The organism is Streptococcus sp. bf_0095 (genome assembly GCF_004166885.1).
In the GTDB taxonomy this organism is placed as follows: domain Bacteria; phylum Bacillota; class Bacilli; order Lactobacillales; family Streptococcaceae; genus Streptococcus.
Window position 1 is genome coordinate 630,277 of the sequence record NZ_RCYU01000001.1, and the last position, 57,671, is coordinate 687,947.

Below are 57,671 nucleotides of genomic sequence, written 5' to 3' on the forward strand. Positions count from 1 at the left end.
TACATGTCTCTCCACCTCAAGCCCAACCTCCCTTTCGATCAAGCACCTGCCTATACCCTCATGGTCGCAGCTGCTATCTATAAGGCTCTGAAAAGTCTAGCCTTACTGGATGTCGATATCAAGTGGGTCAATGACATCTACTACAAGGGGAAAAAAGTTGGAGGCATTCTGACTGAAGCCATCAGTTCTATCGAAACAGGCCTCATCACAGATGTCATTATTGGTGTGGGGCTCAATTTTTCCATCACTGATTTTCCAAAGGAACTGAAAGACAAGGCAGGGTCCCTCTTTGGTGCCCAGCCTCCCATTTCCCGCAATGAACTGATTGCTGAGATTTGGAAGGAATTTTTCACCACTCCAGAAGAGGAGCTGATCTACCTCTACAAGCAACGTTCACTGGTCCTAGGTAAGGAAGTCCGCTTCGAACAAAATCAAACCAGCTACCAAGGTCTGGCCAAGGATATCTCAGATAGTGGACAACTACTAGTCCAACTGGAGGACGGCCAAGAACGCTGGCTTAATAGTGGCGAAATTTCCCTCAAACAGTGGGACCTGTAAAACAGACCAACAGCTCAAAAAAGAGTCTGAGACAAAACATTTCTCAGACTCTTTTGTGTGAAGATATATCAAAAATTTTTAAAATAATTCTTGATATACTCTAAGCATATATCCAGTAAGAATTTGATAAATAATAATACAATTCCAATCTTCACAAACATGTAATATTTAAATGTGGTGTCTTCAAATTCACTCACAAAAATCGGAAAGTTTAAAATATTATACTCATTGATAAGAAAATAAAGTGAGATACAAATGGATAAAACCAAGGCCACTATAAAAATTTTTTTATGTAATTGCATTTTTTACCTTACCCTTTCTTGTTTTACAACATTAAATACCAATTTTATATAGCCTGATTCATTCTTTTCCCTCTTTCTAACAGGCTATTTTTATAGTTTTTACACCTTTATCATACACCAATTTCAAAATCATTCAAGTCTGTTTTTCTAATTATTTTTATGGTATAATAATAAAGTTGGAGTGATAAATAAAAACTCAGCAACTATCTTAGTAAACTCTATAAAATTAACTTTTTAGATAGCAGCATGCTATACTTAAGGTTCTTAAAAGTTCAAGCATTATAAACATAAAGAAAAGACCCATGGTGTATACTGACCCCAAAAAGTTAGACAATGAATTGACACAAAGGATTTCGTTCTGTATTGCACAGGACTAAGTCCTTTTCTACAACAAAATAGGCTCTATAATTCCGACGTTGGCTTACCCACTACAGAAATTATAGAGACTCTAAAAAAAGTGCCTCTTGATACTTATTTTAGAAAGCAGACAAACTCCTAATTACATAAAGTAGTCAGTTTACTCTTCAAAAAATGACTGCTATTTTTTGAGTCATGTAAGGAAATTAAAAAATTTCCGCTGTGAGAAAAGTGCCTGAAACACAATTGTTTCAGGCACTCGGGAGTTTTGGAACCTTAGGTCCAAAACTAAGTCATGGAACTTCTTCGAAGTTCGCTGACGTCCGTACTCACCTAAGGAAAGTTTTTAAGTAGACTTTATATTCAAACTAAAATAAGCACCGCTGGGTGCTTATTTTTTATACTTATCTCGTTTTTTCTGATTGAGCTGTTGATCGATACTTTCGACCAATTTCCCTAAGATATAGCTGACTTGCAAATTTCTCAGTATCAAGAGAGCCCAGAAGATAGCTGCCAGGTAGCTTTCTCTCATTACTGCATCATTGAAAAAATAGGTCTCAAAGGCTGTAAAGATAGCCATAGTCCAAAATTGACGTTTATTCATATTGTTATTCTACCACGATTTTCTGAAAAAAGCACAGGCTAGTCTTCTTGGATCGTAATTTTCTCAGAGAGGAAATCGAAACCTTCCGGAATGACAGACTCTTCTGCTACCTCGACTTCTTCCTTGTGACCACGCGCTTTCTTCGAGAATTCCGCCCGGACCTGGGTCCACTCCTCCATGGAAATGGCCAAAATTTCAGGTGAGAATCCGGCTGCATTGCTTAAAATATTGCCAAACATGGTATTGAGGTTATCTCGCTTCATGGTCTGTTCGGCATTAAAGGCAGACTCAAAAGCAAGAATCGCATGGCGTTCATTCGCCGCAACCGGTTGCGAACCAACCAGCAAGGCCTTATCTGCCCCTGCTAAGCTTTCAATAATTTCCCCCCAAGCATTTTGCAGGCGGATGAGATTGTTACGAGCTAAATCTGGATTTTCAACCGCTTCTTGTAAGATGGCTTGAACCTTATTGCGATCCACTCGATATCCCTTGCTGGACTTCTGAGGACGGGCTGGAGCCGACTTGGCTACAGGAGCCCCGCTCCCTACTTGAGCTAATTGACTTTTCAGTAACTCCACTTCTCTTTTGAGTTGGTCCATTTGTGCCAAGAAATCTGCTGGAAGAGCCGTTTGACTAGCTGAAGAGCCCTCACCCTTGTATTCTGCCAAGCGAATGGTCATCATCTCTGTATAGATCTTGGGCTGCAGGCTATTTTTGATATCTGCTAAGCTCCTTGTCGCAAGATCAATCCAAGCAAAGAGGGTGGCTTGCGGAATGGCTAGATTCTGGTTAAATCGTTCACTGACATGGAGATTTTCCCCACCTGTCTGAACGATCAGGAGATCCCGTAAATACTGCAAGAGATCTGTCACAAAGCGGGCCATATTTTTCCCATTATCAAAGATCAGGTTTAACTGGTCCAAGGCTGCTGTTGTATCTTGTGCTGCCAAGGCTGCAACATAGAGGTCTAAAGCTTCTTGACTGATGGAGCCTGTGATTTCTTCTGCCGTCGCAGTGGTCAATTGGGCACCAGCTGTCAGGCTGAGGGCCTGGTCCAAAATGGACAAGGCATCCCGCATCCCACCTTCTGCCCGACGGGCAATAATGGCTACAGCTTCTTCTTCGTAATCAATGCCTTCTTTATCCAAAACAGCTTTTAGGTGGTCTTGAATAGCTGGCGTCTTGATGGATTTGAACTCAAAGCGTTGAACCCGCGAAAGGATGGTTGCTGGAATCTTATGCAACTCCGTTGTCGCTAAAATAAAGACTACATTTTCTGTCGGTTCTTCCAAGGTCTTGAGGAGGGCATTAAAGGCTCCCGTCGAGAGCATGTGGACCTCGTCAATGATATAGACCTTATGAGGGGCCAAGCTAGGCGCATAGGTCGATTTATCACGGATATCGCGGATCTCATCCACCCCATTATTAGAGGCAGCGTCAATCTCGATGACATCCTCTAAACTGCCATTGGTAATGGCTTCACAGATATAGCATTCGTTACAAGGCTCTCCCCCTTTTTGATTGGGGCAGTTCATGGCCTTGGCAAAGATTTTCGCCACACTGGTCTTCCCCGTCCCACGAGGGCCAGAAAAGAGATAGGCATGGCTAATTTTTCCCTGTTCGACAGCTTGTCGTAGGGTCGTCGCAATAACCTCCTGCCCTACAAGCTGGCCAAAGGTCTGGCTTCGGTATTTACGATAGAGGGCTTGATACATTAGTCTACTACTCCAAACATCCTAAAATTCCAATTTGTTTTTTCGAGCAAGATGGCTACAAAACGTTCCAAATAAAGACGATCCAGGTCGTCATAATCTCCCACCCGATCCGAATCTAGATCCAACACTCCAAGCAACTGGTCATTCAAGACCATGGGGACCACAATCTCACTCATGGCCCGACTGTCACAAGAGATATAATTGGCATGCTGGGTCACATCCTCGATGACCAGCGTCTCTCTTTTCTCTGCTGCTTCTCCACAGACACCTTTTCCTAGAGCGATATGGACACAAGATACCTGTCCTTGAAAGGGGCCTAGAATCAACTCTTTTTGGTCATAGAGGTAAAAGCCTGCAAAGACGGAATGCGGTAGAGCTTGATTGAGCAGAGCACTGGCATTGGCTAAATTGGCCAAGGCATTGTTCTCTCCTTCTAAGAGAGCTTCTAACTGGGCTAGTAGGAGTTTGTAATTTGATTCTTTTTCTTGCGTATTCATACCTTTTATTATACCAAACTTTGGCTAGAAAATTAAGTATTTACCACGGAGCAAGCCTTGATAAAAACCCAGCTTTCACCAGAAGTACCAAGCAAATGTTCTCAATAAAAAAGCCAGGGAGCAAGGTCCCTGACTTTGTAAAAATTCATTTAAGCGTCTCTCCGAACATATTGAATCGCCCGATATGTCAGAAAGAGAGTCAGAACAAGGGAAACAAACCAAATGGTCCGAAGTCCATAATATTGGATGAGGAAGGTGGATAGGATAGCCCCTCCGACAAAACTCCAAATCAAGGAAGTCATAAAGAGGGATTCCCAGAAAAACTCCATCTTGCGATCCCGCACAAAATTCCCGTAAGCGATCATGGTCTTCTTGAGATTCCCCGTCATAAAGGAATGGTTGTAAGCATAGCCATCGACTTCTCCAAAGGAAATGGCTACAATCCCCAAGCTCAGTCCAAAGAAAGGCACGATCAGAACATTGGGCACTTCTTTTGGCAGAAAGCCTGCCACCAAGGTCGTCAGGACCAAAGGAACTAAGGTACTAAGCCGCCAAACCGAATGACTAAAGAAGCGTTGAAAGACGGTCATCAAGAAAATCCCGATCATAAAGGCCAACATGGTAGCTAGTTTGACCTCCACATCAGATATTTCATGGCCGATTAACCCAACGGATAGAAAGACCACGTTTCCCGTTTGGCCAGCCGCCAAGGTCCCTCCTCTTTCGATAAAGGTGTAGGCATCTGAAAAGCCTGCACACATAGTCAGCAGGCAGGCAAAGGCCTTACTTCTGGAGTGAAACTCCCTTCTTAACTTTTTCATATTTCTCCCTATTTGTCATGGAAAAGAGGCTGGGACACTACTTCCTAACCTCTCTCACTTGTTATCTTATCCTTCACGTGATTCGCTCAAAATCTTCTCAATCTTGGTCGTAATCAAATCAATGGCTACGGTATTGGTCACGCCTTCTGGAATGATGACATCCGCATAGCGCTTGGTTGGCTCGATAAACTGATGGTACATCGGCTTCACCACTCCCAAGTACTGCTCGATGACGCTGTCCAAACTCCGACCACGCTCTTCCATATCTCGCTTGATCCGGCGAATAATCCGCACATCATCATCGGTATCAACGAAAATCTTGATATCCATCAAGTCACGAAGACGCTTGTCCTCCAAGACCAAAATTCCCTCAACGATAAAGACATCCTGAGGCTCCTGGCGATAAGTCTTAGCACTACGCGTATGCGCTGCATAGTCATATGTTGGAATATCAACCGGACGTCCAGCCAACAACTCATTGATTTGCTCGATCATGAGGTCTGTATCAAAGGCAAAAGGATGGTCATAGTTGGTCTGAATCCGCTCTTCAAAGGTTAAATGGCTTTGATCTTTGTAATAAGAATCGTGCTCAATCATAGCAATCTTTTCATCTGGAAAGTGGGACAAAATAGCTCGAGAAACACTGGTTTTTCCCCCACCAGAACCGCCTGTTACACCGATAATAATTGGTCTGTTTCGCATCTTCTTCTCCATTTTCTATAATCCTATTTATTCTATCACAAAAGCGGTCACTTGACCACGACTTGAACCATTTTTCTATGGCTTTCATTCAAAATCAAAGAAGGATCTCCTTTCCCCTTCCGTCCCAGTTCGAAAGGCCCATTCCATCTTTTTAGGGTGAAACATGATATAATGAAACCAGTAAATACCTGATTGAAAGGAGCTGCCATGCTGAAACTTGGTATCATCGGCACCAGTGCCATCTCCCATTCCTTCCTGGCCGCAACTAAAGAAACAGGGCACTATGAGTTAAGGGCGGTCTATTCGCGGACCTTAGAGAAGGCTAGTAGCTTCGCCCAACCCTATGGACAAGTGGCCCTCTATGATGATCTGATTGCCTTTTTAGATAGTGACCTAGATGTCATCTACATTGCTAGTCCCAATTCACTCCACTATCCCCAGGCCAAATTAGCCCTCCTAGCTAAGAAACATGTCATCCTTGAAAAACCAGCCGTCACCACTCCCAAGGAATGGGAAGAGTTGGTCAAATTGGCAAAGGAGCACCAGGTCTATCTCTTTGAAGCAGCTCGCAACTATCATGAAAAAGCCTTTGCGACCATCCAAGACTTTCTCAAAGACAAGACCATCTTGGGTGGTCACATGACCTATGCCAAATACTCCTCTAAAATGCCCGAACTCCTGAAAGGGGCTACACCTAATATTTTCTCTGACCAGTTTGCTGGCGGAGCCCTTATGGATCTGGGTGTCTATCCCCTCTACTTTGCAATCGGCCTCTTCGGTCAACCTGAATCAGTAACCTATCAGGCGCGGCAATTGCCTAATTCAATCGATTTGAACGGACATGGTAGCTTGGTTTATTCTGACTTTGTCATCGGCATTCAAGCCGGCAAAGATGTGACCAGCAATCTTCCTGCTGAAATCTACACAACAGATGGCACCCTCTTTCTGAGTGGCATTGAAGCCGTTAACGAGGCTGTTTTTCAAGACCATTCTGGAATCAGCTACCAGCTTCTAATCACTCCTGCCCCTCATAACATGCTAGAAGAAGCCCAGGCCTTTGCTAGTATGATGACAGAAGGCGACCAGATACTTTACCAGACTTGGCTCCAAACCGGACAAATGGTCCATCAAGCCCTCTATGCTATGCGCCAAGATGCTGGAATACACTTTAAGGACGAAAACTAATATGACACTAGCATTCCCACCGCTCTGGCAAGAGCAACTCAAAACCCTCGGCTTTGAGCAACTCACTGAAATCCAAGAACGCCTCTTTGAGCCGATCACCCAAGGGGAGAATGTGCTTGGGGTCAGCCCGACAGGTACCGGGAAGACTCTGGCCTATCTCTTCCCTAGTCTTCTCAAGCTAAAACCTAAAAAAGCGCAACAATTGCTGATTCTCTCCCCCAATACAGAATTGGCCGGACAAATCTTTGATGTCACTAAACAATGGGCAGAGCCTCTTGGACTCAGTGCCCAACTTTTCCTTTCTGGCTCTAGTCAAAAACGGCAAATCGAACGCCTCAAAAAAGGACCCGAAATTCTCATCGGAACTCCAGGCCGTATTTTTGAATTGATCAAGCTCAAGAAAATCAAGATGATGAATGTCAATACCATCATCCTGGATGAATTTGACCAACTTTTCAGCGACTCTCAGTATCACTTTGTCGACAAGATTTGCCACTACGCGCCGCGAGATCATCAATTTATCTATATGAGTGCAACGACTAAGTTTGATGCAGAGCAAATCGAGCCCAATACCCTGACCATTCAGGTAGAAGAGCAAAACTTGGACAATATCCAGCACTTCTATATGAAGGTGGACAAGCGAGAAAAGGTCGAACTCCTCAGAAAACTATCCAATGTCGAAGACTTTCGTGGCCTCGTTTTCTTCAATAGCTTGTCCGACCTGGGGAGCGCTGAAGAAAAACTCCAGTACCGAGAAGTTAGCGCTGTCTCACTTGCTAGTGACGTCAACGTCAAATTCCGGAAAGTCATTCTGGAACGCTTTAAGGATCATCAGCTGACACTCCTTCTGGCAACAGATTTGGTAGCGCGGGGAATCGATATCGACTCACTAGAATGTGTCGTCAACTATGAAGCTCCAAGAGATGCCGAAACCTACATCCACCGATCTGGGCGTACCGGACGCATGGGCAAAGAAGGCTATGTCATCACCTTGGTCAGCCATCCAGAAGAATTAAAAAGCTTGAAAAAATTAACCCCTGTTCGTCCTTTGATCCTTAAGGGAGCTCAACTCTATATAGGGGAAGAATAAGAAAATCGTTCGTAACATTACGAACGATTTTTAATGTAGACAAACTATTGTTTTACATAAAACAGCTGGATAATTTTCAAAAAACAACTTATATTTTTAGTCATTTAAGAATATGAAAAAAACTTTCCGCCGTGAGAAAAGTGCCTGAAACACAATCGTTTCAGGCACTCGGAATTATTGAGACCTTAGGCTCAATAATTAGTCATGGAACTTCTACGAAGTTCGCTGACGTCCGTACTCACCTAAGGAAAGTTTTTAAAATTACTTTATCTTCAATCTGAGTCGTTCGTAACATTACGAACGATTTTTTTAATTACGATTGTAATAAAGGCGATGAGTTTCCACTTGGTGGTTTAAGAGTTCATCAACCGTCACAATGGTGTAGCCTTGCGATTGAAGGTATTGGATCACAGCTGGGAGAGCATTAATAGAAGTTTGGTGAATATCATGCATCAGGATAATTGATCCTGGTTTGACTTGTTTTTTCACCTCTGCTAAGATTGCTTCGGTGTTATGACTCTTCCAATCCAAGGTATCCACATCCCACATGATAAAGGCTTGATCCACTGCATATTGAATGGCACTATTAATCGAACCATAAGGAGGACGAGTAATCTTCGTTTGCACTCCAGTCACCTTTTGAATCACTTCTTTGGTATCCATGATTTCTTTTTGAGCTGACTCCAAAGGCAACTTAGTTAAGACAGGATGGTTCCAAGTATGGATCCCGATTTCATGTCCTTCCTGACGGACCCGTTTAGCCACTTCAGGATAGGCTGAGACATTCTTCCCAAGCATAAAGAAAGTTGCTTTAACATGGTACTTGTTAAGGATATCCAGGGCTTGAGGAGTCGTCGTTGGATCTGGACCATCATCAAAAGTCAAGGCAACCATCTTAGCGTGACGTTGGGTTTGGTAGGCCTCATAAGCTTCACGATCTCCAGGATTCAGGCGAGCAGAATCAATCACATCATAGAGCTTCGAAAGGGGCATATCGAAGGTTTCCATGCCCTCAATAGTAACTGGAAGTGTGATAGAAAGAACCCCTTGATTGTAGGTGAACTGCCAACTTGCTATATCACTTGCTGAGACAGCTTGCATCAGCTCTTCAATTCGATCTTCCCCTAACTGTAGGAAGACCAGCTGAGAGCGCAATTCTGTTAAGAGAGTTTCTTTGGCTAGATTTGCATCCGTAAACAATTGGGAAAATTGGAAGACCGTCCCCTCATCCGTTAGATAGAGGAGAGGTAGTTTGTCAATCTCATCTTTAATGAACTTGCCGTTTTTCCACTTGTACTGGGTCTTCTTCACCTGATAAGGATGAACCCCTACAAATGGGTCTTCTGAGCGTTCGGTATGGTAGAACAAAAGCTCTTTTGCTTGCTGGTTTTTCTTCTCTTCTTGGGGAAGAGAACCAACATCCGCTAGAATTCTCTCTTTAACCACTGCGATGGGTTCTTCATTATTTTTCGGGTAGTATGCAGCAACATAAGATTGACCAACCATTCCTTTTTGAAGGCTGGTATCTTTGTCTTTTTCAACTGCTTCTTCTTCCCTGATTACTTTGGAAAACTGTTGATTATAATTTTTGATGGCGCGTGCTTCCTCAATCTTCTGATAAGCTAGATAGATTCCTCCGATAAAAAGGAGGTTTAGAATAATGAGGATAAACATTTTCAAGTAGGAATTCTTCATATTCTTATTATAGCAATTTTATCACCAAAAAACAGTAGAAAACTCTCAAATCTAGAAATTAAATCCTAAAAAACAATAGGAAATTAGGGGACTACCCTATCCCCTGTCATTTAGTAATAGCCAATTTCAAAAACAAAAAAGAACAGGTCAGTTCTCACCTGCTCTTTATCCTATGTGATGTGATTGCTGATTATAGGGACTTTTCACGAATCACTTCTACTTTGTAGCCATCTGGGTCCACAATAAAGTAATAGTTTGGAAGTGTTCCTGGCAAACCTTTTGGATCTGTTACTTGGTAACCTTTTTCCTTATGCTCGGCATGAAGGGCTTCAAGATCTGGTGTACTCAAGGCTACGTGAGCAAAACCATCTCCAATTACATAGGGACCATGATCATAGTTGTAAGTTAATTCCAACTCATAGTCATCCCCTTCTAAACCAAGATAAACGATCGTAAATTTGTATTCAGGAAAATCTTTGCGGCGCAATTCCTTAAAGCCAAATGCATCTGCATAAAAGGCAATTGATTTTTCTAAATTCTCCACACGTAAACAAGTGTGTAACATTTTTGAAGCCATAAGACACCTCTTTCTTTTTTTACTATTATACACTAGTCAGATCAAAATAGCGATTAATTGAAATGGATGAAAAAGAGAGTGGGACAGAAATCGGTCATTCGTTAGAATTCGATTTCGTCGTCCCACCTCCGCACAGCTTCAACAGTCTGGGAGACTGTTGAAGGTTGCAGATAAAGGAAACATAGTTTCCGTCAACATAGGGCATCTTTGAAGCTTAAAAAGCGAACAAAGACTTAGGATACTTGCTTCGCAAGTTCTATCCGCCACCTCAAAGCAGTGCTTTGAGCACTCAACCACTGCATCTTGCTCGACAATCCAAAGACAATTGAGAGGCTAGGATTTCTGTCCCACTCTCTTACTTGTTCTTCGTTGATTTAGAACTGGATCTCTTTTTACTTTCTGACTTAGTTGCTAGTTTTACCTCGAAAATAGAACCTTTAGGTTTGTTATCTCGAACACTAATGGTACCATTGAAGGCTTCTACGATTTGCTTGGCTAAGGATAAGCCTAAACCAAAACCACCCTTTTGACGGGTTCGCGCTTTATCCACTCGATAGAAACGATCAAAAATCCGTTTTTTATCTTCATCAGCAATTCCTGGACCATTGTCCTCTACTCGAAGATAGAGATAACGATCCTTGAATTGGGCGACAAAGCGTATTTTCCCTTCTTCCTCCGTATATTTGAGGGCATTATCATACAAAATGGTCATCAGTTGTTTCAATAGGACCTTATCAGTCACCAGACTCCTATCCACCAGATTCTCATATTCGAAGATTTTTTCGTTTTCCTCCGCAATGATTTCATAATTGGCAAAAGTTTGATCAAAAAAGGATGGTGTGATCTCGCAAAACTCCGGTTTAATCCCATCATCTCGACGGGCTAAGTTTAAGAGATTGGTCGTCAATAAGCGCATATTGCGAACTTCATCCAAAGAGGAGGCGATATTCTCACTAGATTCCATAATCGTTGCCTCTGGTTTGCGGAATAAGGTTTCCAAACGATTTTGCAAAACCGCTAAAGGCGTCCGCAATTCATGAGAGGCATTTTCGACGAAGGCCTTCTGCCGGTTCATGCTCTCTAAGAGAGGTTTCACACTCATCTTAGCCAGGAAGATACTTGCAAAGAGGGAAATGCCCCAGAAACAAATCATGACCAAGGCAATTTGACTCTCATGTTTTTCACTGGTCTGTTCCAACTGACTGATATTGGTCATGATCACGGCATATTTCACCCCGTCGATATAATCATCGGGATCAATATCTACCAAATAAGCCCGGTAACTTTCCTTCTGCTTATAATGATTGGTAATTTGAATCTGCTTGATTTTGTTTAAATAACTGCGACTAAAAGTTACTGTTTTTAGATCTAGGAAACCATTATCCGTCGTCACATTTTCAAATTTATCATTCAAAAGGATAGCTGTGCTATTGGAAGTAACCGATGGTCTAGGGCCATCCTCGGGACCAAGTTCATCATCTTCTGGGCCGTCATCAGCAGTTTCGTCTCTTCCCATCCCATTGCCTGTACGGTTTGCCAAACTGATAATCGAATAGCGATCTTTACTGAGCATTTTTAAATTTTCGTCAACCGTTGTATAAAGACTGGAACGCATCACCTGAATAATAATCAAGGTCATGGTTGAGAAAATCAAGGTAAAGAGTCCGAAATAGCGGATGAAATAAGAAAAGTCATCCGCATTGACAGTTTTTTTAATTTTATTGAGCATCTTTCAGAATATACCCCACGCTACGCAATGTTTGGAGATTTTTTGCAAAGTCTGTACCTTTTAATTTCTTCCGAATCTTAGAAACATACACTTCGACAACCGAAATGGTCGTATCGCTATCAAATCCCCAAAGTCGATCAAAGATTTGTGTTTTTGGCAGGATGACATTTTGATTTTGAAGGAAATAGACCAAAAGATCAAATTCTTTTCCTAATAGTTCTACTTCTTTCCCTTCAACAAGCGTAGAGTTAGTCGAGAGATTAACGGTCACATTCCCATAAGAAAGAGTATTTTCATTGACCTTACCAGCGCGCTTCAACAATGCTTGGATTCGCATTTTCAACTCTTCTAGGTAGAAAGGCTTGGTCAGATAGTCATCTGCTCCCAACTCAAAACCATGGCCCTTATCGTCCAAGCTCTCTTTGGCTGTCATAATCAATACCGGAGTGGAGACCCCCTTATCTCTCAATTCTTTTAGAACTTGGAAACCATCTTTGCCAGGAAGCATGAGGTCCAGTAAAATTAGGTCATAGATCCCACTTTCAGCCTCATACAAACCTTCATCCCCATCAAAGACTTGCATGACATCTGCAAAATCATCTAAAAAATCAAATACTGAATTAGACAAACCAAGGTCATCTTCGACTAATAAAATCTTAATCATGTTTACTTTCTCCTTCTCATTATTCCACAGGGATGATGAGTATTTTCTACTCTATTATAACATGACAAGGCTTCATACAGTAGCTTTCAGATAGCGATTTCAACTTTTTCTTAGCCCGCTGTCCCTGTCTCATCCTTTGATGAATGTTTTGTATTGCTTGACGATTTTTTCGAAGAGGACTTCTTGGAGGACTTTTTATTGGATTTCCCATTTTGTTGGCTGTCTGGTTGAGCTTGAGGTCCCCCATCTTGTGGCGATTGGTCATTCCTATTCCCCTGGCCTGGTCCACCGTTTTGACCATCTTGCGGGGGCCTACCACCCGGTCCACCTCCAAATCCATCTTGTCCTTGCTGACCTTGAGGTCCCCCACCTTGTGGCGGTTGACCATTCATCTCACCTTGCCCTGGTCCACCATTTTGTCCATTAAAACCTTGTGAGTTAGAATGTCCATTTTGTCCTTGAGGATTTTGGTTAGGTTGGTTAGTGTTTTGTGTAGAGACTGTTGCTTGTTGACGTTGGGGAGTCGTATTGGCTGTCGCCAACATTCCCAATCCAAATCCACTTGTCATTCCTACGATGAGTCCTCCTGTTGCTGCGACAGTTGCCCACCACTTAGGACTTTTCTTAAGAACAATCATTTTTTCAGTTCTTTCTTGCTTTTGTTCATTCGAAGCTTGCATTCTTTCATTTCCTTATTTTTTTTTATTTAAACAAGGCCTTTGTTTAGATAAGGATAGTTTACCGACCCTTCCTTAACCGTGGCTAAATTTTTTCTTAAACTTTCCTAAAATGATCAAGGAGACATTTGTAACAGCTGAAAAGAAGACTTGACAGGGTTCCTTCTTTTTTGTAGAATAGTTACCATAAAAATAAATCGAGGTTTACTGTTTTGAAAAAAATTGAATCAATGACATTAATTGCTCTTGGAGCAGCTCTGATTGCTGCCCTATCACCTTTTACAATCCCACTTGGACCCATTCCTATCACGCTTCAGACTTTAGCCATTGGATTAATCGCCAGCATCTATCGTCCAAAAGAAGCTACCCTTTCCGTTCTCATTTACCTCCTCTTAGGTGCCATTGGACTTCCCGTCTTTGCAGGTGGTCACGGAGGCATCAGCTCCTTCTACGGTCCCACTGCCGGATTCCTTTTCTTCTTTCCCCTTCGTGCTTTGGTTACTTCTATCTTTGCTGGTCAAAAGGGACAGCCCATTCGTATTTTTCTTGCTAACGCTTTAGGAGAAGTCGTTCTCTTTATTGGGGGTGCCTTAGGGTTTATGCTCATTGCCCATAAATCTTTAGATTTCGCAATAAAATTTGTCGTCTTACCTTTTGTGGTGCCAGATTTGATTAAGATTACGTTGACAACTATTTTCGCGGTCATTCTTTATCGAAATCTCAAGCATCTCCCTTATTTCAAAAAAGAAAAATAAAAACTCTTAGAGAGGCTTGCAGATCTGCATAGCACTCTCTAGGAGCTTTTTTCATTATTTTGTTGCTAGAAGGGCTGCTTCAACAGCTGCTTTCTCACGCTCGATAAGATCGATACGAGCGGCGATTTCCTTGATTCCCATCTTGATATTGCGGCTAATCGCCATATCTTCTAATTGAGGTTCAAAGAAGGCCTTGTATTCATTCAAGCGTTCAAGGGTCTTGAAACAGTTGGCTGGGTAGATAACAAACTTATCAAAGCTCATATCACCACCGAGTGCCTTCTTGATCCAATCCCAGTTCTCACGTGCCCAAGTCCAGGTTCTTCCTTGGGTAAAGTCATGATGCAAGAAATTGAAGTACCAGCTCATAGCCAAGTCTTGCGGTTTCACCACATCCTTGTTCTTCCACTCCTTCAATAGAGCTTCCAAGGTTTCCGCATCTTTGGTGTAAGAAAGAGCTGCCGCTAACTGGCGCTTAAAGTTTCCATCCACTGTCTTCACATAGGTATCTAGGTATTGTTGGCTAAGTGCCTTGGTTTCCTGATGCTTGATTTGGTTGATCAAGATTTGCAGACGAATGGCAGCTGGAAGTTTTTCTAGATCAGATGCATGTGCTTCAAAGAGGACACTCGCTTGGGCTTGTGCAGCTTCATCATTAGCCTTAATCATATTGGCAATCATGAGCTGACGAACTTTTTCGTCTTCTTCTGCTTCACCTGGCTTAGCTTCTAGTCCCAAGCGTTCAAAGTTGTAGCGGTTCATCCGTTTCAACAGCTCATGGAAGGCAACTTCTGTTTCCGTTCCTTCATTCACAAAGAGACTGATTCCAGTCAAGACGCTCGAAACAGCAGAAACTACCAAGAAGGAATTTTCTTCTGTCAAATGCTCGATCACTGGCAAGAGGCTTGCATAGGAAATTTGCCCACTTTCAGCTAACAGACGACGTTCTTGAACCACTTGTAATTTTGAAGTGCTATCTAAGTTAGCAAGGTCCGCAAGGATGTCTTCCAACAATTCCCCACGGTAGTCACTGATATAGTGGGCCGTATTTTCTGTATTAAAGCGAAGAGCACCGCTATTAGCTGCTTTCAAGGCACTGTAGTTTGGAATTTCTAAGACTTCTGTTTCCAAAGTATCTGGAATACCTGACCAGTTGCTATTTAGCGGAACAACCCACTTGCGACCTTTTTCTTCTTTTTCTCCGATAAAGAACTGGTCTTGACGGATGATCAAGGTATCATTCTCTACAGAAGCTGAAACAACTGGATAGCCAGGTTGCTCCAACCAAGAATCCATAAAGGCTGCTACATCCCGACCAGAAGCTTGACCCAAGGCTTCCCAAAGATCTTGCCCAATGGTATTTCCATATTGGTGCTTTTCAAAGTAGATTTTCAAGCCCTTGCGGAAAGCGTCATCGCCTAACCAGCGACGAAGCATGTGCATAAGACGGCTACCCTTAGCATAAACAATCGCTGGGTCAAAGAGGGTGTTGATCTCGTCTGGGTGTTTCACTTCCACATGGACGGATTGAACGCCATCAGTCGCATCGCGTTTCAAGGCAGCAGGTACACCAGTTGTTTGGAAGTCTTCAAAAATGTTCCAGCTTGGTTCGATGGCATCCAAGCAGACATATTCCATCATATTGGCGAAGCTTTCATTCAACCAGAGGTCATCCCACCACTTCATCGTTACGAGATTTCCGAACCATTGGTGAGCCAATTCGTGAGCCACCACCAAGGCTACTGTTTGACGGCTTTGAGCTGTCGAGTTCCCATCTACAAGGAGATAAACTTCGCGGTAGGTTACCAAGCCCCAGTTTTCCATAGCTCCTGAAGAGAAGTCTGGAAGGGCGATATGAAGGGATTGAGGGATTGGGTAAGCAACTCCATAGTAGTCTTCATAGAATTCAATAGCACGAACGGCAATATCTAATGAGAAGTCCAAGTTTTCTAATGGGTGAGCTTTGGTAGAGTAGACACCGACTAGGGTTCCATTCTTGGTCTTAGCTGTCACTCCTTGAAGATCTCCTGCCGCAAAGGCCAAGAGATAAGAAGACATACGAGGAGTTGTATCAAACTTCCAAATACCTGTTTCTTTCCGACTTTCGACATCGATTTCAGGCATGTTAGAAAGAACGATTTCCCCTTCTTCTTGGTCAAATTTCACAGCCAAATCAAAGGTCGCTTTGGCTTCTGGCTCATCCACACTCGGGAAGGCTTCACGCGCAAAATGGCTCTCAAACTGAGTGGAGATGACCTCTTTTTTGACACCATCTACTGTATAGTAAGACGGATAGATCCCTGTCATATTATCGGTAATTTTTCCTTTATAAGAAAGTGTAAGGTTTACTTTACCTGTAGCAGGAACTTCAACAAAGACCGCTTCTTCCTCATCCTTGACTGTAAAAGCACAATCTTGCCCATCTACTTGTGCAGATTCGATGGTCAAATCCTTTTGGTGAAGAGAAATGCGAGTCTTCTTTGCTTCTCCGGTAATAGTCACTTTCCCTGAGAAAGTTTTGTTTGAGCGGTTCAAATCTAAGAATAGATCATAGTGCTCAGGTACAAATGTATCAATAAAATGTGCAACTGCTTGCATGAGTATCTCCTTCTTCATTTATTCTCATCTTCTATTCTAACATAAATCCTATGGTCTGTAAGGTAAGAGGAGGCAAAACCAGATCTCTAAGAAAATAAAGTCTGAGATGATGACCTCAGACTTTATTTTCTTATAATTCCACAATTTTTCCTGTTTCGAAGTAGACAACCCATTCACAGATGTTTTTTGCATAATCTCCGATGCGTTCCAAGAAGTTGATCACTTGGAAATAATCCCGTCCGGTAACGATGGACTCTGGATTCTTCCGAATTTCTTCTGTTGCTAATTCTTGAATGCTATCAAAGTAATGGTTGATCACTTCGTCTCGGCTAGCTACTTCATAGGCCAAATCTACATCACCTTTGAGGTAAACATCCAGTGTCGCTTCAACAAAGTCTTTAACTTCACGTCCCATCTTGCTGATCTCTTCTTCAACAGATTGGATGCGGACTTCCCCCTTCATTCGAATAGTTGCTTTCGCGATTGAAACCGCATGGTCACCCATCCGCTCTAAGTCAGAGACTGCTTTTAAGACCGTCATGACCACGCGAAGGTCTTGCGAAACTGGCTGTTGAAGGGCGATAATCTCAAAAGATTTGCGCTCCAATTTCACTTCGTATTCATTGATATCCGCATCATCTTCGATAACCTGGCGGGCCAATTCACGGTCATGTGTGACGAAAGCACGAACCGTACGATTGATTTGGGTCAACACTTCATTTCCCATTGCATAAAATTGGTTATGCAATTTTTCTAAATCTTCTTCAAATTGAACTCGTAACATTTTATTTTCTTCCTATCCAAATTTACCAGAGACATAGTCTTCTGTTTCTTTCTTAGCTGGGTTCAAGAACATTTCATTGGTATCATTGTACTCAATCAAATCGCCATCCAAGAAAAAGGCTGTTTTATCGGAAATCCGACTCGCTTGCTGCATGGATCGAGTCACCAAGAGCATGGTGTAACGGTCTTTTAGTCCATACAGGGTTTCTTCAATCTTACCAGCTGAAATCGGGTCCAGCGCTGAAGTTGGTTCATCCAAAAGAATAATCTTTGGACTGGTCGCAAGGACCCGCGCTACACAAACCCGCTGCTGCTGACCACCAGAAAGTCCGATAGCAGAATCATGCAGGCGATCCTTGACCTCATCCCAGATGGAAGCACGTTTCAGTGAGGTTTCAACCGCTTCATCCAAAACAGCCTTGTCCTTGACACCATTAATCATCAAGCCATAGGTCACATTATCATAAATGGACATTGGAAAGGGATTGGGCTGTTGGAAGACCATTCCGATTTCCTTACGAAGCTCCACTGTATCAGTCCGGGGACTATAGATATTGTGACCGTTGTAGATGACGGTTCCTGTCGTCGTCACCTCATGGTTCAAATCGCCCATCCGATTGATGGCTTTAAGCAAGGTAGATTTCCCTGATCCTGAAGGACCAATCAAGGCTGTAATCTCCTTTGGAGCAAAATCCAAAGAAACACTATTTAAAGCCTTCTTTTTATTGTAATAAACCGACAAGTCCTTGACTTGCAAAATTGGTTCTGTCATTCTATTTTCCTTTTTGTTGTCATATTCCTTTATCCAAAGTGACCCGATACATAATCGTTGGTCGATTGCAATTTCGCATTTTGGAAAATATTCGAAGTCTTATCGTACTCGATGAGGTTTCCAAGGTAGAAGAAACCGGTATAATCACTAGCACGCGCTGCTTGTTGCATACTGTGTGTCACGATGACAATCGTGTAATCCTTCTTCAACTCCAGCATGGTTTCTTCTAATTGCGCTGTTGCGATCGGGTCTAAGGCTGAGGCTGGCTCATCCATGAGCAAAATCTCTGGTTTAACGGAGATGGCACGGGCAATACAAAGGCGTTGCTGTTGACCTCCTGAGAGCGTCAAAGCAGACTTGTGCAAGTCATCCTTGACCTGATCCCAGAGGGCTGCTTGCTTCAAGGATTTTTCTACGATTTCATCCAAGACCTTCTTGTCTTTGACTCCTGCCCGTTCGTGAGGGAAGGTAATATTGCGGTAGATAGACTTCGCAAATGGATTTGGTCGTTGGAAGACCATCCCGATATGCTTTCTCATTTCATAGACATTGATATCTGGTCGGTTGACATCAATCCCTTCGTACCAGATCTCACCAGTCACACGCGCAATATCAATGGTATCGTTCATTCGGTTCAAACTTCTAAGATAGGTGGACTTCCCTGATCCAGAAGGACCAATCAAGGCTGTAATCTTATTCTTTTCAAACTGCATGTCGACGCCTTTGATGGACTCGTTATTTCCATAATAGACATGCAAATCTTTGGTAGATAGGACCACCTTTTCTTCAGGAAAAGTAATGATGTGTCTCTCATCCCAATTGTATTTTGACATTTCTTCTCCTTTTATGCTGAGGTTAATTTCTTATGGAGGTAAGTACCGAGCTTACGTGCTCCAAAGTTGAATATCAAAATGAAGATCAACAAAACTGCTGCAGAACCAGCGGATACTTCAATAGCATCTGGAATGGTTCCTTCACTATTGACCTTCCAAATATGGACCGCTAGTGTTTCTGCTTGACGGAAAATAGAAATCGGACTGGTTACACTGAAGAGGTTCCAGTTACTCCAATCCAAGGCTGGGGCAGACTGACCGGCTGTATAAATCAAGGCTGCTGCTTCCCCGAAAATCCGTCCAGAAGCCAGTACGACACCCGTAATAATACTTGGCAAGGCTTCTGGTACCACTACGTGAATCACGGTTTCCCAACGAGAGATTCCAAGAGCAAGCCCAGCTTCTCTTTGTGTATGGTGGACGTTTTGCAAACTATCTTCAATGTTCCGTGTCATCTGTGGCAAGTTAAAGACTGTCAAGGCCAAGGCACCAGAAATAATCGAGAAGCCATATTGGAACTGCACTACAAAGACCAAATAGCCAAAGAGACCAACTACAACTGATGGTAGGGAAGACAAGATTTCAATACAGGTCCGAACCAAATTGGTCAATGGGCCCTTCTTGGCATACTCTGACAAGTAGATCCCTGCCCCCAAAGAAAGTGGGAAGGAAATAATCAAGGTAATGACTAAGAGGAAGAAGGAATTATAAAGCTGAATCCCAATCCCTCCACCTGCTTGGTAAGAAGAGGATTTGCTGGTCAAGAAAGTCCAAGACACATGCGGCAACCCTCTAAGTAAGATATAGAGAATCAAAGAAGCAAGAATAGTGACAATAATTCCAGCAATAGCATAGAGAACCCCTGTCGCTATCTTATCTATTTTTTTAGCGTGCATAGTTCTTCTTACCTCTTTCTTTCGTGATCAATTTGATAACGCTGTTGAATGCCAAACTCATCAGCAAGAGCACCAAAGCAAGTGACCAGAGAACGTTGTTGTTAACTGTTCCCATAACAGTATTTCCAATACCCATGGTCAAAATGGAGGTCAAGGTGGAAGCTGGAGTTGTTAAAGATGTTGGAACAACTGCTGAGTTTCCGACTACCATCTGAATAGCCAAGGCTTCCCCGAAGGCACGCGCCATCCCAAAGACAACTGCCGTAAAAATACCCGAGCGAGCTGCCTTTAAGGTGACATGCCAGATGGTTTGCCAGCGAGTCGCTCCCATAGCCATACTCGCTTCCCGGTAGTGACGAGGGACTGCCCGTAAGCTGTCTGTTGTCATAAAGGTCACTGTTGGGAGAATCATGACAAAGAGGACAAAGACCCCTGACAAGATCCCAAATCCTGTCCCACCAAAGATGGAACGAACAAATGGAACCACTACTTGCAAACCAATAAATCCATATACAACGGAAGGAATCCCTACCAACAATTCAATGGCTGGTTGTAAGAGACGAGATCCCTTAGGAGATACTTCTGTCATAAAGACTGCTGCACCAATGGCAAAAGGTGTCGCCACCAAAGCAGACAAAAGGGTTACAATGAAGGAACCCAAGATCATTGGCAAAGCCCCAAATTCTTTCCCTGACGGATTCCAAGTGGATCCGAAAAGGAAACTAAAGACATTGACCTTGTTGACAAAGAAGGTCGATAATCCCTTTTGGGCTACAAAAATCAAAATCAAAGCTACAACAAAGACAATTAAACTCATACAACAGAAGGTAATGGTTTTACCAAATTTTTCCAAACGAGAATTATTGGACTTTGCGAGCATTTTTTTTGCTACTTCGTTCATTTTTTACCTAATTCTTCTTATTTCTTCGTAATGTTACCGTCAAGATCACGGCTGACTTTCATATCATTGATTGGGATATAGCCCATCTTACCAACGATTTCCTGCTGGACCTCATCTGTCATCATATAATCCAAGAATTTCTTGGCCAATTTACTTGGCTCTCCCTTGGTATACATGTGTTCGTAGGACCAAATTGGCCAGTTATTATTCACCACGTTTTCCTTAGTTGGTTCATAGCCATTTAACTTCATAGTTTTGACACTATCATCCACGTAGGTAAAAGCCAAATAAGAAATGGCACCTGGAGTCTGGGAAACAATGTTCTTCACCATTCCATTGGAATCCTGTTCCTGAGCCTGTTTAGGATCTTTCCCATTCATGATGATGTCATCGAATACGGCACGGCTACCGGATCCTACTGCCCGGTTCACAATGGTAATTTCGAGATCCTCACCCCCCAATTGCTTCCAGTTGGTATATTCACCAGTAAAAATCTTACGCAATTGTTCAGTTGTCAAATCGTCTACGGAAATAGTCTTATTGGCAATGATGGCTGTTCCTGCTACTGCCACTTGATGGTCTACCAAGCTAGAAGCATCGATTCCATCTTTTTCCTCCGCAAAGAGGTCACTATTTCCAATATCCACAGCTCCCGATTGGACCTGAGAAAGACCTGTACCAGATCCGCCTCCTTGGACATTAACAATCTTACCGGGATGTTCTTCCACATAACGATCTACCACCCCTTCAACGAGCGGTTGTAGGGCTGTCGATCCAACAGCTGTAATCGCTTCTCCACGGTCAATCCAAGATGCACAGGCAGATAGAGAAGCTGCAAGTGCTACTGTTGCTAGCCCAAGGACTAGCTTTTTGCATTTATTCAATGTAAGTCTCCTTGAATCAAAATCAAATATCGTTTAAATGTTATCTCTAAACACTTGGTCATCTTCTAGTATTCTAGCAAGAATCACTCTATTTCCACTATAACATAGAAAGACCGCATTTCCTAATAATTTATCTAAATCTCAAGCCTTTTGGAAAGAAATTTTTTAACGTTCGTCCCGTTACTTTTGCAAAGCCCAAACCATTGCCTCCAGCCAGGACCTGATACCATCCATTTGCGTAATCTTGCTCCAACTGAATGGTCTCTCCAGCCACGTACTTACTAAAGTCTGGATCCGACAAGCTGACTGATTTTTTCACTTGATCTGGTTTCAGAGCTAGGCCCAGAGCAAAGCTAGGTTCAAAGCGATTTTTCTTAAAGGTGCCAAGGTGCAAGCCATTGCGAGCAATCTTGACCTTTTTCAAATCAGGAAGTCCAGATGGTAAGAAATAAAGCTGATCTCCAAAACATTGGTAGAGACCCTCCAAGTCGATGGCTAAGCGGTCCTTGGCAAAAGCTTGCCACAACTTCTTCTGCTCAGCCGTTAGATTGGAACGTCCTTCCTTGAACTTCTTAACTTCAGGCTCTCCGTGATAAAGGAATTTAGCAACAAATTGCCCTTCACCCTTGAAATGATGAGGATACATACGGGCCGTTTCAGGATGTCCGATCCCTTCTACCATACCATTAATTTTTTCAATCGGTAGCAATTCTAGTTCATATTCTTCTAAAAGCCAAGAGACAATCTCTTCGTTCTCTTCCGGAGCCCAGGTACAAGTCGAATAAACTAGCTGCCCCCCTGGTGCCAGCATCTTGATAGCATCTGTTAAGATATCTCTTTGAAGACTTGCGCATTGAGCTGGATAATCTGGATTCCAGTAGTCCATGGCATCTGGCTGCTTCCGGAACATTCCTTCACCAGAGCATGGTGCATCCAAAACAATCAGATCGAAAAAGGCTGGGAAAACCTTTGCCAAACGTTCGGCTGATTCATTGGTCACCACGACGTTACGAGCACCAAAGCGTTCAACATTCTCGACCAGAATCTTGGAGCGTCCCTTGTGAATCTCATTAGAAATAAGGAGGCCTTGATTGCCTAAATAAGAGAGCAAGTGAGTCGTCTTTCCACCAGGGGCTGCCGCAAGATCCAAGACCTTCATACCCGGACTGGGATGCGCTACTTGAGCCACCATTTGGGCAGCGGGTTCTTGCGAGTAGACCAAACCTGTGACATGGGCAATGGATTTCCCCGATACCTTACCATAGTAACTCCAAGGCATGCCTGGAATGGGCTCATCGCCTCTGATTTGCACTTCCTTTAATGGATTGGTTCGATAGGCAGAAACGGCTGGTTCATCAAAAGTTTGAAAGAAGGCTTCAGCCTCTTCTCCAAGTAATTGGCGATACTTTTCTTTAAATCCTTGAGGAAAGGTCATGCGTTTTTTCCTTTCGTCAAAAAAGGTTGAATTTCATCTAGTTTACAAGTCGGCACCATCATAATGGGCTCCAAGGTCTCATAGTTGGGTTCTTTCCCTTCCAAGGTCAGGACCGAGTAACCTAGACACTCGCCCATAATGGCAGCAGCAGCATAATCCCAAGGCCAGATATAGCTAAAGTAGCCTAAAATACCACCAGATAGAATCTTGGTAAAGCTGATACCAGCGCTCCCATAGACTCGAATCCCCAAGCACTCTGCTCCCAGATCCGCCATGCCCCAAGCGTTGGATTTGAGCATGCCAACATTGGAAGCCACTAATAAGTCCCCAAGAGGCCGATTTTGAAATGGTTTCAGTTCTTTGTCATTGCAAAAGACTCCAAAATCCTTTCCACCAAAAAAGAGATGGTCGCGCATGACATCATAGATCAAGCCAAACTGGCCAATCCCTTCTTCAAAATAGGCAACCATTACAGCAAAATCTTCTTTTTGGGTCACAAAATTATTGGTCCCATCAATGGGATCAATCACCCAGACCTTGCCGGAGTGAATAGGCGCACGAAGCTCATCTTCTTCAGCGAAAATTTGGTCTTCTGGATAAGCTTCTAATATCTTATGGACTAAGGTTGCTTGCACTTTCTGATCCATCTGAGTCACCAAATCCGTCGGATTTGTTTTGACAGTAATCGCTAGCTGGTCATGTAAGTGTTCTCTTAGATAGCTTCCTGCTTCTTTGACAATGGTCTTAGCAAATTCTAATTTATTGATCAATCGAAAACCATCCTTCCCCTTTTTCTTTCGCAACTTTGGTTGCGCGGTAAAGTGAGTAGCCACTGACCTCTTCAAATTCCTTGCCCAGACGCTTTTCTTCGCCAATACTTGGGACAACTTTCTTAAAGGCCTTATAGGCTTCTAGGTAGATGCGGGCATCTGCCTTTTGTTCATAGGCTTGTTCAACCTGATTAAAAAAAGAAAGCACCGAAGCAAGCTCTTCAGTGCTCCACGATAAATCGAGTGGGTAACTATAATTCTTATTCATATTAATGGATCTCCGCTCTTAATGTAGCAGATCTTAACTCTTCCTTACGATATCCTCGAGGAAGAAATGCGCGGATTTCGTCCTCATTGAAACCAATTTGCATCCGTTTCTTGTCTAGAATAATTGGGCGACGCAAAAGACTAGGATTTTCCTCAATGAGCTTAATCAAAGCAGAAATCGATAAATCCTCTACATCAACATTTAACTTCTGAAAAATTTTAGAACGAGTTGAAATAATATCGTCTGTACCGTTCTCAGTTAGAGCTAAAATATTACGCAACTCCTCAGTTGTTAGAGGACTCGTCATAATATTGTGTTCCTTAAAAGGAACCTCATGTTTTTCTAACCAAGCCCGGGCCTTCCGACAGGATGTACAACTCGGAGACAAAAATAATGTAATCATGTTCTTCTCTTCTTTTTTTGGACACACTTAGCTAACTCTATTATACAAAATTATTCGGTGCTTGCATAGTGATTTTTGAATTTAGACAAAGAAAATTCTCCCCTTAAGGGAGAATTTCTAACAAAAGTTATCTGGTCCATTGACGAGCTATGATCTCATCCTGACGCAGTTGCTCCACAAGCGCTTCTACACTGTCAAATTTGACCATTTCTCGAATCTTGTCTAACCAAAAAATCCGAATCGTATGTCCATAAATATCTTTTGAAAAATCAAAGATATTGGCTTCAAAGCGAAGTTCCGTCCCATCAAAGGTCGAGTTTTTACCTACAGAGGCCATCCCACGATGACGCTTCCCTAGCACTTCTACTTCGACGACATAAACACCATCTTGAGGAAGATGTGTCCGATCGATAGGTGCAAGATTGGCTGTTGGAAAACCAATGGTTCGACCTCTTGCATCCCCATGAACGACAATACCACGACTGGATAGGGGATAGCCTAAAAGATTGGCTGCTTCTTTGACCTGGCCTGATGAAATAGCCTGCCGAATACGGGTCGAGCTGATTTTTTCTCCCTGGTCTAGGACAGGGGGAACCACTATGACTTGGCCTTTAAAATAGGTCTCCAAATCACTAGCTACTTTCTTGTCACTACCAAAGCTATAATCAAATCCTGCCACTAAGACACGCGCTCGAAGTGATGTTAGGTAGGTAGCAACGAATTCTTCAGCAGTATGAGCCGCAAAATCACTGGTAAAATCAATGAGATAAAGATCATCTACTCCAAGTTCTTCCATTCGTTTAAAGCGTTCCTCTGGATTTTGAAGGTGGAGGAGTAATTCTGGTTGGTAACGGGCAAAGGCCAATTTTGGAGATTCTGGAAAGGTCAAGACAGCTACTCGAAGTCCTTGCTCATCCGCAATGGCGCGAGCTGTCCGAAATAGCTCCTGATGCCCTCTGTGAAGACCGTCAAAATAGCCCAAGACAAGAACTGTATCTGCTTGAGCTTTTATTTCTTTTTCACTAGTTACATAACAAATGTTCATGAATTTATTGTAACACACTTTCTGTCAGAAAAACCTTGCGAGGTTTGTAAAGTTCTTCTCTTTTTTCTAAAATGGCCACTAATTTTCCTTGGTAAAAAGCAGCCAATTCTTTGGAGTCACTCTCAACCGGAATAAAGCGTCCCACTTGGACTTCGCCGACCTCTTCGACTGTCAGCTCCACTTTTTCCAAATCTCCGGTTCCAATTTCAAGTGGATGAAGGAAGCTCAAATCTCCTTGAGCAACTTTTTCAGCAAGTTCTTCCAAGGTTAGGGCATTTTCTAAGGACAAGCCAGCAGCACTGGTGCGTGTCAGATGGGACATGTGGGCCGCATAGCCCAGTTTCTGCCCTAAATCCACAGACAAGGTTCGGATATAGGTCCCCTTGCTGCATTTAACCCGGAAGCGAAAGCGGGCTAGTCCTTCTTCATAACGAATTTCGCTTGTGCGCGTGAATTCATAAATGTTCACCTGCCGAACTGGACGTTCCACTTCTTCTCCTGCACGCGCATACTCATAGAGCTTACGCCCATTGACCTTGACCGCTGAATACATGGGTGGTACCTGTTCGATTTCTCCTACCATCTGGGCAATCATGCGGTCTACCTCTTCTGCATCCAAGGGGTCTTGCACAGGGGTCCGATCGACAACTTCTCCGCTGGCATCCTCCGTCGTGGTAGAAAACCCCAAAGTGATTTCTCCCTCATAGATTTTGCCTTCATCCTGCATAAATTCAACCATTCGGGTCGCCTTTCCTACGGCAATCGGAAGCACTCCCACCACATCAGGATCCAGCGTTCCCCCATGGCCAATCTTCTTGGTACCTAAGATTTTTCTCAGTTTAAAAACCGCATCATGGGAGGTCATTCCTGCTTCTTTTTTTAAGTTGATAATTCCGTCCATCTGATTTGCTCTTTCTAACTCATGTGTGACCATCCGGGCCACCGACCCTTTATTATACCATGAAACGAGACTTCTTGTCCCTGTTTCCCCCTTCCTGATGAGCTTCCAAAAAATCCCGTAGCAGATTTCAGACTTTTTAAAATGGGTTTGATACAATAGAAAGCGAAAGAAGGTGTAACATATGTTAATGTATGATGTTATTGTGATTGGATTTGGTAAAGCTGGTAAAACTCTTGCAGCGAAATTATCAAGCCAAGGAAAAAAAGTCGCTCTGATTGAAAAGAGCAAGTCTATGTATGGTGGTACTTGTATCAATATCGCTTGTATTCCAACTAAGACCTTGATCGTCGCAGCGGAAAAAGGCTTGGATTTTGAACAAGCTATGAGTGAAAAAAATGCGGTCACTACTCGTCTCAACGGCAAGAACTACGCAACGATTGCTGGAACGGGTGTAGACATTATCGATGCGACAGCCCGCTTTGTGTCCAACAAGGTCATCGAAATTCAAGTTGGAGATGAAAAGGAAGAATTGACAGCTGAAACCATTATTATCAATACTGGTGCTGTGCCAACTATCCTTCCAATCCCAGGATTGGCTGAAAGTAAATTTGCAGTGGATTCAACCGGTATTCAACGTTTGGAAAACCTACCAAAACGCCTGGGCGTCCTTGGTGGTGGACCAATCGGATTGGAATTCGCCCACCTCTACAATACCTTGGGTAGCCAAGTAACAGTATTGGATGCTTCTGAAGCATTCTTGCCACGGATCGAGCCAAGCATCGCAGCTCTTGCAAAAGGCTACCTGGAAGAAGATGGTATTCAATTCTTGCAAGGCGTTCATACCCAAGAAATCAAAGATGGCCAAAACAGCTTAACCGTTGTAACGGATAAGGGAGACTTCGAGTTCGATATCCTTCTCTACGCAACAGGACGGAAGCCAAACACAGTTGGACTTGGTCTTGAAAACACAGATATCCAAGTCACTGATCGTGGGGCAATCCAAGTCAACCGTCATTTGGAAACCAGCGTCCCTGGTGTCTTTGCAGTTGGGGATGTCAATGGTGGTCCTCAATTCACTTACATGTCACTCGATGACTTCCGCATTGTCTTCAACTATCTCACAGGTGATGGTAGCTACAATCTCGAAACTCGTAACAATTATGCGACAACACTCTTCATTGCTCCTCCACTTGCCCAAGTCGGCTTGACTGAGCAAGAAGCACGTGACAAAGGGCTTCCAGTTGCTGTTAAAGAATTGCCAGTTGCTGCCATGCCTCGTGGACATGTTAATGCAGATCTTCGAGGTGCCTTCAAAGCCGTGGTCAACCCAGAAACCAAAGAAATCCTTGGAGCAACTCTCTTTGGAGAAGCTGCAGGCGAACTCATCAACCTGATTACCATGGCTATGGACAACAAGATCCCTTATACTTACATCGCAAAACAAATCTTTACCCACCCAACCATGGCAGAAAACCTAAACGATCTCTTTGCGATTTAAATAGAATAAAAACACTGGAAAATTTTTCCAGCGTTTTTTAGTTTAAGAATTCACAGACAGCCTCTTGAAATGCTTTATTTTCTTCATAAAGAGCATGCCCAGAATGCTTTAGAATAAGGAGCTGACAACCCGAAATCGCTTTTGCCAGTTCCTTGGATCCGTCCATACCAATCACATCATCTTCAAGCGCACCAAGGATCAGGGTCGGACAATGAATTTCTTTTAAGACCTCAAGGCTATTATGTTCCAGGCAAGACTGAGACTGAATGGCTATTCTATTTTCATCTTTGATTCGCCCCAAGCGACCCATGATATTATAAAGCAACCGCCACTTTTGATAGCTCTTTTGCGTGTAGGAATGCTTGGCAATATCCAGCATGAGATGCTTAAAATTTCCAGATTGACTAAGTTTTTGCCAATGCTCAATTCGTTCTCTAGCAAGTTGACTAGGTTTTGCAGTGGTCACGGCTAAAATGAGCTTTTGAACCTTTTCAGGGAAATCCGCAGCTAGCCATTGGGCAATCATTCCACCTTGTGAAATCCCCATAACATAAGCGGTATCTAGGTTTAGTGTCTCCATTGCTTCTGCTACATCTGCTGCCATATCCCGCGTCGTATAGCCCTGCCTCAGCTCATTGATTCGAGAATAAACATAGATTTTATAGCGTTTAGCAAGTAAACGATAAGAGAGGGAAAAGAGCTGGGCCTTTCCTTTAACGGTCTGAAGCCCATCCCCCAAGCCTGGTATGATCACTAATGGTTGCTTACCTTTACCAAATGTCACATAGTCCATGGTTTTCCCATTCATGGACAAGGTAGCGTTCTTAGCTGAATACAAAGATTATTCTCCTTTCAGAGCATCAAATTTAGCTTTCATGGTTGGATTTTTGCGGGTCAATTTTTTGACTGATACATCATCCAACTTATTATTAGCGAGGCGGAGTTGATTTTCTGATGTGGTGAGGAATTTCTTGACTTCTTCCATTCGCTTGATGGCTTTGTCGATTTCATCGATGGCCTTACCGAAGTTGACGGAGGCTGAATTGTAGTTCTTAGCAAAGGCAACCTTGAAGGCGTCTAGATCTTCTTCAAAGTGGGTGATGTCAATATTTTGCTCACGGATAAGTGCTAGTTCTTGCTTGTATTTAAGAGAGTTAAGAGCCGCATTGCGCAGGAGCCCAATGATTTGGATAAAGAACTGAGGGCGCACCACATACATCTTCTCATACTCATGGCTGACATCGACAATCCCTGTGTTGAAGTAGTCGTTATCTGCCTCAAGCATAGTTACTAAAACGGCATACTCACAGTTCTTTTCCCGACGGTCCTTGTCCAATTCCTTGTAAAAATCAGCGTTCTTATGCTTCTTCTCAGTACCATCAGCTTCATTTTTCATCTCAAACATGATGGAGATAATCTCTACCCCATTTTCATCGCATTCGCGGAAGATAAAGTCGCCTTTAGACCCACGCGCAGAGACCTTGTTATCCTTTTCAAAATAGGCATTTGGGAAGGCAAAACTGCGAACCTTGTTGAATTCACTTTCCGCATACTGCTCCAGACTTTCCCCGACGGCCTTAGTCGACTGCTGGGCCTTGAAGTTCTTATAGAATTCAACTTGCTCATTTGCTGCTTTTAACTGGGCCTCATAGTTTTGTTTAACAGAAGTCAGAGAAAGCTCGTTTTCTTTTTCTTGTAAAAGAAGCTGATTTTTGACCTGATCTCTTTCTTTCTCTAGATCAGACAGTGTTTTTTGGAGCTGATTCTCATGCTCCAAGCGCAAGGTGGCCAACTGATTTTCCAGCGCTTGCACTTCTTTTTCTTTCTCTAGTAGGCTTTGGCTAGCCGTTTGCTCCACCTCTTTTTTGGCCAATTCTTTTTCAGTATCAAACTGTTGAATCTGGTTTTGTAATTGGGCAATTTCTTGGTCCTTCTTGGCTAACTTCTCTTGTTGCTCATTAAGGGCCTTTTGCTCAGCTAAAGCCAACTCTTGCCGAATCCGTTCATGAATTTCCTTGTCAAACTCTGCTGTCCGTACCTGTGATAAGAGTTCGCTGTATTGACTTTCATTGACTGTAAAAACTTCCCCACAGTTAGGGCACTTAATTTCGTTCATAGCATGCCTCTTTCTCTATTCTTAGTATATTATATCATGCCACCAGTAAAATCAAAACCAGCAAACGAAGCTTGCTCCTACTATTTCCCTCCACAATCAAGTTTATGGCAATGAATAGAGTAAATGAGAGCATTTGAGAAAACAGAACGATGACCATTGAAACTTCCCGCCGTGAGAAAAGAGGCTGGGACAAAAGTCCTAGCCTCTCAATTGTCTTTGGATTATCGAGCAAGACGCAGTGGTTGAGTGGGCTCTACTACGCTGATTTTATCAGCTTTTACAACCCTACTCAACTGTGCGGAGGTGGGACGACGAAATCGAATTCTAACGAATTACCGATTTCTGTCCCACTCTCTCGGTAGATTTGAGACGTTAGGCTCAAATCTAAGGTATGGAATCCCAAAGGGAGTCGCTACCGTCCGTCCTCACCTAAGGGAAGTTGATAAAAGGACAAAACCAGCAAGCTAGGCTTACTGGCTTTAGTTTATTTCTTCTCAATCGGAGCGACACTGGCCAAGAGTTTCTTGAGCCCCACTTCTGGGAAGTTGATCTTGAGTTCTTGGGTGTTGCCACTACCAGATACTTCAAGCACAGTTCCTTCTCCCCACTTCTTGTGAAGGGCAATGTCGCCAATGGACCAAGCGACGCTTTCTTTGGCGCTAGAACGGTTGCTATTGCCAAAGGGGAGACTTGATGACGTGAGATTACTTGGGGCTGCTTGTCTCTTGCGCTCTTGAAGGGCTTGCGACAGGCTCATGCCTTTTCCAAAGGTCGTTCCGCCTCCATTGCTATAAGAAGCCTTAAAGCTAGTGTTGGCAGGACGGGCTAATCCTTGGTAGGTCAATAAATCCGAGCTAATTTCATTGATGAAACGTGTTGGCCGGTTGTAGCTGGTCCGTCCAAAGAGCAAACGAGAGTTGGCATTGGTTAGGAAAAGAACCTTCTCTGCCCGCGTGATCCCCACATAAGCTAAGCGACGCTCTTCTTCCAACTCATCTGGATCCTCAGCCGCACGACTAAGAGGAAAGACATTTTCTTCCATCCCAATCAAGAAGACGACTGGAAACTCCAATCCTTTGGCTGCGTGAAGAGTCATCAAGGTGACTTCTGAAGTTTCTTGGGCCCCATCATCTGTATCGGCAATCAAAGCCAAATCGTTCAAGAAGCGACTCAGGGTTTCCACACCTGATTCGTCGTCGACGGTTTCCCCGTTTTCATCAAAATTCTTGGTAACAGATAGGAACTCTTGGATATTCTCGATGCGGGCCTGACTTTCCAAATTTCCCTGATTGGTTAGGGCTGTCATATAACCTGTCTTGTCAAGGACTTCTTCGACCAACTCTGTAATGGTCAGCTGGTCCAATCTTTCTCTCAAATCAAGAATGAGATTGGCAAAGTCCCAGATGGCTTGGGCAGCCTTTCCTTTGATGCCTGAGAGCATGATATTGGCTGAAGCATCCAGGAGTGAGGACTCTTGCATTTGAGCAAAATCGCGAATCTTATCCACTGTACCTGGCCCGATTCCCCGCTTAGGTTCATTGATAATGCGCTCAAAACTGATATTGTCACTGAGATTGGCAATCAAATTCAGATAAGCAATGACGTCTCGAATTTCCTTACGGCTGTAGAACTTGGTGCCCCCTACCATGGTGTAGGGAATGTTGGACTTGAGTAGGGCTTCTTCAATGGTCCGTGACTGGGCATTAGTCCGGTAGAGAACGGCAAAATCACGGTGCTTGTAGCCCGCTTCGCGACTGAGCTCTTCAATGGTTTTAGCAACAAAAACAGCTTCATCCTGCTCATCATTAGCCCGGTAATAGACAATCTCCTCCCCGTCTTCATTTTGTGTCCAGAGATTCTTCAGACGGCGGTGGCGATTGTTTTTAATGACATCATTGGCCGCTTGCAAGATCGTCTTGGTCGAGCGGTAATTCTCTTCTAGGAGGACGACCTTAGCTTCCTTATAATCTTTCTCAAAGTCCAGGATATTCTGCATATCCGCTCCCCGCCAACCATAAATAGACTGGTCAGCATCCCCAACAACACAGATATTTTTAAAACGTGAAGCCAAGAGTTTGACCAACTGGTATTGGGCATGGTTGGTATCTTGGTACTCATCCACGTGGATGTATTGGAACTTCTGCTGGTAATAGGTCAAAACATCAGGATTTTGATCAAAAAGACGCAGGGTCAGCATGATCAAATCATCAAAGTCCACTGCTTCTGACTGACGGAGTTCCTTTTGGTATGCCTCATAACACTTAGCAACGATCTGGGTATACATATCGCCAGCCTGGGTAGCATAGGCCACTTCATCGATCAAGTCATTTTTGGCATTGGAAATGGTCCCCAAAATGGTCCGTTCATTCCATTTCTTAGGATCCAAATTCAAGGACTTCAAGATCCGCTTCATCAAGGTCCGTTGCTCACCTGGATCGACAATCGTGAAGTTACGGTTGTAGCCAATGTGATCCGCATCTCGGCGAAGGATGCGCACACACATAGAGTGGAAGGTGGCAATCAAGCAATCTTGGGTGGCTGGATTTAGCTGATAAGCCCTCTCCTTCATCTCTCGAGCGGCTTTATTGGTAAAGGTAATGGCCAAAATATTCCAAGGATTGACCATTTTTTCATCGATCAAGTAAGCGATCCGGTGGGTCAAGACACGTGTCTTACCGGACCCAGCCCCCGCCATGATCAAGAGGGGACCTTCTGTCGTTTGGACCGCCTCTGCCTGGCGATCATTCATACCATTCAATAAAGGATTCATCTCATACTCCTCATTCATTCAATCGTTCTATTATACCACATTTTCGCCCTTTCTCCTTTTGGAAACAGTTGACATCATTTGAATTTTGTACTCAAAAAAGCTATAATAAAGCCTTAAGAAGAACGAATATTTCCTCATCAACAACGACCCAAGTTTGTCGCTTAGGAGGAAATCTACAGAAGTCTGGAGGAGGTCTAAGTGAATCAATCACAAAGTAATTTAAAACTAGCCGAACGTGGAGCCCTGATCAGTATTGTCGCCTACCTGATTCTTTCCGCAGCTAAATTAGCAACAGGCCACCTGCTTCACTCCTCCAGTTTGGTCGCTGATGGTTTTAATAACTTATCCGATATTATCAGCAACGTCGCCCTTCTCATTGGCATTCGCTTAGCCCGCCAGCCAGCTGACCGTGACCACCGGTTCGGTCATTGGAAGATCGAAGATCTAGCTAGCCTGGTGACGTCCATCATCATGTTTTATGTGGGCTTTGATGTCCTACGAGATACGGTTCAAAAAATTCTCAGCAGGGAAACAACTGTTATTGATCCTTTAGGAGCCATTGTTGGAGTTGGGTCAGCCCTTGTCATGTTTGCGGTCTATCTTCATAACCGCACTTTAGCCAAGAAAGCCCAATCCAAGGCCCTCAATGCAGCTGCCAAAGATAACCTGTCTGACGTGGTCACTTCTTTAGGAACCTCTGTTGCGATTGGGGCTAGCGCTCTCAACTACCCCATTGTGGACCAATTGGTGGCCATTGTCATCACCTTCTTTATCCTAAAAACCGCCTACGATATTTTCATCGAATCCTCCTTCAGTCTATCTGATGGGTTTGATGAAAGTCTCCTGGATAAATACAAGGCGGCTATTCTGGAATTGCCAAAGGTCAGCCGGGTCAAATCCCAACGGGGACGAACCTACGGAAGCAATATCTACCTGGATGTCGTCATTGAAATGAATCCAGACCTCTCTGTTTATGAGAGCCATGCCATTACCGAAGAGGTCGAGCGCCTTCTCAAGGAAAAATTTGGAGTCTTTGACATTGACGTCCATGTGGAGCCAAGTTCTATCCCTGAAGATGAGATTTTGGATAATGTCCTTCTCAAGTTAAAGACCTATGAGGAACGTTTGCAGGCTCAACAGGAATACCAAACCCTCCTGGCAGACAACTTCACCCTCATCAATGAGTATGGCCAAGAAAGTCACAAGGAGGACCTGGTCCGTTTGCAGGAAGAACATCAAATTCCGTTTAAGAATTTCGAAATCGAATCCATCAGTCAAAAGACCAAATTGATTCGCTATGAGTTAAATAACCAGATCCACACCAGTCTCTGGCGGCGTCATGAACACTGGCAAAAGGTCTTTCACCAAATTACCAGTAAACAGGAAAAATAGAACTCTTTACCTCAATCTAACCAGAATAAAAAGCTACTGCAATTCCTTTCTGCAGTAGTTTTTTGGTAAGAAAAAATAGCCCTTCCGGACTATTCTTCTTCTTTAATAAAACCAAATTTATTTAGGGGGTACAATCTGAAATCGACAACACCCTCAATCTGATCTGCTTGAATATAACCAAATTCACGACTGTCTTTGGTATTGTTGCGATCATCATTTAGAACTAAGTAACTATGACTTGGTACTTTACCAGCCTTGGTTCCCTTAAGTTCTCTAGAGAAAAAATCATTTGTAAAATAATCGCCACTTGGGGCTGCCAAATGTTTGGTCTTCATCTTGTCCAAATATGGCTCTGCTGTAGCTACACCATTCAGATAAAAGACATCGTCCACATAGCTGACCTCATCGCTCTCTATCGCAATGACACGTCCAAGATATTGTTTCTCTTTTACATGATAGAGGACCAAGTCTGTTCGATCAATTTTCCCCTTTTTAGTCGCTAATACTAAATCATCTTTCTTAACGGAGGCATTGGCCATTTGATCAGATACCCACAATGGTTGAAAAACAAATAGGCGCAAAGTAATGAGTACCAAGCCCAATATTCCAATGATGATAATATTCCGAATCAAATCCCTTTTCGACATTCCTATCCCCCCTTTCAGTTCATTCCATTATACCATTTTATTAGACAATAAAAAAGGCCCACATTCCCAAATTGTCAGAAATTGGTCTAAAAAGAAAAACCTTGCCTCCAAGCTTTTACGCTTAGAGAACAAGGTTTGTTTATTGGTTAGATTAACGTACTGTACGGATACGCATTGTATTTGTACGAACAGCTTCACCAAGTGGCACACCTGCAACGATTACGATATCGTCACCAGATTGTACAAGACCTGCTTCTACTGCTTTACGTTCTGCGATTTCGAACATATCGTCAGTTGATGATGGAGCATCTGTCAACATTGGGATGACACCCCAGTTCAACATCAATCCACGCTCTGTCAATTCGTCGAATGTCAATGCCAAGATATCAGCATTTGGACGGTATTTAGAAATCAAACGTGCTGTGTGACCAGTCTTAGTCAAAGTTACAACCAATTTGATATCCATTGAGTTTGTAGCGTCTTTAACAGCTGAAGCCATAACTTCTGTCTTAGAGTTACGTTCGAATGAATCTGAGTTCAAACGTCCGTATTCGTTAAGAAGAGTTTGAGCGTTCTTGTCGATGGTAGCCATTGTGCGAACAGACTCAAGTGGGTATTTACCATTTGCAGACTCACCTGAAAGCATTGTAGCATCAGTTCCGTCGATAACAGCGTTAAATACGTCTGATACTTCTGAACGAGTTGCACGTGGTTTTTCAGTCATTGTTTCAAGCATGTTTGTTGCAGTGATAACAACTTTACCAGCAGCATTCACTTTTGTGATGATCATTTTTTGGTAAACTGGAACCATTTCGAATGGTACTTCGATACCCATGTCACCACGAGCAATCATGATACCATCAGCTGCTTCAATGATTTCATCCAAGTTATCGATACCTTGTTGGTTTTCGATTTTCGCGAACAATTGAACGTGACCGTTACCAGTTTCTTCACAGATAGCACGAACTTCGTTCACGTCTTTTGCAGTACGTACGAATGAGATCGCGATGAAGTTGATACCTTGTTCCAAACCAAAACGGATATCGTCGTTATCGCGTTCAGCAAGAGCTGGGAAAGGAATTTTTGTGTTAGGGATGTTGACACCTTTTTGTTTTGCGATCACACCGTCGTTTTCAACTTCAACGATGAATTCACGAGTAGCATCGTCTTTTTCTACAACACGAAGACCCAATTTACCATCGTCGATCAATACTTGGCGACCAACTTCAACATCATCGTAGATGTCAAGTGCGCCAGCAACGTTCAAGGCAATCACTTCACGAGTTGATTTGATACCTTGTTTAGTCGCAACACGGATCTTTTCACCAGTCTTGTATGAGTACTCTTTTGCATCGTCTTCGAACAATTCTGTACGGATTTCTGGACCTTTTGTATCAAGAAGGAAACCAACTTTTTTACCAGCGATTTCTTCTGCACGTTTAACTGTTGCCATACGATCACCTTGTTCTTGGTGGTCACCGTGTGAGAAGTTGAAACGGAAAGTGTTGGCACCAGCTTCGATCAATTTAGCAATGTTTTGTGCTGAAGCTTCAACGTCAAGTTTTTCACCCCAATATCCATCATCACCAAATTTTTTACCACCACGGATTTCTACCGCAGGACCTAAGGTTGCAACGATTTTTACACGTTTGTTCATGATTTCTATGACTCCTTTTAAAATACACTGTCTTTTTAGACAAATTTTAACAAATAAATATTAAATAGAAGATAAGCTACGGTTCAACTCTGCAAGGTTCAAGTCAGCCTTGTGAGGGTTGTTCACTTTGATCTTACCGTCTTCAGTTAAGCTAAAGAGGGCACCTTCTTCTTCACTACCAAGAATTGGGTTTTCCACCATTTGTTCATTGCGGATACCAACGGCTACGCCACCGATACCAGCTTTCAACAACTTAACAGCATGTGCACCCAAACGTGAAGCAAGAACACGGTCACGCGCAGTTGGTGAACCACCACGTTGGATATGTCCAAGTTCTGTTACACGAAGATCGCTTGTATCTCCAGCATCTTTCAAGGCTTTACCAAATTCAGCAGCTGACATCACACCTTCAGCAAGAACGATGATGTTGTGTGTACGACCTTTTTCGTAGCCCTTCTTGATGCTCTCAACGACATCTTCGATAGAAAAGCCTTCTTCTGGAATGATAATTTCATCCGCACCAGAAGCAATACCAGACCAAAGGGCAATATCCCCGGCATTACGTCCCATTACCTCGATAACGAAAGTACGATGGTGACTAGATGAGGTATCGCGGATCTTATCAATCGCGTCCATAACAGTTGTAACTGCTGTATCAAACCCGATTGTAAAATCTGTACCAACGATATCATTATCAATTGTTCCAGGAAGTCCTACAGCTGGGAAGCCATGTTCAGTCAAACGCATCGCTCCGTGGTATGATCCATCACCACCGATAACGACAACACCTTCGATTCCATGTTTCTTCAACTGCTCGATCCCTTTTAATTGACCTTCGCGTTCAGCAAATTCAGGATAGCGAGCTGAATGAAGCATTGTTCCACCACGAGAAATAATATCTCCAACTGATGAAGCATCCAATTGATGGATATCACCAGCAACCATACCAGCGTATCCATTATAGATACCAAATACTTCCATTCCTTCAGAAATTGCTTGGCGAACAACTGCACGGATAGCAGCATTCATTCCAGGGGCATCTCCTCCACTGGTTAAAACAGCAATACGTTTCATTTCGATATTTGCTCCTTTTTTTTCTTTTACATTCTAAATGATTATAACACAAAGAGGCTCAAATTTCTCCTATTTTCCGTAGATTTTATCGATAAATCGTTTTCATAGCAATACTTGACAGCTCATTTTCTAACTTCTCGTTTTTCTGGACGGAAACTCCTTTTAATTGAATGGTCTTTTTCTCCTCTTCATAGCGAATAACGACAGGATAAGGACCTGGATAAGCTTTTAAAATATCTAAGACTGCCCGGTCCTCCTGGTGATCAAACAATTGAATCCAAAAACGCTGATTGGTGGCTTCTTCTGCTTCCATTAAAACCATCTGAAGACGACCATCTCTAGATTGCACTTTTCCTTTAAGATAGTAATAGCCCTTCTCTCTTATTTTTGAGCTATAGTGGCGATAAGTATCAGGAAAAAGAGTGACATCCATCTTCTTTTGGAAATCGGAAACTTGTAAAAAGGCCATATTTTCTCCATTTTTGGTTCGGATGGTCCGGATCGATTGAACTTCAACCAGGATAGTGGCCTGTTCTCCTTCGCTTAAAGAGGCGATCGGTCGAGTCGGTTTGCTACTTGCAGCTACAATTTCCACCAGAGGATGTGGGCTAAGACCGACACCAATGACCCTCTGCTCCATTTCATACTTCTCAGCCTTGCTATAATCCTCGGCATCCATCCAGGAATAATTAGCTTGGCCAAATAAGCTACCCAGTTCATCCGCAAAGACAAATAGGTTAGGAAGGTTCTGAAGGACTTTTCTGCGATTCTTTTCAAAGCAGTCAAACAAGCCCAATTCTACCAGTGGCGTTAAGAGAGGAAGTTTGTGATACTGGCTAGGCAAGCGCATGATAAAATCTTCAATGCTCTCAAAGGGACGTTGGTCAATAATCCAATAGGATAGATCTTTTGGGAGACCTTTGATATTTTTCATTCCTAGATAAATCTTCTGATCTTGGAACTTATCCTTATAAGGAATGGTATTAATGGTCAAAGGAGCTACTTGGAAGTCAAATTGGAGCGCATCAGTCAAGTAATCACTACTAGAGTAGTTGAGCATAATGTCAAAAAAGACATCTGGATAATGGACTTTAAAGTAAGCCAATTGGAAGGCCAAGGCTGAGTAGGCATAGGCATGGGAACGGTTGAAGCCATAGCCAGCAAATTTTTCCATAATGGCAAAGACTTGCTTGGCTTTTTCTGCACTGTGCCCAAGCGCGACAGCCCCCTTGATAAAGTCATCTTCCATTCGATGCATTTCTGCCACGTTCTTTTTCCCCATGGCCCGTCTGAGGATATCGGCTTTTCCTAGACTAAAGCCAGCAAAGGTCTGGGCCACCTGCATGACTTGCTCCTGATAGAGCATGATGCCATATGTTGGTGCTAGAATGCCTTCCAAACTAGGATCAATCATATCGACCTTCTCTTTGCCATGCTTGCGTTTGACGAAATTATCAATATAGTCACTAGCCCCAGGCCGGTTCAAGGAAGTAGTCGCAACAATCTCCTCAAAACAGTTGGGTTGAACCCGTCTTAATAAACGGATAGCTCCTGCTTGCTCAAACTGGAAGATTCCCTTGGTATTTCCCGCAGCAAACAAAGCAATCGTTTCCGGATCTTCTAGAGGAATATCCTCAATCTTAATATCCTTTTGATATTTTTCCTTTACTGCTTCCTGCATCCGTTGAGCAAAGGTCAAATTTCGGAGTCCTAAGAAGTCCATCTTGAGCAGACCATTGGCCTCAACACCATGGGCATCATATTGGGTCAGATTCATCTCCTCGCCCATCTTAATCGGGATTTGATTGGTGAGGTCTTCTCCACTCATGACGACACCTGCCGCATGAATCGAGGTCTGACGCGGTTGCCCCTCAATCCTCTTCGCAATTTCAAAACCCTTCCGGTATTCTGGGCGACTTTGGATAGCTTGGCGGAAAGCTACATTCTTTTCATAAGCGGAAGCCAAGGTATCCCGTAAGCCAATCCGCTTGGTGAGGTTGGTTAACTCATACTCTGGGGTTCCAAATCTCTTAAAAACATCTCGTATGGCTTGTTTCGCTCCAAAAGTTGAGAAGGTCACAATTTGGGCCACATGAGGACTGCGGTAGCGATTTTTAACATACTGGATAAATTTGGGACGATAGACATCCGGAATATCAATATCAATATCTGGCATGGTATAGCGCTCTAAGTTCAAGAAACGCTCAAAGAGGAGATTGTTCTTGACCGGATCAATCCCTGTGATATCTAAGGCGTAGGCTACTAGACTACCAACTGCTGAGCCACGGCCCATCCCCATATAGTAACCTTGGCTTCGACCAAACCGTAATAAATCCCAGACAATCAAGAAGTAGTCATCAAAGCCCATCTGATGGATGACAGCTAATTCATGACGCAAACGCTCTTGGTAAACCGTCTGGTCCAGCCCCTTGCTTCTCAAGCCCTCCTCAGCCAACTCACGTAATTCCTCGACTGCAGGTTTCTCTGGATTGAAGCGAGGAAGCTTCAATTGCGTATCAATCTCATAATGAACAGCCGCAAGGGTCTTCTCTAGATAAGAAATACTATCTGGATAATTATGAGCAAAGGCCCGCTCCAACTTTTCTGGTGGCAGTAACATCATAGAAGTGTCAACAGCTCCTACTTCCTTCAGACTGCAATTGTTCCGAATGGCGTGGAGCATCTGAAGACTCTCCAAATCACTCGTAGAAAAATAGCGGACTGTATGGAGGGGGAAAACAGGACGAGAAAACTGTTTCGCTGGAGTATCTGGAAAGACACCAATCGCAAAGTCTTGGCCCAAGTCTAAATACTCAATCCCTTCAAAATAGGGAACGATGATGGCTAGATCATCCAACAAGTGTTGAAAGGCCGACCAGTCAGTTGTCCCCATCATTTTCATGCTGGAAATCTTGATTAAATGTTTATAACCTACGGTACCTAATGCAACCAAACGGATAGACAAAGGACCCGCTGGTAACTCGACTTCCAAATCAAGACCTAGGACAGCCCCAATACCAGCTTTTTGGCACTCTTCTAAAAACTCGTAGGCCCCATATAAATTATCTATATCCATGAGACCAACTTGTTGGTAACCCATTTCTTTGGCACGCTGAATATAGTCCCGAATAGAGACTAAACTGTCCATAAAGGTATAAACCGATTTTGTGTCCAGTTGTGTAATCACCTTGCACTCCTTTTCGTCCGTTCTTACCTTCTATTATACAGGAAATCCGACAAAGAAGACACTCTTACCCATTGCTAATCCTGCCTAACAAAAAAACAGATCAACTGATCTGCTTTCCTTTCTCTAACGGAAGACATGGGATTCGAACCCACGCACGCTGTTACACGCCTACCGCGTTTCCAACACGGCCTCTTAAGCCTCTTGAGTAATCTTCCAAACTAGTATCCATTATACGGAAAAGCGCTCCTCCTGTCAACAAAAAATTTAGGAATCGCTCACAAGATATCATTGCTTGATAGATTTTAAAGAAACAAAAAACGACAAGGATTTGTCGTTTGCATATATAAAAATGGAGCCGGTGGGAGTCGAACCCACGTCCAAACATCTGCCAGCATATTTGTCTACAACCATAGGTTATGTATTGCTTTAACAGCTCCTCGACACATAACTCAAGCCTAGGAACTGCGAGTCTATCAATCTCTTATCAAACTGCTAGACAAAGTTTGATCGTATCTCGCTAAAATTAAGACCTGTCATCAGACACGAGCAATCCGAATCGGGTCACGCCTGCTGTTTTTTAGGCAGCTAGAGCGTAAGAAGTATTATTTTTTGCAGTTATATTTAACTGAGCGTTTACGTCGCCACACGAGTCGCAAAATATGCCTCATAATGCCTGTCGAATCCGTAACGACCCCAAAATGATATACTCCAGTGTATCATTTTTTGGGTAAAATGGCAAAAGAAAAAGAGGAATTCCTTCCTCTTTCATTCTTATTGCAAGTTCAATTTGAATTTTGTTACATAATGAACGGTAAAGTACATCGCTACAATTTTTACTAGCTCATAGATATAGGCTGGAATAAAGTTAACAACCAAGACATCACTAAGGGTATCAGAAGACATAGTTGCAGTTCTTGAAAGTTCTGAAATAGATATAGAAGGGAACAATCTTCCAATGATACTAAGAACGACCCAAAGGATAAATCCAAAGACGAAGGCCATCACGATACGATTGTTAATGAAGAGCTGACCCAGTGAGATGGCACAGTAGAGCATTAAAATACCTGAAATAGTCGCTAACACTTGAAATAGCAAGCTTTGCCAAATAAGAGATGACCCAATATGATCGAACACTGGACCAAGCACATCAAAGATATTCTGTTGTTGAGCAAGACCGATCACTCCTAAGAAAATAAGCAAAGAAAGAATCAAGCTAATAAAACAGAAAATACTCCAGATCAAAGCAGATGTTACTTTTACAAGTAAAACAGTATGAGATCCAGTTGGCAATGTCCAGGTCAAATAACCTTCACGACCAAAAATATTGTTATAAAAACGACGAATAATAATAATATAGTTGGTCAAGGTCAAGCCAATGTAACCTGCAAAAATAACCAGGACAATAATTCCCACAATTGTATAAGTTGTATCTGCTGTATAAGTCGCTGCCCCAGTTATAACACTAGAAGCTAATAAACCAGCAAAAATGGAGAGAATAGCAAGCACACCCGAAATAATGAGATACCACTTATAGGTTGCTTTTAATTCATATTTCATTAATTTCCCAAACATAAGAACCTCCTAATACATTCTAAATTGTTCACGGAAGATCTCATCAATCGATTTACCGTATTGGTTGCGAAGAACAGTTGTGTTTTCATGCAACAGAATACGTCCTTGATTGATAAAGAGCGCTTCATCCAAGACTTGTTCAACGTCCGCAATCAAGTGGGTTGAAATCAATACTGATGAGTTTGGACGACGATTTTGAATGATGGTTCTAAGAATGTAATCACGCGCAGCAGGATCCACTCCACCAATAGGTTCATCAAGAATGTACAAATCCGCTTCACGGCTCATGACCAAAATTAATTGAACTTTTTCCTTATTCCCTTTAGAGAGTTGTTTCAATTTTTGCTCTGGGTGCAAATGTAAATCATTCAACAATTGATAAGCACGTTGAGCATTGAAATCCTTATAGAAGTCTTGGAAGAAACGAAGGGTTTCTGAAATTTTCATATTCTCATCCAAATACGTTGTATCTGGCAAATAAGAAACGACTTGTTTGGTTTTTGCAGAAGGTACTTGGCCATGGATGTAGACATTACCAGAAGTTGGTTGCAAGAGCCCATTCACTAATTTAATAATGGTAGTTTTCCCACTTCCGTTTGGTCCTAACAAACCAATGATACGACCCGGTTGAATATTGACACTCACATCACCTAAGGCAATATGTTTACCATACACTTTTTGAACATGGTCTAAGTAGACCAAAGGGTACTGATTCATAATCTTCTCCTTAATTTAATAATGATTCTATTATAACCTTACTAAGAAGTGATTGCAAGATATAATCGTAAAAGAAGGTAGAATGTTCGTACTATTTGACATCCAAACCATCTTCACTAAAAAAGAGGAACATCTGTCCCTCCTTTAAAGCAATCTTATTTAATTCCTAAAGCAATTCGCGCATAGCGGCTCATCTTCTCAACCGTCCAAGCTGGATACCAGACCAGTTTCACATCGACCTTGGTCACTTCTTCCATTCCCGTTAAGGCATCATAAATCTGATCCGTCAGCAAGTCTGCCAATGGGCAACCCATGGTGGTTAGGGTCATATCGATTTCTGTTTCACCAGTTTCACCATCAAACCGAATTTCGTAGACCAAACCAAGGTTGACAATATCAATACCTAATTCAGGATCGATGACCTGCTCTAGATTTTCAAGAATACGGTTTTTAATTTGTTCGATTTCTTCTGTCGTATAACTCATTCTTTACTCCTTCTTCACACGGTTCATCCCCATGAAGAATATTTTTATTTACAGCAAGCCCTAGATTCAAAGGGCGCTAGAAAAGGGCGCCCGAACCTAGGTTGCTTTTCCATTTCTAGGCAACCGTTAAGAATGTCCACTGGACATTCCTCGCTTCCGAATTTCTGGGCTCGGGTTAAAAAGATCCACAGGACTTGGGTCGCTTTTATATTTCTAGGCGACCGTTAAAAATGTCCACTGGACTTGGGACGCTTTTACATTTTTAGGCGACCGTTAAAAATGACCACTGGACCTTCCTCGCTTCCGAATTTCTGGGCTCGGGTTAAAAAGGTCCCCCGGACCTGGCCACTCTCTTGTTTTTGGGTGGCCGTTAAAAAGGTCCCCCGGACCTTTTTAATCCTCTATAAAGTCACGTAATGGTTTGCTTCTGCTTGGGTGGCGGAGTTTGCGGAGGGCTTTGGCTTCGATCTGACGGATCCGTTCACGGGTCACGTTGAAGACTTTCCCCACATCTTCCAAGGTCCGCATTTTTCCATCATCCAAACCGAAGCGGAGACGAAGCACGTTTTCTTCCCGATCTGTCAAAGTATCGAGGACTTCGTCCAACTGTTCGCGTAGAACCACACGAGTGGTGTAGTCTACTGGATTTTCAATCACTTCGTCTTCGATGAAATCTCCCAAATGGCTATCGTCTTCTTCCCCGATTGGCGTTTCCAAAGAAACAGGCTCTTGAGCAATCTTCAAGATTTCACGGACCTTATCTGGTGTCATATCCATGCGTTCAGCGATTTGTTCAGGTGTTGGATCTTGTCCCAATTCTTGCAAGAGATTGCGTTGTTCACGAACCAACTTGTTAATAGTTTCCACCATGTGAACAGGGATCCGAATGGTACGGGCTTGGTCTGCAATGGCACGCGTGATAGCCTGACGAATCCACCAAGTCGCATAAGTTGAGAACTTAAACCCTTTGGTATAGTCAAACTTATCTACCGCCTTCATCAAGCCCATATTTCCTTCTTGGATCAAATCCAAGAATTGCATTCCGCGACCAACATAGCGCTTCGCAATGGAAACAACCAAACGAAGATTGGCTTCTGCCAAACGTTGCTTGGCTTCCAAATCACCTTGTTCCACCAAGATGGCCAATTCTTGCTCTTCTTCATTAGTTAAAAGAGGAACGACCCCAATTTCTTTCAAGTACATCCGTACTGGGTCATTGACCTTGGCAGAGTTGCTTCCAAGCAATTCCTCATCCGTCAGCTCTGGTTCTTCCTCTTCATTGTTCAAGACACGCGCACTTGGATTGCCTTCCTTATCTGTGATGGAAATTCCAGCATCTTGAATCCGTTGCAACAAATCTTCAATCCCATCGGCATCCAAGGTAAAAGGAATGACCAATTGATCATTGATTTCATCATCTGTTGCAGTACCACTTTTTTTATGACTACGAATAAACTCTGCAATTTGGACATCTAAAGTTGTGATATCTTTTTGTTCTTTCGCCATTCCTACTCCATTCTTCTTTTTTGAGCGATTAAGCGCTCTAGTTCCAACAAAGCCTGATCCGCATCTCCACTGTGAGAGGCTTCTCGGACTTTTTTTCCTATTTGTTGACTTTCTTTACGGAGAAGTTCCCGATTTCTCGTTTTTTCCACTTCTTCCAACTCATTCTCCGCTATTTCATCCGGTAAATTTTCTTCTAGCATCAGATACCAGGCCCGTTGCACTTCCTCTGTCTGCTCTGACAAATCCTGCGATGTCACTTCTCCATTTTGACAAAGAAGTTGGTACAAGGTTTGCAAGGCAGGGGTATCAAATGAAAAATCTGTTCGAAGACGATATTCATTCAAAACATAAGGAAAGTCCTTCATCCGATGAAGGAGATGATTCTCAGCCCGAACCAGGCGAGGCAGTTTTTTTTGCACGACAGTTGGACTAGCAACTGGAGCCTGTGTCTGAATTTTCCCTTGCTCCTGACGCTGGCTACGCATCTGAAGTCGACTAGCATTAACCGTCTGTTCTACCTGCAAATAATCAAAGTCGACCAAGAGATCGGCTAATTTATAAATGTAGGTGTTTTGTGCCGTTACAGATGGCGTCTGAGCAATTAAGGGAGCCATTTTTTCGACAAATTCAATCTGCGCCTGCAAATTTTCAATATTGTCTGGCTTCCAATAATCCATGAGAAACTCTACCCGACTGAGACGTGTTTTTTCCAATAAGTCCGCCAAAGCTTGAGGAGAATTCTTATTGAGATACTCGTCTGGGTCCATCTGATCAGGAATCTGGACGACCTCTACCTCCTGTTTTTCCAGGACCTCCAAAGCCTTTGCTGTCGCCAGCCTTCCCGCTTTATCCCCATCATAGGCCAAGATAACCTTTTTGGTAAATTTGCTCAGATGGGCCACATGTTCCTGCGTGAGGGCTGTCCCCATGGAAGCAACGGCATTCTCAATCCCAGCTCGGTAAGCTGCGATGACATCCATGAAGCCTTCCATCAAGTAAAGCTCATGGTTCTTCTTCGCAACTTGCTTGGCCTTATCCAAATGGTAGAGCTCATAACTCTTGTTAAAAAGGAGCGTACTGCGGCTGTTCTTGTATTTCCCCTGATGCTTTGTCCCTTCAGCTTGGTCACGCCAAAGTCGACCAGAAAAAGCAATAACTCGACCAGTATCGTCCGATAAGGGAAACACGATGCGATCTTGAAAAGCATCATACATAGTCCCCATATCACTAATATGAAAGAGACCCGACTCAGCCATAATATTTTCTGAAAACTTTCCAGAAACACTCTGATACAGATAATTCCCTTCTGCTGGTGCTAGGCCTATTTGAAAATGCCGAAGCACCTCATCATCAAGTCCTCGATCATAAAGGTATTGCCGAGCATCCTCTCCCATCTTTGTCGTCATCAGGATCGCATGATAGAATTTGGCAGCCTCTTGATGAATCTCATAAAAGGGGTGTTTCCCATCTGCTTGGTGTCCCCTGGACTGAGATGGAGCAAGAGCTTGCACTTGAATGCCTACCTGATCTCCAACAATTTGAACAGCTTCCATGAAGGAGACACCACGATAGTCTTCGATAAACTTAAAAACATCGCCTGATTTGCCACAACCAAAACAATGATAGAACTGTTTATCCTCGACTACATTAAAAGAAGGCGTCTTTTCACCATGAAAAGGACAGAGACCTAAAAAGTTTCGTCCTGCCTTTGTCAATTGAACGACTTCTCCGATTACATCTACAATATTCACACTGTTTTTAATTTCTGAAATCAGTTGTTTGTCAACCATAAACAGTGCCTCCATTTTACCATAGAATATCATTAACTATTTTAAACTAATTTTTGTCAATTGTAAATCATTCAGATTGATTTTCATCCTATTTTTCCACATCTTTCCACACTTTCTAGAATCAACAGTTTGCTTAAATCAACTTTTTAAAAAAATTTGAGCATATTTATTGAATACGAAAAAAATTTCAGTTATACTATGCTCTGTAAAAATTTATTATGAAAGGACATATTTAGGATATGTTAAAAGATTTGAAAGCTTTTCTCCTTCGTGGGAATATTGTTGACCTTGCTGTCGCAGTCGTTATCGGAGCTGCATTTGGAGCTATCGTAACATCATTTGTTAACGATATCATCACTCCACTTATTTTGAACCCAGCTATGAAAGCTGCTGGTGTTGAAAAGATTGCACAATTGTCATGGAACGGTGTTGCTTACGGTAGCTTCTTGAGCGCTGTTATCAACTTCCTTGTTGTTGGTACTGTTCTTTTCTTCGTAGTAAAAGCTGCTGAGAAAGCTCAAAACCTTGGTAAAAAAGAGGAAGCTGCTGAAGAAGAAGCTGCTCCTACTCAAGAAGAGTTGCTTGCTGAAATCCGCGACTTGCTTGCAAACAAATAATCAGATAAAAAGATCCGATCTTCTAGCTAGAAGGTCGGGTTTTTTATCTTCAATTTTTCTAGAGAAACAAAAAACAGACCGAAGTCTGTTCTTGTATTCAATTAGAATTTTTTACGTTTACGAGCTGCTTCTGATTTACGTTTACGTTTTACAGAAGGTTTTTCATAGAATTCACGTTTGCGTGTTTCTTGAAGAGTACCAGCTTTAGTAACCGCGCGTTTGAAACGACGAAGAGCATCGTCAAGAGATTCATTCTTACGTACTACTGTTTTTGACATGTTTTTCACTCCCTTCAAGTTCAAGATCTACTCTATTATACACGGAATTCTTAAGATTGTCAAGAAAAAGTTAAAGGAATTCATCACTTGTCACTATCTAAACCTTTATCAAATCTGTTCGAAGATTCATTTTTTTCTGAACTCCTGTTATTCATAACGATCATACAGGTTTGATATTGCTTGTTCGAATGCTTCTAATTCCTCCCAATAATTCATTGGGAAATTGCTAATTTTACTTAGATCATTCTCATCAAAATGATAGACCAGATGGCGCAAAATTTGAGTTTCTATCCAGCGCAAATCCCTTAGTTGCTCGATATTAACTGTTTCCAATCTTACTAGATACTGACAAAGAGCAGCAAGTGACTTCGAATGAAACACTTTCTTCTCATGCAAATAATATAAAAAACTAAAATAATCAGCTCTTCTATTATCTTCTATTAGATTCCTTTCTTTCATCCCTACTCCTTTTATAAAAACGATTTACTCTGCAAAAGATAAAAACACTTTCCGTAGTGCTACGAAAAGTGTTCTAGTCTTACTTATAAAGGTAGCTAAAGAGAGCAATGGCAGCGATAGCAGCCAAGATTGGTGCTACAACTGGTACCCAAGCGTACCACCATTTTGAATCTCCCTTGTGTTCTCCTAGGACAGATTTTGGAAGGAAGGCGTGAAGCAAACGTGGACCAAGGTCACGGGCAGGGTTCAAACCAGGTCCTGTAGGACCACCAAGTGATGTCACCAAAGCCATAACGAGGAATCCAAGCGCCAAGTGAGCCACTCCTAAACCAGGAGCATCTGCTTGAGCCAAGGCCAATTTTGCTGCTGTTGAATTCGCATCAAAAATTCCACCTTGCTCAGTAGCAGCTCTTTGAGCTAAGCCAACAATCTCTGCACCGAAGAAGTGTTTTGTTAAACCAAGTGCACCGAAGAAAAGGACGAATGATCCAGCAAACTCGTTGATGAAACCGTTGATAGTTGCTGCTTTACGTGATTCTGGAGTTCCTTTATCCAAGCTAGAAATCGTTGAGAATGTTCCCAAGATATTGTTTGGATTTTCCGTTTGAAGGTAGTAAGGACGGTGCGTCGCAACGACAACCAATTGTCCGAACATGGCTCCAAGAATTTGAGCAACGATGTAGTATAAAACATTTTCCCATGGGAAGAGTCCGCTAACTGCAAGACCAATTGTAAAGGCAGGGTTGATATGGTTACCAGAAACGTTACCAAACATCAAAGCTGGAATCATAACACCCATTCCGTACCCGATTGCAATCACAAGCCATCCACTTTGATGCCCCTTGGTACCCTTCAATTCAACGTTTGCAACAGCACCATTTCCTAAAATAATCAAGAAAGCTGTTGCAATAAATTCGGTCGCAACTTTAACCCAAAAATCAAATTGCATTTTTGAATAATCTCCTTATAAATAAAAATAATAATAATTTATTCTATCAGAATATCGAACACTTGTAAATAAACCGAACATTATTTTTAAAAAATATATCTTAATCCCTTGATTCATTCTTTTTAATTCTTGTATTATCCTCCACTTTCTATTTAACTCCGAATTATGATACAATAAGACTAGTTACACATCACAAAGGAGATCTCATGTCTGAAATCTATGACATTACCATTATTGGTGGTGGCCCTGTTGGGCTTTTTGCTGCCTTCTATGGCCATATGCGTCAAGTAAAAGTGAAATTGATTGATTCCCTTCCTCAACTAGGAGGTCAACCTGCTATTCTCTATCCTGAGAAACGTATCCTAGATGTCCCTGGTTTTACCAACCTAACAGGGGAAGAATTGTCCAATCGGTTGATCGATCAATTAAAAACATTCGAGACCGACATTTGTTTGAATGAAACTGTTTTGGACATTCATAAAAACGAAGATTACTTCCTAATTAAAACCAATAAAGACCAACATTTCAGTCGTGCTGTCATTATTGCTATGGGCGGCGGTGCCTTCAAACCACGTCCATTAGAAGTGGATGGGGCTGAAGAATTTGAGAACGTCCACTACCATGTTTCAAATATCCAACAATATGCTAGCAAACAAGTTGCTATTCTAGGTGGAGGAGATTCGGCTGTCGATTGGGCCCTGGCCTTTGAAAAAATCGCACCGACAACTCTGGTACATCGTCGTGATAATTTCCGAGCTCTCGAACATAGCGTTGAGGAATTAAAGGCTTCTTCTGTCTCTATTCAAACTCCTTATGTTCCTAGTCGCTTAATCGGAGAAAATGGCCGTGCCAGCCACTTGGAAATCACCAAGGTCAAATCAGATGAAACCCAATTACTCCCTATCGATGAACTCTTTGTCAACTACGGCTTCAAATCGTCAGTCGGCAAATTAAAAGAATGGGGCTTGGATCTCCAACGTCATAAAATCCTCGTGAATCGCAAACAGGAGACCAGTCGGGAAGGAATCTATGCTTGTGGCGATTGTTGCTTCTATGATGGGAAAATTGATTTAATTGCAACCGGCTTAGGCGAAGCTCCTACAGCAGTGAATAACGCCATTAACTACATCTATCCAGATAAGAAAGTTCAACCAGTTCACTCGACTAGCTTATAAGAAAAATCCTTTGAATCAAAAGATTCAAAGGATTTTTTCTGCTTACAAATTATCCAATTCTTCTGCTATCTTATTGATTTTTCGCAGGCGATGATTGACCCCACTTTTGGTTAAGGGAGTTTTCAAGGCATCCGCAATTTGCTGGATGGAATAGTCAGGATTCTGGATTCGAACATAGGCAACTTCCTGAAGCTCGACCGGAAGGCCACCTAATCCAATGGTATCCATGATTTTGACGATATTGTTAATGGTCTTCATACTAGCTGTGACCGTCCGCGCAATATTGGCCATTTCAGCATTATTGGCTCGATTGAGATCATTGCGCGCTTCTCGCATGACCTTGACAGACTCAAATTCTTCCAAAGCCTGCTTGGCTTCTACCAAGATGAGGAAATCAATAATATCCTCTGCCCGTTGCAAATAGGTAACGACTCCTTTTTTACGTTCGATGGTCTTGGCATCTAACAAAAAGTGTTGCATGAGGTTGGCCAAGTCCTGGGCATGGTCGGAATAAACAGAGCTAATCTCTAATTGATAGCGACCAGACTCCGGATCCTTGATGGTCCCACTTGCTAAGAAAGCGCCTCTCAGATAAGCTCGACTCGCTTCATCTTCTTCTAAAATTCTTGGGTCAATCCCCGTCTCAATACCAAAGAAAGAATCTGCTAAGTGCAGGTCTGCAAGAATCTCTTCAACCTTTTCATCGATAGAAACGGTATAAACGCGATTCTTTTTCAAATTGGTTTTTTGGTGGTGACGAATGTCCGATTTGACCTGATAAAACTCTACAATCAATTCGTAGATATGGCGGGCAATCTTAGCATTCTCCGTGGTCAGAGACAAACTTAAGCCCCCCATACTCAGACCCAAACTACCTGACATCTTAATCAGAGCAGACAACTCACTTTTTTCGAAGCGATGTAGGGTCAAAAGCTCCTCTTTTACTTTAATGGTAAAACTCATTTAATCACCTGTACAATTTGCATCAGTTCATCTACCACAGCTCCTCCATCATGGAAGGCGCCGCCGTTTTCCAAGCGAAGGAAATTACTTGAAATAACTCGGGGAACCTGCGATTTTAGACCTGCAAAATCGTGTTCTACTTGAACCAGGTATTCATCAAAGCGATTCGTGTCCATATATTCTTGAGGGACTTTTTCAATATTGACCAAAACAGTATCAATAAAGGGCTTCTTCAAGTGTTTATGAAGGACGGAAACATGGTCACTATCGGTAAAGTGTTCTGTCTCCCCACGTTGGGTCATGATATTGCAGACATAAGCGACCTCTGCTTTTGTCTCAAGCAAGGCCTGCCCAATTTCTTCAATCACTAGATTGGGAAGGATCGATGTAAAGAGGGAACCAGGTCCTAAAATCACCAGATCACTTTCTAAAATCGCATCTACTACTTTTCGACTCGCTTTCGGCGTCTCATCATTATAGGTATTGGTGACATAGACATAATCAATCATGCCCTCATGATGGGCGATTTCACTCTCACCAGCCACCTCTGACCCATCCATAAAGACGGCATGAAGGGTCAACGGTACATCGCTGGAAGGATAAATTTTTCCTGTCGTATGGAAAAATTTAGTCAGCAATTGCATGGCATTATAGGTCGAGCCCTGCATTTCAGAAATCCCGGCAATGATCAAATTCCCAAGAGGATGACCAGCTAGTGGCCCATCGTCTTCTGCAAAACGGTATTGAAAGACTTTTTCATAAAAGCGAGGCATGTCAGACATGGCTACTAGCACATTTCGCAAGTCACCTGGTGGTGTCAATTGATGAATATTTTTTCGAAGTTCCCCAGAACTACCCCCATCATCCGCCACTGTCACAATAGCCGTAATTTCAACATCCTTTTTCCGAAGGCTATCCAAGATGACGGAAATCCCTGTACCGCCTCCGATGACGGTCATTTTTGGTTTTCTCATGAGCGATTCACCGTTTCTTTCCGTCGGTCTTTGTCGCGATGACTCATATTCACCGTCCAATCTTTCGCTAGATCCCGTCCAAGACGAGCTGCAAAGGCTACTGAACGGTGTTGACCACCTGTACAGCCCACTGCAATCGTCAAAACAGATTTCCCTTCTCGCTTGTATGCAGGCAAGATAGGAGCAATCAAATCGTAGAGATGGCGATAAAACTCCTCTGATTCTTGATGGTCCATGACATAGTTATAGACATCATCATCCAAGCCTGTTTGATTCCGTAGCTCAGGTTTGTAATAAGGATTTGGTAGGAAACGAACATCAAAGACCAAGTCCGCATCTAAAGGTAAACCATACTTAAAACCAAAGGACATGACTTCAATCCGAAACTCAGGCTGACTATCTTGTCTAGAGAACTGTTCAGCAATCACTTTTCGAAGATTACGAGGAGTTAATTCCGTCGTATCAATGACATTTTGGCTCATGTTTTTGAGCGGAGCCAAAAGTTCCCGTTCCAACGTAATCCCATCCAAGACACGCCCATCAGCTGCGAGTGGGTGACTCCGACGAGTCTCTTTATAGCGCGCAACCAATTCACTATCGGTCGCATCCAAAAAGAGAATTTTAAAATCAATTCCTTCGTGGTTCTCTAATTCGTCCAAAATGGAGCGAATTTCTGCGAAGAAAGACCGGCTCCGCATATCCACAACGAGAGCCAACTTATTGTTGTCCATCGACAATTGAATCAGCTCAATAAATTTCGGCAAGAGAGCTGGTGGCATATTGTCAATGGTGAAATAGCCCATATCTTCAAAGGATTGAATGGCTACAGTCTTTCCTGCACCACTCATTCCTGTCACAATGACCAGTTGAATTGTTTTTTCTGTATCTGTCATCCTAATCACCTTTTCCTTACAAAAAAGGAGGAGACCATCATCTTTCCAGTTGGTCAGTCGATGGCTCTCACTCCAGCATTCTTATTTCCCGAATGCATTCCTCTATTCAGACTATACTTCTGCAATGACTTCAATTTCAACTTTGACGTCGCGTGGCAAGCGAGCCACTTCTACTGCAGAACGTGCTGGAAATTCACTTGAAAATGCTGTTTTGTAGACCTCGTTAAAAGGGACAAAATCATTCATATCACTTAAGAAACAGGTTGTTTTAACTACGTGATCAAAGTCCGTTCCAGCTTCCTCAAGGATAGCAGCAATATTCTTCAACACTTGCTCCGTTTGTTCTTGGATGGTTTCTCCAACAATTTCACCTGTTTCTGGTGAAAGCGGAACTTGCCCACTTGCAAATAAGAGATTGCCCACAATTTTTCCTTGAACATAAGGTCCAATTGCTGCTGGTGCTTTGTCTGTGTGAATTGTTTTTGCCATTTTCTTCTCCTGATTCCTAATTTTCACTGGATGTTGCTAATTTTTCCCGTTCTAACCGTAACTTACGATTGGGATTCAGCTTATTAAAGAGTTCTTCCAATTTTTCTGCATTCCAAACGTCTGCAGCAGAGACAAAATTTCCGTCTTTATCACGAAAGGATATAGGTTTATCTCCCATCTTCTTCTCCTCTTTACATCTAATTAGTCAACAAATTCAAATTCAAATTTACCGATCCGTACGATATCTCCGTCTTTGGCTCCACGCGCACGAAGGGCTTCATCGACACCCATTCCACGCAATTGACGCGCAAATTTCATGACAGACTCGTCGCGATCAAAATTGGTCATATTGAAGAGCTTCTCTAGCTTATCACCAGACAAGATCCAAGAAGCATCATCATCGCGATTGATCTCGAAGGCTGGTTGGTCCTCATCAAAGCCGTAGTAAACTTCTTCTTGTGCCATATCTTCTTCCGTATAGAGCAAGAATTCTGGTGTTTTGTCTAACAAGTCTGCTGTTGCTTCTAACAAGTTGTCCAAACCTTGATGCGCCAAACTAGAGATTGGGAAGATCTGTGGTAGTTCATCAAACTCGTCGTAATTGGCGGCCAATTTTTTCTTGAACTCTTTCAAATTTTCCTGGCTCTCTGGCATATCCATCTTATTCGCCACGATAATCTGCGGACGTTCCATCAAGCGAAGATTATAGGTTTCAAGCTCTTTATTGATTTGAACATAATCTTCATAAGGATCGCGTCCTTCACTGGCTGACATATCGATGACATGCAAGATGACACGGGTGCGCTCGATGTGACGAAGGAACTGAGTCCCCAGTCCGACCCCTTGGCTAGCCCCTTCAATCAATCCAGGAAGGTCTGCTACTGCAAAGGATTCACCTGACGGCGTCCGAACCATGCCCAAGTTTGGAACGATGGTTGTAAAATGATAGGCCCCAATTTTTGGTTTGGCAGAAGTAATCACACTAAGAAGAGTTGATTTCCCTACTGATGGGAAGCCAACCAGACCAACGTCTGCCAAGACCTTGAGTTCTAATTCGAGTTCGCGTTCCTGACCCGGTTCCCCATTTTCTGAAATCTCAGGTGCTGGATTTTTAGGAGTTGCAAAACGAATATTCCCGCGTCCTCCACGTCCTCCATGGGCAACAATGTACTCTTGCCCATTTTCAACCAAGTCGGTAATGACCTTTCCTGTCTCAGCATCTCGGACTGTCGTTCCTTGGGGAACTCGTACATAGAGATCTTCTGCTCCCCGTCCGTGCATCCCTTTGGTCATCCCTTTTTCCCCATTTTGGGCTTTGAAATGCCGGTTATAGCGGAAGTCCATCAGCGTGCGCAAGCCTTCGTCTACAACGAAAATGACATTGCCTCCGCGTCCACCATCACCACCCCAAGGGCCGCCATTGGGAACATACTTTTCACGGCGAAAGGCCACCATGCCATCGCCGCCATTTCCAGCCTTGACCTTAATCTTGGCTGTATCTAAAAACATACTCATAGTTTATCGTTTTCCTTTTATAACCAAGTATTGCTTGGTAGTCCCTTAGTAGGATAGTGCACCCAAAGCTGCAGCAAAGATTGCTCCAACCGTTACAATCAACATAATTACAATGACCAGCATGGTCAATTTTTCAAAGAAAGTTTTTTTGCGTTTTCCGTTGTCTCCAAAAGCCACGTTTTTTACCTCAATTACAATAAATTCATTAGCCCTATTTTACCACGAATAAGGGCATTTTTCAAACATCCACCTCTAGACGTAAGGGTAGCTTTGGATAAAATAAATTTTTCAACCTCCACACTGGTTCAAATCCATTTTTTATCCATCAAATAAAAAAGACTGGAAAATTCCAGCCTTTTAAAAGCGAGTATTATTTTGTTAACTTCTTAGACCGTAACACAGTAAAGCCAACTGCACATCCCAAAATACCAACCAGGATAATCACAGGCGTCATCTTTTCACCTGTACTTGGAAGAACTTTTTTCTTACCAGGTTTTGGTGCTTCTTCTTCTTTAACAGAAGTTGATGATGAGTTTGATGATCTTGGATCTGGTTGTGATTTGGATGGCTCTGGATCTGGACTTGGTTTTGGATCCGGTTGCGGTTTAGATGGCTCTGGATCTGGACTTGGTTTTGGATCCGGTTGCGGTTTAGATGGTTCCGGATCTGGTGTCGGTGGCGTTTGTTCTTTCTCACCCAATCCTTCTCCAGAACCTGTTTCCAATCTCACTTCTCGTGTTAAGCTACGTGGCTCTGGGAAATTGGTTGCTGTCCATGTCAAGCTGTTATGAACGAGATCGCCAACTTTTGTACCAGGAGCTACTTTAGTAGAGTATTCGATGTACATTGGCCAATTGTAGTTATTACCAAAGTCAATAGTAAATCCTGTGATCTGACCAGCTTCATTCTTGTCGAAGACAGCTTTTTTACTGAAATTGTCTAAAACTGGCAGACTTAAAATATGGGCTTCATTTCTAATGCCACCTTCTACTGGACTAAAGCGAACCGCACGGAAACTACCTTCTACCAGTGTCAAACCATCTCCAAATTGATCCTTAATGACCATGCCACGAAGGATATCTTGACGAGCATTTAAGATAATCCGCCATTTTACAATCGTTGGATCCTTTTGATCTTGGTAGCCATATTTCATTTCATAGTCACCAGCTTGACCATCCGTTTTTTCGTAGTTTAACGAAAAATCTGTATTACCAATTTTAAAGGTCAGTGGGGATGTTTTTGTAACAACCTCTGGATCCACTTTCACATCAAAACGCAAAGCTACGCGTTTATTGAGTGGGTGGGAAGCAAAGTAATCGTTAAATGTGACCGTTACTGTCTTGTTTGCTGTATTGACAACAGCTTTCCCGACTGTCTGACCATTTGTTTGACCTTCTTCCACCACATCAAATTCGAGAGCTGTATAGAAGGTTAATTCTTTCGGCAAAGCCAAGGTCAGGGTGTCACCTGCTTGAATGGCTTGTGTATCTGGAAAGGCTACATTGATGGTAGCAGACAATTTCTCGTTTGTTAAGACTGTGGTTCCACTGGTTACTGCTTGGTTATCCTTGGTCAGACTAGCTGTTTGCGTATAAGACAGGACTTCTGACGCTTGAATGTTTTGAACAAAAGCATTTGAAAAGAGGACTGTAGCAACAAGGGCTAGGGACCACATGATTCGACGTAAATATTTCATATTGACCTCCTCAACTCTCGCTTGGAGAGTTCACTTCTTTATTTAATCTTTAAGACCAATTTCATCTTTGACTACAGCAGCAATTGTATCCACATAGTAATCCACTTCTTCATCAGTCGGAGCTTCTGCCATGACACGAAGAAGAGGTTCGGTACCACTTGGACGCACTAAGATGCGACCATTTCCAGCCATTTCAGCTTCCATCTTTTCAATAATCGCACGAATAGCAGGCACTTCCATAGCCTTGTCTTTCATGCTGTTTTCAACACGAATATTGACCAATTTTTGAGGATAGATGGTAACTTCTGATGCAAGGTCTGATAATGTACGACCAGTTTCTTGCATAATCTTGGTCAATTGAACGGCACTCATCTGACCATCTCCAGTGGTATTGTAGTCCATGACAATCACGTGACCAGACTGTTCACCACCTAGATTGTAACCAGACTTCCGCATCTCTTCAACTACATAACGGTCTCCGACAGCAGTCACAACCTTGTTAATACCCTTGGCATCCAAAGCCTTATGGAAGCCAAGATTGGACATAACGGTCGTTACGATGGTGTTATCTTTTAAGAGGCCCTTCTCAGAAAGGTAAGTCCCAATGATGTACATGATTTTATCACCATCAACAAGGTCCCCATTTTCATCAACTGCAATCAAACGATCACTATCACCATCAAAAGCCAAACCAATAGCCGCACCAGATTCTCGGACAGCCTCTTGCAAAGCCTCAGGATGGGTCGATCCTACTTGGTCATTGATATTAAGACCATTTGGGCTTTCTCCAATAACTGTCAAACGTGCTCCTAGGTCAGCAAAGACTTGACGGGCG

At 42.8% G+C, this 57,671-nt stretch carries 55 protein-coding genes, 1 tRNA gene and 1 other RNA gene (2 of these 57 only partly in view); 8 read left to right on the forward strand and 49 right to left on the reverse strand.

The genetic code is table 11. The features are described 5' to 3' along the window. Window positions 1–558, forward strand: partial view of a bifunctional biotin--[acetyl-CoA-carboxylase] ligase/biotin operon repressor BirA gene (gene birA / locus EAI95_RS03230; RefSeq protein ID WP_129822176.1) — the 3' portion only. Its footprint begins 384 nt before the window's first position; 558 of the gene's 942 nt are visible here — the last part of the coding sequence; the start codon falls outside the window, past its left edge; its stop codon occupies window positions 556–558. Between the two features lie 1,050 nt (window positions 559–1,608). On the opposite strand, the gene EAI95_RS03240 is transcribed toward birA, so the two are convergent. The 5 genes from EAI95_RS03240 to udk form a co-directional block, all read right to left on the reverse strand. Then, on the reverse strand, window positions 1,609–1,821 hold the full coding sequence (locus EAI95_RS03240) for a DUF3272 family protein (RefSeq protein ID WP_048690913.1): 213 nt from the start codon (window positions 1,819–1,821) through the stop codon (window positions 1,609–1,611). Window positions 1,822–1,859: 38 nt separating this feature from the next. Further along, the gene (gene dnaX, locus EAI95_RS03245; protein WP_129822177.1) at window positions 1,860–3,536 is read right to left on the reverse strand and encodes a DNA polymerase III subunit gamma/tau; all 1,677 of its coding nucleotides are present in this window, start codon (window positions 3,534–3,536) and stop codon (window positions 1,860–1,862) included. Continuing rightward, complete coding sequence (locus EAI95_RS03250; protein ID WP_129822178.1) at window positions 3,536–4,033, reverse strand: GAF domain-containing protein; 498 nt, start codon at window positions 4,031–4,033, stop codon at window positions 3,536–3,538. The genes dnaX and EAI95_RS03250 overlap by 1 nt, the downstream gene beginning before the upstream one ends. 149 nt (window positions 4,034–4,182) lie before the next feature. Beyond that, window positions 4,183–4,854, reverse strand: a complete 672-nt coding sequence (locus EAI95_RS03255) for a YoaK family protein (protein WP_129822179.1) — start codon at window positions 4,852–4,854, stop codon at window positions 4,183–4,185. Between the two features lie 66 nt (window positions 4,855–4,920). Beyond that, entirely contained in the window at window positions 4,921–5,556 is a 636-nt protein-coding gene (gene udk, locus EAI95_RS03260; protein WP_048691384.1) for a uridine kinase, read from the reverse strand. 207 nt (window positions 5,557–5,763) lie between these two features. On the opposite strand from udk, the gene EAI95_RS03270 reads away from it, so the two are divergent. Together EAI95_RS03270 and EAI95_RS03275 are read left to right on the forward strand one after the other, a co-directional pair. Beyond that, complete coding sequence (locus tag EAI95_RS03270; protein WP_129822181.1) at window positions 5,764–6,741, forward strand: Gfo/Idh/MocA family oxidoreductase; 978 nt, start codon at window positions 5,764–5,766, stop codon at window positions 6,739–6,741. Between the two features lies 1 nt (window position 6,742). Further along, window positions 6,743–7,831 carry a DEAD/DEAH box helicase gene (locus EAI95_RS03275; protein WP_048691389.1) on the forward strand — a complete coding sequence of 363 codons (1,089 nt, stop codon included), beginning with the start codon at window positions 6,743–6,745 and terminating at the stop codon, window positions 7,829–7,831. 309 nt (window positions 7,832–8,140) lie between these two features. Here the strand turns inward: EAI95_RS03275 and EAI95_RS03280 are convergent, their stop codons facing one another. From EAI95_RS03280 to EAI95_RS03300, 5 genes are all read right to left on the reverse strand, one after another. After that, window positions 8,141–9,505, reverse strand: coding sequence for a polysaccharide deacetylase family protein (locus EAI95_RS03280; RefSeq protein WP_238662890.1), 1,365 nt, complete (start codon window positions 9,503–9,505; stop codon window positions 8,141–8,143). Between the two features lie 211 nt (window positions 9,506–9,716). Next, window positions 9,717–10,103, reverse strand: coding sequence for a VOC family protein (locus tag EAI95_RS03285; RefSeq protein WP_023022851.1), 387 nt, complete (start codon window positions 10,101–10,103; stop codon window positions 9,717–9,719). 355 nt (window positions 10,104–10,458) lie between these two features. Further along, window positions 10,459–11,832, reverse strand: a complete 1,374-nt coding sequence (locus tag EAI95_RS03290) for a HAMP domain-containing sensor histidine kinase (RefSeq protein ID WP_120702079.1) — start codon at window positions 11,830–11,832, stop codon at window positions 10,459–10,461. Then, on the reverse strand, window positions 11,822–12,496 hold the full coding sequence (locus EAI95_RS03295) for a response regulator transcription factor (RefSeq protein ID WP_117744091.1): 675 nt from the start codon (window positions 12,494–12,496) through the stop codon (window positions 11,822–11,824). The genes EAI95_RS03290 and EAI95_RS03295 overlap by 11 nt, the downstream gene beginning before the upstream one ends. Before the next feature lie 110 nt (window positions 12,497–12,606). Further along, a complete protein-coding gene (locus tag EAI95_RS03300) occupies window positions 12,607–13,176 on the reverse strand; it encodes a hypothetical protein (protein ID WP_129822183.1) in 570 nt (189 codons plus the stop codon). Between the two features lie 209 nt (window positions 13,177–13,385). Here EAI95_RS03300 and EAI95_RS03305 point away from each other — a divergent pair, with 209 nt between their 5' ends. Continuing rightward, window positions 13,386–13,928: a biotin transporter BioY gene (locus tag EAI95_RS03305; RefSeq protein WP_123159312.1), complete on the forward strand. Its 543-nt coding sequence runs from the start codon at window positions 13,386–13,388 to the stop codon at window positions 13,926–13,928. Window positions 13,929–13,982: 54 nt separating this feature from the next. Here the strand turns inward: EAI95_RS03305 and EAI95_RS03310 are convergent, their stop codons facing one another. From EAI95_RS03310 to truB, 13 genes are all read right to left on the reverse strand, one after another. Further along, on the reverse strand, window positions 13,983–16,526 hold the full coding sequence (locus tag EAI95_RS03310) for a M1 family metallopeptidase (protein WP_129822184.1): 2,544 nt from the start codon (window positions 16,524–16,526) through the stop codon (window positions 13,983–13,985). Between the two features lie 130 nt (window positions 16,527–16,656). Further along, window positions 16,657–17,310 carry a phosphate signaling complex protein PhoU gene (phoU, locus tag EAI95_RS03315; RefSeq protein ID WP_023022840.1) on the reverse strand — a complete coding sequence of 218 codons (654 nt, stop codon included), beginning with the start codon at window positions 17,308–17,310 and terminating at the stop codon, window positions 16,657–16,659. A 12-nt stretch (window positions 17,311–17,322) separates the two neighbouring features. Further along, window positions 17,323–18,081, reverse strand: a complete 759-nt coding sequence (gene pstB, locus EAI95_RS03320; RefSeq protein WP_129822185.1) for a phosphate ABC transporter ATP-binding protein PstB — start codon at window positions 18,079–18,081, stop codon at window positions 17,323–17,325. A gap of 29 nt (window positions 18,082–18,110) precedes the next feature. Beyond that, complete coding sequence (gene pstB, locus EAI95_RS03325; RefSeq protein ID WP_023026660.1) at window positions 18,111–18,914, reverse strand: phosphate ABC transporter ATP-binding protein PstB; 804 nt, start codon at window positions 18,912–18,914, stop codon at window positions 18,111–18,113. Between the two features lie 11 nt (window positions 18,915–18,925). After that, window positions 18,926–19,810, reverse strand: coding sequence for a phosphate ABC transporter permease PstA (gene pstA, locus EAI95_RS03330; protein ID WP_023022836.1), 885 nt, complete (start codon window positions 19,808–19,810; stop codon window positions 18,926–18,928). Next, on the reverse strand, window positions 19,800–20,711 hold the full coding sequence (gene pstC, locus EAI95_RS03335) for a phosphate ABC transporter permease subunit PstC (RefSeq protein WP_023022834.1): 912 nt from the start codon (window positions 20,709–20,711) through the stop codon (window positions 19,800–19,802). Before pstC ends, pstA begins: the two co-directional genes overlap by 11 nt. Window positions 20,712–20,728: 17 nt before the next feature. Next, window positions 20,729–21,595, reverse strand: coding sequence for a phosphate ABC transporter substrate-binding protein PstS family protein (locus EAI95_RS03340; RefSeq protein ID WP_023022832.1), 867 nt, complete (start codon window positions 21,593–21,595; stop codon window positions 20,729–20,731). 130 nt (window positions 21,596–21,725) lie between these two features. Beyond that, window positions 21,726–23,030, reverse strand: a complete 1,305-nt coding sequence (locus EAI95_RS03345) for an RsmB/NOP family class I SAM-dependent RNA methyltransferase (RefSeq protein WP_129822186.1) — start codon at window positions 23,028–23,030, stop codon at window positions 21,726–21,728. Further along, complete coding sequence (locus EAI95_RS03350) at window positions 23,027–23,800, reverse strand: inositol monophosphatase family protein (protein ID WP_023022828.1); 774 nt, start codon at window positions 23,798–23,800, stop codon at window positions 23,027–23,029. The genes EAI95_RS03345 and EAI95_RS03350 overlap by 4 nt, the downstream gene beginning before the upstream one ends. Continuing rightward, entirely contained in the window at window positions 23,790–24,068 is a 279-nt protein-coding gene (locus EAI95_RS03355) for a UPF0223 family protein (protein WP_023026658.1), read from the reverse strand. Before EAI95_RS03355 ends, EAI95_RS03350 begins: the two co-directional genes overlap by 11 nt. Window position 24,069: 1 nt before the next feature. Next, complete coding sequence (locus tag EAI95_RS03360; protein WP_040803090.1) at window positions 24,070–24,471, reverse strand: Spx/MgsR family RNA polymerase-binding regulatory protein; 402 nt, start codon at window positions 24,469–24,471, stop codon at window positions 24,070–24,072. Window positions 24,472–24,598: 127 nt separating this feature from the next. Then, window positions 24,599–25,516 (reverse strand): bifunctional riboflavin kinase/FAD synthetase, encoded by a 918-nt coding sequence (locus EAI95_RS03365; RefSeq protein WP_023022823.1) that lies wholly within the window; start codon window positions 25,514–25,516, stop codon window positions 24,599–24,601. A gap of 4 nt (window positions 25,517–25,520) precedes the next feature. Beyond that, on the reverse strand, window positions 25,521–26,417 hold the full coding sequence (gene truB, locus EAI95_RS03370) for a tRNA pseudouridine(55) synthase TruB (protein WP_173018607.1): 897 nt from the start codon (window positions 26,415–26,417) through the stop codon (window positions 25,521–25,523). A gap of 181 nt (window positions 26,418–26,598) precedes the next feature. Between truB and EAI95_RS03375 the strand changes: the two genes are divergently transcribed. Then, entirely contained in the window at window positions 26,599–27,915 is a 1,317-nt protein-coding gene (locus tag EAI95_RS03375; RefSeq protein WP_048717251.1) for an FAD-containing oxidoreductase, read from the forward strand. 37 nt (window positions 27,916–27,952) lie between these two features. On the opposite strand, the gene EAI95_RS03380 is transcribed toward EAI95_RS03375, so the two are convergent. From EAI95_RS03380 to pcrA, 3 genes are all read right to left on the reverse strand, one after another. Beyond that, a complete protein-coding gene (locus EAI95_RS03380) occupies window positions 27,953–28,723 on the reverse strand; it encodes an alpha/beta hydrolase (RefSeq protein ID WP_173018608.1) in 771 nt (256 codons plus the stop codon). A gap of 33 nt (window positions 28,724–28,756) precedes the next feature. Further along, window positions 28,757–30,031, reverse strand: a complete 1,275-nt coding sequence (locus tag EAI95_RS03385; RefSeq protein WP_129822189.1) for a DUF2130 domain-containing protein — start codon at window positions 30,029–30,031, stop codon at window positions 28,757–28,759. A 484-nt stretch (window positions 30,032–30,515) separates the two neighbouring features. Beyond that, entirely contained in the window at window positions 30,516–32,801 is a 2,286-nt protein-coding gene (pcrA, locus tag EAI95_RS03395; protein ID WP_129822190.1) for a DNA helicase PcrA, read from the reverse strand. 198 nt (window positions 32,802–32,999) lie between these two features. Between pcrA and EAI95_RS03400 the strand changes: the two genes are divergently transcribed. Then, a complete protein-coding gene (locus EAI95_RS03400) occupies window positions 33,000–34,193 on the forward strand; it encodes a cation diffusion facilitator family transporter (RefSeq protein WP_129822191.1) in 1,194 nt (397 codons plus the stop codon). A gap of 89 nt (window positions 34,194–34,282) precedes the next feature. Here EAI95_RS03400 and lepB read toward each other — a convergent pair whose 3' ends face one another. The 11 genes from lepB to dnaG all read right to left on the reverse strand — a co-directional run bounded on the left by lepB (window position 34,283) and on the right by dnaG (window position 46,828). Further along, window positions 34,283–34,840 carry a signal peptidase I gene (gene lepB, locus EAI95_RS03405; RefSeq protein WP_129822192.1) on the reverse strand — a complete coding sequence of 186 codons (558 nt, stop codon included), beginning with the start codon at window positions 34,838–34,840 and terminating at the stop codon, window positions 34,283–34,285. A 151-nt stretch (window positions 34,841–34,991) separates the two neighbouring features. After that, entirely contained in the window at window positions 34,992–36,497 is a 1,506-nt protein-coding gene (gene pyk / locus EAI95_RS03410; RefSeq protein WP_129822193.1) for a pyruvate kinase, read from the reverse strand. A gap of 60 nt (window positions 36,498–36,557) precedes the next feature. Beyond that, window positions 36,558–37,571, reverse strand: coding sequence for a 6-phosphofructokinase (pfkA, locus tag EAI95_RS03415; protein ID WP_129822194.1), 1,014 nt, complete (start codon window positions 37,569–37,571; stop codon window positions 36,558–36,560). 85 nt (window positions 37,572–37,656) lie between these two features. Then, entirely contained in the window at window positions 37,657–40,758 is a 3,102-nt protein-coding gene (locus tag EAI95_RS03420) for a DNA polymerase III subunit alpha (protein ID WP_129822195.1), read from the reverse strand. 127 nt (window positions 40,759–40,885) lie between these two features. Then, window positions 40,886–40,973: transfer RNA gene (locus EAI95_RS03425), tRNA-Ser, on the reverse strand. A gap of 132 nt (window positions 40,974–41,105) precedes the next feature. Beyond that, window positions 41,106–41,453: a transfer-messenger RNA gene (gene ssrA / locus EAI95_RS03430) on the reverse strand. Between the two features lie 76 nt (window positions 41,454–41,529). Next, a complete protein-coding gene (locus EAI95_RS03435; RefSeq protein WP_129822196.1) occupies window positions 41,530–42,330 on the reverse strand; it encodes an ABC transporter ATP-binding protein in 801 nt (266 codons plus the stop codon). 9 nt (window positions 42,331–42,339) lie between these two features. Then, window positions 42,340–43,047 carry an ABC transporter ATP-binding protein gene (locus EAI95_RS03440; RefSeq protein ID WP_006596589.1) on the reverse strand — a complete coding sequence of 236 codons (708 nt, stop codon included), beginning with the start codon at window positions 43,045–43,047 and terminating at the stop codon, window positions 42,340–42,342. Window positions 43,048–43,202: 155 nt separating this feature from the next. Further along, window positions 43,203–43,532 carry a metal-sulfur cluster assembly factor gene (locus EAI95_RS03445; RefSeq protein WP_006596590.1) on the reverse strand — a complete coding sequence of 110 codons (330 nt, stop codon included), beginning with the start codon at window positions 43,530–43,532 and terminating at the stop codon, window positions 43,203–43,205. Between the two features lie 393 nt (window positions 43,533–43,925). After that, window positions 43,926–45,038 carry an RNA polymerase sigma factor RpoD gene (gene rpoD, locus EAI95_RS03450; protein WP_129822197.1) on the reverse strand — a complete coding sequence of 371 codons (1,113 nt, stop codon included), beginning with the start codon at window positions 45,036–45,038 and terminating at the stop codon, window positions 43,926–43,928. A gap of 2 nt (window positions 45,039–45,040) precedes the next feature. Continuing rightward, the gene (gene dnaG / locus EAI95_RS03455; protein WP_129822198.1) at window positions 45,041–46,828 is read right to left on the reverse strand and encodes a DNA primase; all 1,788 of its coding nucleotides are present in this window, start codon (window positions 46,826–46,828) and stop codon (window positions 45,041–45,043) included. A gap of 239 nt (window positions 46,829–47,067) precedes the next feature. Between dnaG and mscL the strand changes: the two genes are divergently transcribed. Continuing rightward, window positions 47,068–47,445: a large conductance mechanosensitive channel protein MscL gene (gene mscL / locus EAI95_RS03460; protein ID WP_048689389.1), complete on the forward strand. Its 378-nt coding sequence runs from the start codon at window positions 47,068–47,070 to the stop codon at window positions 47,443–47,445. Window positions 47,446–47,546: 101 nt separating this feature from the next. Here the strand turns inward: mscL and rpsU are convergent, their stop codons facing one another. The 3 genes from rpsU to gla all read right to left on the reverse strand — a co-directional run bounded on the left by rpsU (window position 47,547) and on the right by gla (window position 49,131). After that, window positions 47,547–47,723: a 30S ribosomal protein S21 gene (gene rpsU / locus EAI95_RS03465; protein WP_000048054.1), complete on the reverse strand. Its 177-nt coding sequence runs from the start codon at window positions 47,721–47,723 to the stop codon at window positions 47,547–47,549. A 147-nt stretch (window positions 47,724–47,870) separates the two neighbouring features. After that, complete coding sequence (locus EAI95_RS03470; protein ID WP_129822199.1) at window positions 47,871–48,182, reverse strand: hypothetical protein; 312 nt, start codon at window positions 48,180–48,182, stop codon at window positions 47,871–47,873. A 79-nt stretch (window positions 48,183–48,261) separates the two neighbouring features. After that, a complete protein-coding gene (gene gla / locus EAI95_RS03475) occupies window positions 48,262–49,131 on the reverse strand; it encodes an aquaglyceroporin Gla (RefSeq protein ID WP_129822200.1) in 870 nt (289 codons plus the stop codon). Between the two features lie 206 nt (window positions 49,132–49,337). Between gla and EAI95_RS03480 the strand changes: the two genes are divergently transcribed. Further along, window positions 49,338–50,306 carry an NAD(P)/FAD-dependent oxidoreductase gene (locus EAI95_RS03480; protein ID WP_129822201.1) on the forward strand — a complete coding sequence of 323 codons (969 nt, stop codon included), beginning with the start codon at window positions 49,338–49,340 and terminating at the stop codon, window positions 50,304–50,306. Window positions 50,307–50,348: 42 nt separating this feature from the next. On the opposite strand, the gene whiA is transcribed toward EAI95_RS03480, so the two are convergent. The 9 genes from whiA to glmM all read right to left on the reverse strand — a co-directional run. Then, window positions 50,349–51,269: a DNA-binding protein WhiA gene (gene whiA, locus EAI95_RS03485; protein WP_129822202.1), complete on the reverse strand. Its 921-nt coding sequence runs from the start codon at window positions 51,267–51,269 to the stop codon at window positions 50,349–50,351. Continuing rightward, entirely contained in the window at window positions 51,266–52,243 is a 978-nt protein-coding gene (locus EAI95_RS03490) for a YvcK family protein (protein ID WP_129822203.1), read from the reverse strand. The genes whiA and EAI95_RS03490 overlap by 4 nt, the downstream gene beginning before the upstream one ends. After that, window positions 52,240–53,136 carry an RNase adapter RapZ gene (gene rapZ / locus EAI95_RS03495; RefSeq protein WP_048717232.1) on the reverse strand — a complete coding sequence of 299 codons (897 nt, stop codon included), beginning with the start codon at window positions 53,134–53,136 and terminating at the stop codon, window positions 52,240–52,242. The genes EAI95_RS03490 and rapZ overlap by 4 nt, the downstream gene beginning before the upstream one ends. 111 nt (window positions 53,137–53,247) lie before the next feature. Continuing rightward, window positions 53,248–53,625 (reverse strand): RidA family protein, encoded by a 378-nt coding sequence (locus EAI95_RS03500; protein ID WP_129822204.1) that lies wholly within the window; start codon window positions 53,623–53,625, stop codon window positions 53,248–53,250. A gap of 16 nt (window positions 53,626–53,641) precedes the next feature. Beyond that, a complete protein-coding gene (locus tag EAI95_RS03505) occupies window positions 53,642–53,803 on the reverse strand; it encodes a hypothetical protein (protein ID WP_048717230.1) in 162 nt (53 codons plus the stop codon). A gap of 23 nt (window positions 53,804–53,826) precedes the next feature. Beyond that, window positions 53,827–55,140 carry a GTPase ObgE gene (gene obgE / locus EAI95_RS03510; RefSeq protein WP_129268828.1) on the reverse strand — a complete coding sequence of 438 codons (1,314 nt, stop codon included), beginning with the start codon at window positions 55,138–55,140 and terminating at the stop codon, window positions 53,827–53,829. A 45-nt stretch (window positions 55,141–55,185) separates the two neighbouring features. Beyond that, window positions 55,186–55,317 (reverse strand): DUF4044 domain-containing protein, encoded by a 132-nt coding sequence (locus EAI95_RS03515; protein WP_006596603.1) that lies wholly within the window; start codon window positions 55,315–55,317, stop codon window positions 55,186–55,188. 193 nt (window positions 55,318–55,510) lie between these two features. After that, window positions 55,511–56,836, reverse strand: a complete 1,326-nt coding sequence (locus EAI95_RS03520; RefSeq protein WP_129822205.1) for an Ig-like domain-containing protein — start codon at window positions 56,834–56,836, stop codon at window positions 55,511–55,513. A 42-nt stretch (window positions 56,837–56,878) separates the two neighbouring features. Continuing rightward, a protein-coding gene (gene glmM / locus EAI95_RS03525) for a phosphoglucosamine mutase (RefSeq protein ID WP_129822206.1) crosses the window boundary here: on the reverse strand, window positions 56,879–57,671 show its 3' portion. Its footprint extends 563 nt past the window's final position; the window shows 793 of its 1,356 coding nt (coding positions 564–1,356); its start codon lies off the right edge, out of view; it ends in the stop codon at window positions 56,879–56,881.

What these genes read in the sequence shown, in the direction of transcription:
- EAI95_RS03500 (WP_129822204.1), bottom strand. Translation starts at nt 53,625, where the DNA reads ATGGCAAAAACAATTCACACAGACAAAGCACCAGCAGCAATTGGACCT.
- EAI95_RS03435 (WP_129822196.1), bottom strand. Translation starts at nt 42,330, where the DNA reads ATGTTTGGGAAATTAATGAAATATGAATTAAAAGCAACCTATAAGTGG.
- rapZ (WP_048717232.1), bottom strand. Translation starts at nt 53,136, where the DNA reads ATGACAGATACAGAAAAAACAATTCAACTGGTCATTGTGACAGGAATG.
- rpoD (WP_129822197.1), bottom strand. Translation starts at nt 45,038, where the DNA reads ATGGCGAAAGAACAAAAAGATATCACAACTTTAGATGTCCAAATTGCA.
- pstB (WP_129822185.1), bottom strand. Translation starts at nt 18,081, where the DNA reads ATGACAGAACCAATTTTGCAAGTCAAGGACTTGTCGGTTTATTACAAT.
- EAI95_RS03445 (WP_006596590.1), bottom strand. Translation starts at nt 43,532, where the DNA reads ATGAGTTATACGACAGAAGAAATCGAACAAATTAAAAACCGTATTCTT.
- gla (WP_129822200.1), bottom strand. Translation starts at nt 49,131, where the DNA reads ATGCAATTTGATTTTTGGGTTAAAGTTGCGACCGAATTTATTGCAACA.
- pfkA (WP_129822194.1), bottom strand. Translation starts at nt 37,571, where the DNA reads ATGAAACGTATTGCTGTTTTAACCAGTGGAGGAGATGCCCCTGGAATG.
- EAI95_RS03280 (WP_238662890.1), bottom strand. Translation starts at nt 9,505, where the DNA reads ATGTTTATCCTCATTATTCTAAACCTCCTTTTTATCGGAGGAATCTAT.
- mscL (WP_048689389.1), top strand. Translation starts at nt 47,068, where the DNA reads ATGTTAAAAGATTTGAAAGCTTTTCTCCTTCGTGGGAATATTGTTGAC.
- EAI95_RS03480 (WP_129822201.1), top strand. Translation starts at nt 49,338, where the DNA reads ATGTCTGAAATCTATGACATTACCATTATTGGTGGTGGCCCTGTTGGG.
- EAI95_RS03505 (WP_048717230.1), bottom strand. Translation starts at nt 53,803, where the DNA reads ATGGGAGATAAACCTATATCCTTTCGTGATAAAGACGGAAATTTTGTC.
- EAI95_RS03490 (WP_129822203.1), bottom strand. Translation starts at nt 52,243, where the DNA reads ATGAGAAAACCAAAAATGACCGTCATCGGAGGCGGTACAGGGATTTCC.
- udk (WP_048691384.1), bottom strand. Translation starts at nt 5,556, where the DNA reads ATGCGAAACAGACCAATTATTATCGGTGTAACAGGCGGTTCTGGTGGG.
- EAI95_RS03240 (WP_048690913.1), bottom strand. Translation starts at nt 1,821, where the DNA reads ATGAATAAACGTCAATTTTGGACTATGGCTATCTTTACAGCCTTTGAG.
- lepB (WP_129822192.1), bottom strand. Translation starts at nt 34,840, where the DNA reads ATGTCGAAAAGGGATTTGATTCGGAATATTATCATCATTGGAATATTG.
- whiA (WP_129822202.1), bottom strand. Translation starts at nt 51,269, where the DNA reads ATGAGTTTTACCATTAAAGTAAAAGAGGAGCTTTTGACCCTACATCGC.
- EAI95_RS03440 (WP_006596589.1), bottom strand. Translation starts at nt 43,047, where the DNA reads ATGAATCAGTACCCTTTGGTCTACTTAGACCATGTTCAAAAAGTGTAT.
- rpsU (WP_000048054.1), bottom strand. Translation starts at nt 47,723, where the DNA reads ATGTCAAAAACAGTAGTACGTAAGAATGAATCTCTTGACGATGCTCTT.
- EAI95_RS03385 (WP_129822189.1), bottom strand. Translation starts at nt 30,031, where the DNA reads ATGAACGAAATTAAGTGCCCTAACTGTGGGGAAGTTTTTACAGTCAAT.
- EAI95_RS03300 (WP_129822183.1), bottom strand. Translation starts at nt 13,176, where the DNA reads ATGCAAGCTTCGAATGAACAAAAGCAAGAAAGAACTGAAAAAATGATT.
- pcrA (WP_129822190.1), bottom strand. Translation starts at nt 32,801, where the DNA reads ATGAATCCTTTATTGAATGGTATGAATGATCGCCAGGCAGAGGCGGTC.
- EAI95_RS03275 (WP_048691389.1), top strand. Translation starts at nt 6,743, where the DNA reads ATGACACTAGCATTCCCACCGCTCTGGCAAGAGCAACTCAAAACCCTC.
- EAI95_RS03270 (WP_129822181.1), top strand. Translation starts at nt 5,764, where the DNA reads ATGCTGAAACTTGGTATCATCGGCACCAGTGCCATCTCCCATTCCTTC.
- EAI95_RS03520 (WP_129822205.1), bottom strand. Translation starts at nt 56,836, where the DNA reads ATGAAATATTTACGTCGAATCATGTGGTCCCTAGCCCTTGTTGCTACA.
- dnaX (WP_129822177.1), bottom strand. Translation starts at nt 3,536, where the DNA reads ATGTATCAAGCCCTCTATCGTAAATACCGAAGCCAGACCTTTGGCCAG.
- dnaG (WP_129822198.1), bottom strand. Translation starts at nt 46,828, where the DNA reads ATGGTTGACAAACAACTGATTTCAGAAATTAAAAACAGTGTGAATATT.
- EAI95_RS03375 (WP_048717251.1), top strand. Translation starts at nt 26,599, where the DNA reads ATGTTAATGTATGATGTTATTGTGATTGGATTTGGTAAAGCTGGTAAA.
- obgE (WP_129268828.1), bottom strand. Translation starts at nt 55,140, where the DNA reads ATGAGTATGTTTTTAGATACAGCCAAGATTAAGGTCAAGGCTGGAAAT.
- EAI95_RS03355 (WP_023026658.1), bottom strand. Translation starts at nt 24,068, where the DNA reads ATGAATAAGAATTATAGTTACCCACTCGATTTATCGTGGAGCACTGAA.
- pstC (WP_023022834.1), bottom strand. Translation starts at nt 20,711, where the DNA reads ATGAACGAAGTAGCAAAAAAAATGCTCGCAAAGTCCAATAATTCTCGT.
- EAI95_RS03250 (WP_129822178.1), bottom strand. Translation starts at nt 4,033, where the DNA reads ATGAATACGCAAGAAAAAGAATCAAATTACAAACTCCTACTAGCCCAG.
- EAI95_RS03285 (WP_023022851.1), bottom strand. Translation starts at nt 10,103, where the DNA reads ATGGCTTCAAAAATGTTACACACTTGTTTACGTGTGGAGAATTTAGAA.
- EAI95_RS03360 (WP_040803090.1), bottom strand. Translation starts at nt 24,471, where the DNA reads ATGATTACATTATTTTTGTCTCCGAGTTGTACATCCTGTCGGAAGGCC.
- pstA (WP_023022836.1), bottom strand. Translation starts at nt 19,810, where the DNA reads ATGCACGCTAAAAAAATAGATAAGATAGCGACAGGGGTTCTCTATGCT.
- truB (WP_173018607.1), bottom strand. Translation starts at nt 26,417, where the DNA reads ATGGACGGAATTATCAACTTAAAAAAAGAAGCAGGAATGACCTCCCAT.
- EAI95_RS03470 (WP_129822199.1), bottom strand. Translation starts at nt 48,182, where the DNA reads ATGAAAGAAAGGAATCTAATAGAAGATAATAGAAGAGCTGATTATTTT.
- EAI95_RS03295 (WP_117744091.1), bottom strand. Translation starts at nt 12,496, where the DNA reads ATGATTAAGATTTTATTAGTCGAAGATGACCTTGGTTTGTCTAATTCA.
- EAI95_RS03345 (WP_129822186.1), bottom strand. Translation starts at nt 23,030, where the DNA reads ATGACCTTTCCTCAAGGATTTAAAGAAAAGTATCGCCAATTACTTGGA.
- EAI95_RS03310 (WP_129822184.1), bottom strand. Translation starts at nt 16,526, where the DNA reads ATGCAAGCAGTTGCACATTTTATTGATACATTTGTACCTGAGCACTAT.
- EAI95_RS03290 (WP_120702079.1), bottom strand. Translation starts at nt 11,832, where the DNA reads ATGCTCAATAAAATTAAAAAAACTGTCAATGCGGATGACTTTTCTTAT.
- pyk (WP_129822193.1), bottom strand. Translation starts at nt 36,497, where the DNA reads ATGAACAAACGTGTAAAAATCGTTGCAACCTTAGGTCCTGCGGTAGAA.
- EAI95_RS03380 (WP_173018608.1), bottom strand. Translation starts at nt 28,723, where the DNA reads ATGAATGGGAAAACCATGGACTATGTGACATTTGGTAAAGGTAAGCAA.
- EAI95_RS03255 (WP_129822179.1), bottom strand. Translation starts at nt 4,854, where the DNA reads ATGAAAAAGTTAAGAAGGGAGTTTCACTCCAGAAGTAAGGCCTTTGCC.
- phoU (WP_023022840.1), bottom strand. Translation starts at nt 17,310, where the DNA reads ATGTTACGAGTTCAATTTGAAGAAGATTTAGAAAAATTGCATAACCAA.
- pstB (WP_023026660.1), bottom strand. Translation starts at nt 18,914, where the DNA reads ATGTCAAAATACAATTGGGATGAGAGACACATCATTACTTTTCCTGAA.
- EAI95_RS03365 (WP_023022823.1), bottom strand. Translation starts at nt 25,516, where the DNA reads ATGAACATTTGTTATGTAACTAGTGAAAAAGAAATAAAAGCTCAAGCA.